Annotated in this window: 49 protein-coding genes (1 of these 49 running past the window's edge); 20 read left to right on the top strand and 29 right to left on the bottom strand. The window is 65.4% G+C overall.

The genetic code is table 11. From position 1 onward, the window contains the following. Positions 1 to 208: 208 nt before the first annotated feature. From FBX97_RS15270 to FBX97_RS15245, 6 genes are all read right to left on the bottom strand, one after another. The gene (locus FBX97_RS15270) at positions 209 to 1360 is read right to left on the bottom strand and encodes a glycine zipper 2TM domain-containing protein (RefSeq protein ID WP_141833011.1); all 1152 of its coding nucleotides are present in this window, start codon (positions 1358 to 1360) and stop codon (positions 209 to 211) included. A 72-nt stretch (positions 1361 to 1432) separates the two neighbouring features. Next, positions 1433 to 2110 carry a ligase-associated DNA damage response endonuclease PdeM gene (pdeM, locus tag FBX97_RS15265; RefSeq protein WP_141833009.1) on the bottom strand — a complete coding sequence of 226 codons (678 nt, stop codon included), beginning with the start codon at positions 2108 to 2110 and terminating at the stop codon, positions 1433 to 1435. After that, positions 2107 to 4602: a ligase-associated DNA damage response DEXH box helicase gene (locus FBX97_RS15260; protein WP_141833007.1), complete on the bottom strand. Its 2496-nt coding sequence runs from the start codon at positions 4600 to 4602 to the stop codon at positions 2107 to 2109. The genes pdeM and FBX97_RS15260 overlap by 4 nt, the downstream gene beginning before the upstream one ends. Further along, positions 4599 to 6260: an ATP-dependent DNA ligase gene (locus FBX97_RS15255; RefSeq protein ID WP_141833005.1), complete on the bottom strand. Its 1662-nt coding sequence runs from the start codon at positions 6258 to 6260 to the stop codon at positions 4599 to 4601. Before FBX97_RS15255 ends, FBX97_RS15260 begins: the two co-directional genes overlap by 4 nt. Then, the gene (locus FBX97_RS15250; protein WP_141833003.1) at positions 6253 to 7383 is read right to left on the bottom strand and encodes a ligase-associated DNA damage response exonuclease; all 1131 of its coding nucleotides are present in this window, start codon (positions 7381 to 7383) and stop codon (positions 6253 to 6255) included. The genes FBX97_RS15255 and FBX97_RS15250 overlap by 8 nt, the downstream gene beginning before the upstream one ends. A gap of 41 nt (positions 7384 to 7424) precedes the next feature. Further along, the gene (locus FBX97_RS15245; RefSeq protein ID WP_141833001.1) at positions 7425 to 9140 is read right to left on the bottom strand and encodes an ATP-dependent DNA helicase RecQ; all 1716 of its coding nucleotides are present in this window, start codon (positions 9138 to 9140) and stop codon (positions 7425 to 7427) included. A 215-nt stretch (positions 9141 to 9355) separates the two neighbouring features. Between FBX97_RS15245 and FBX97_RS30185 the strand changes: the two genes are divergently transcribed. Both FBX97_RS30185 and FBX97_RS15240 read left to right on the top strand, forming a co-directional pair. Then, the gene (locus tag FBX97_RS30185) at positions 9356 to 9481 is read left to right on the top strand and encodes a hypothetical protein (protein WP_255517476.1); all 126 of its coding nucleotides are present in this window, start codon (positions 9356 to 9358) and stop codon (positions 9479 to 9481) included. 182 nt (positions 9482 to 9663) lie between these two features. After that, positions 9664 to 10638, top strand: coding sequence for an SDR family oxidoreductase (locus FBX97_RS15240; protein ID WP_141832999.1), 975 nt, complete (start codon positions 9664 to 9666; stop codon positions 10636 to 10638). Between the two features lie 24 nt (positions 10639 to 10662). Here the strand turns inward: FBX97_RS15240 and FBX97_RS15235 are convergent, their stop codons facing one another. Together FBX97_RS15235 and FBX97_RS15230 are read right to left on the bottom strand one after the other, a co-directional pair. Further along, on the bottom strand, positions 10663 to 11433 hold the full coding sequence (locus FBX97_RS15235) for a LytTR family DNA-binding domain-containing protein (RefSeq protein WP_141832997.1): 771 nt from the start codon (positions 11431 to 11433) through the stop codon (positions 10663 to 10665). Next, positions 11433 to 11840 (bottom strand): hypothetical protein, encoded by a 408-nt coding sequence (locus FBX97_RS15230; RefSeq protein ID WP_141832995.1) that lies wholly within the window; start codon positions 11838 to 11840, stop codon positions 11433 to 11435. Before FBX97_RS15230 ends, FBX97_RS15235 begins: the two co-directional genes overlap by 1 nt. Before the next feature lie 137 nt (positions 11841 to 11977). Between FBX97_RS15230 and FBX97_RS15225 the strand changes: the two genes are divergently transcribed. The 6 genes from FBX97_RS15225 to FBX97_RS15200 all read left to right on the top strand — a co-directional run bounded on the left by FBX97_RS15225 (position 11978) and on the right by FBX97_RS15200 (position 16171). After that, positions 11978 to 12670: a transglycosylase domain-containing protein gene (locus FBX97_RS15225; protein ID WP_141832993.1), complete on the top strand. Its 693-nt coding sequence runs from the start codon at positions 11978 to 11980 to the stop codon at positions 12668 to 12670. Next, a complete protein-coding gene (gene blaOXA / locus FBX97_RS15220; RefSeq protein WP_370457248.1) occupies positions 12643 to 13422 on the top strand; it encodes a class D beta-lactamase in 780 nt (259 codons plus the stop codon). The genes FBX97_RS15225 and blaOXA overlap by 28 nt, the downstream gene beginning before the upstream one ends. Continuing rightward, on the top strand, positions 13419 to 14531 hold the full coding sequence (locus FBX97_RS15215) for an acyltransferase (RefSeq protein ID WP_141832989.1): 1113 nt from the start codon (positions 13419 to 13421) through the stop codon (positions 14529 to 14531). The genes blaOXA and FBX97_RS15215 overlap by 4 nt, the downstream gene beginning before the upstream one ends. 23 nt (positions 14532 to 14554) lie before the next feature. Then, a complete protein-coding gene (locus tag FBX97_RS15210) occupies positions 14555 to 14803 on the top strand; it encodes a hypothetical protein (RefSeq protein WP_141832987.1) in 249 nt (82 codons plus the stop codon). A gap of 137 nt (positions 14804 to 14940) precedes the next feature. Then, positions 14941 to 15780, top strand: coding sequence for a DUF6159 family protein (locus FBX97_RS15205; protein ID WP_141832986.1), 840 nt, complete (start codon positions 14941 to 14943; stop codon positions 15778 to 15780). Positions 15781 to 15811: 31 nt separating this feature from the next. Next, positions 15812 to 16171, top strand: a complete 360-nt coding sequence (locus tag FBX97_RS15200) for a hypothetical protein (protein WP_141832985.1) — start codon at positions 15812 to 15814, stop codon at positions 16169 to 16171. A 98-nt stretch (positions 16172 to 16269) separates the two neighbouring features. On the opposite strand, the gene ahpF is transcribed toward FBX97_RS15200, so the two are convergent. The 9 genes from ahpF to FBX97_RS15155 form a co-directional block, all read right to left on the bottom strand. After that, on the bottom strand, positions 16270 to 17847 hold the full coding sequence (gene ahpF, locus FBX97_RS15195) for an alkyl hydroperoxide reductase subunit F (protein ID WP_141834531.1): 1578 nt from the start codon (positions 17845 to 17847) through the stop codon (positions 16270 to 16272). A gap of 290 nt (positions 17848 to 18137) precedes the next feature. After that, positions 18138 to 18701 carry an alkyl hydroperoxide reductase subunit C gene (gene ahpC, locus FBX97_RS15190; RefSeq protein ID WP_141832983.1) on the bottom strand — a complete coding sequence of 188 codons (564 nt, stop codon included), beginning with the start codon at positions 18699 to 18701 and terminating at the stop codon, positions 18138 to 18140. A gap of 235 nt (positions 18702 to 18936) precedes the next feature. After that, positions 18937 to 20151: a hybrid sensor histidine kinase/response regulator gene (locus FBX97_RS15185; protein WP_141832981.1), complete on the bottom strand. Its 1215-nt coding sequence runs from the start codon at positions 20149 to 20151 to the stop codon at positions 18937 to 18939. After that, a complete protein-coding gene (locus FBX97_RS15180; RefSeq protein WP_141832979.1) occupies positions 20148 to 20771 on the bottom strand; it encodes a chemotaxis protein CheB in 624 nt (207 codons plus the stop codon). Before FBX97_RS15180 ends, FBX97_RS15185 begins: the two co-directional genes overlap by 4 nt. Continuing rightward, the gene (locus tag FBX97_RS15175; RefSeq protein ID WP_141832977.1) at positions 20768 to 21598 is read right to left on the bottom strand and encodes a protein-glutamate O-methyltransferase CheR; all 831 of its coding nucleotides are present in this window, start codon (positions 21596 to 21598) and stop codon (positions 20768 to 20770) included. The genes FBX97_RS15180 and FBX97_RS15175 overlap by 4 nt, the downstream gene beginning before the upstream one ends. A gap of 18 nt (positions 21599 to 21616) precedes the next feature. Beyond that, a complete protein-coding gene (locus FBX97_RS15170; RefSeq protein ID WP_141832975.1) occupies positions 21617 to 25120 on the bottom strand; it encodes a response regulator in 3504 nt (1167 codons plus the stop codon). 120 nt (positions 25121 to 25240) lie between these two features. Continuing rightward, positions 25241 to 27796 carry an excinuclease ABC subunit UvrA gene (locus FBX97_RS15165; protein ID WP_141834528.1) on the bottom strand — a complete coding sequence of 852 codons (2556 nt, stop codon included), beginning with the start codon at positions 27794 to 27796 and terminating at the stop codon, positions 25241 to 25243. A 165-nt stretch (positions 27797 to 27961) separates the two neighbouring features. Then, complete coding sequence (locus FBX97_RS15160) at positions 27962 to 29029, bottom strand: SDR family oxidoreductase (RefSeq protein WP_141832973.1); 1068 nt, start codon at positions 29027 to 29029, stop codon at positions 27962 to 27964. A gap of 29 nt (positions 29030 to 29058) precedes the next feature. Then, on the bottom strand, positions 29059 to 30444 hold the full coding sequence (locus FBX97_RS15155) for a glycosyltransferase (RefSeq protein WP_255517475.1): 1386 nt from the start codon (positions 30442 to 30444) through the stop codon (positions 29059 to 29061). Positions 30445 to 30627: 183 nt separating this feature from the next. Here FBX97_RS15155 and FBX97_RS15150 point away from each other — a divergent pair, with 183 nt between their 5' ends. The 6 genes from FBX97_RS15150 (at position 30628) to leuD (ending at position 36878) form a co-directional block, all read left to right on the top strand. Continuing rightward, positions 30628 to 31536, top strand: a complete 909-nt coding sequence (locus tag FBX97_RS15150) for a PEP-CTERM sorting domain-containing protein (RefSeq protein ID WP_141832971.1) — start codon at positions 30628 to 30630, stop codon at positions 31534 to 31536. Positions 31537 to 31644: 108 nt separating this feature from the next. Further along, positions 31645 to 32529: a LysR substrate-binding domain-containing protein gene (locus tag FBX97_RS15145; protein ID WP_141832969.1), complete on the top strand. Its 885-nt coding sequence runs from the start codon at positions 31645 to 31647 to the stop codon at positions 32527 to 32529. Between the two features lie 107 nt (positions 32530 to 32636). Continuing rightward, positions 32637 to 33554, top strand: coding sequence for a hydroxymethylglutaryl-CoA lyase (locus FBX97_RS15140; RefSeq protein WP_141832967.1), 918 nt, complete (start codon positions 32637 to 32639; stop codon positions 33552 to 33554). Between the two features lie 35 nt (positions 33555 to 33589). Further along, a complete protein-coding gene (locus FBX97_RS15135; protein WP_141832965.1) occupies positions 33590 to 34816 on the top strand; it encodes a CaiB/BaiF CoA-transferase family protein in 1227 nt (408 codons plus the stop codon). Continuing rightward, the gene (leuC, locus tag FBX97_RS15130) at positions 34816 to 36225 is read left to right on the top strand and encodes a 3-isopropylmalate dehydratase large subunit (protein WP_141832963.1); all 1410 of its coding nucleotides are present in this window, start codon (positions 34816 to 34818) and stop codon (positions 36223 to 36225) included. Before FBX97_RS15135 ends, leuC begins: the two co-directional genes overlap by 1 nt. 14 nt (positions 36226 to 36239) lie before the next feature. Continuing rightward, the gene (gene leuD / locus FBX97_RS15125) at positions 36240 to 36878 is read left to right on the top strand and encodes a 3-isopropylmalate dehydratase small subunit (protein ID WP_141832961.1); all 639 of its coding nucleotides are present in this window, start codon (positions 36240 to 36242) and stop codon (positions 36876 to 36878) included. Between the two features lie 89 nt (positions 36879 to 36967). On the opposite strand, the gene FBX97_RS15120 is transcribed toward leuD, so the two are convergent. From FBX97_RS15120 to FBX97_RS30485, 4 genes are all read right to left on the bottom strand, one after another. After that, complete coding sequence (locus FBX97_RS15120; RefSeq protein WP_141832959.1) at positions 36968 to 37825, bottom strand: hypothetical protein; 858 nt, start codon at positions 37823 to 37825, stop codon at positions 36968 to 36970. Continuing rightward, positions 37812 to 38555 carry a hypothetical protein gene (locus tag FBX97_RS15115; protein WP_141832957.1) on the bottom strand — a complete coding sequence of 248 codons (744 nt, stop codon included), beginning with the start codon at positions 38553 to 38555 and terminating at the stop codon, positions 37812 to 37814. The genes FBX97_RS15120 and FBX97_RS15115 overlap by 14 nt, the downstream gene beginning before the upstream one ends. Positions 38556 to 38624: 69 nt before the next feature. Next, on the bottom strand, positions 38625 to 39680 hold the full coding sequence (locus tag FBX97_RS15110) for a hypothetical protein (protein WP_141832955.1): 1056 nt from the start codon (positions 39678 to 39680) through the stop codon (positions 38625 to 38627). 315 nt (positions 39681 to 39995) lie between these two features. After that, positions 39996 to 40184, bottom strand: a complete 189-nt coding sequence (locus FBX97_RS30485; RefSeq protein ID WP_370457273.1) for a hypothetical protein — start codon at positions 40182 to 40184, stop codon at positions 39996 to 39998. Between the two features lie 26 nt (positions 40185 to 40210). Between FBX97_RS30485 and FBX97_RS15100 the strand changes: the two genes are divergently transcribed. Further along, positions 40211 to 40888, top strand: coding sequence for a type 1 glutamine amidotransferase domain-containing protein (locus tag FBX97_RS15100; protein WP_141832950.1), 678 nt, complete (start codon positions 40211 to 40213; stop codon positions 40886 to 40888). An 85-nt stretch (positions 40889 to 40973) separates the two neighbouring features. Here FBX97_RS15100 and FBX97_RS15095 read toward each other — a convergent pair whose 3' ends face one another. The 6 genes from FBX97_RS15095 to FBX97_RS15070 all read right to left on the bottom strand — a co-directional run bounded on the left by FBX97_RS15095 (position 40974) and on the right by FBX97_RS15070 (position 48229). Next, the gene (locus FBX97_RS15095) at positions 40974 to 42287 is read right to left on the bottom strand and encodes an MFS transporter (RefSeq protein WP_141832947.1); all 1314 of its coding nucleotides are present in this window, start codon (positions 42285 to 42287) and stop codon (positions 40974 to 40976) included. Between the two features lie 6 nt (positions 42288 to 42293). Then, positions 42294 to 43046, bottom strand: coding sequence for an Asp/Glu racemase (locus tag FBX97_RS15090; RefSeq protein WP_141832945.1), 753 nt, complete (start codon positions 43044 to 43046; stop codon positions 42294 to 42296). Between the two features lie 23 nt (positions 43047 to 43069). After that, positions 43070 to 44383: an MFS transporter gene (locus FBX97_RS15085; RefSeq protein ID WP_141832943.1), complete on the bottom strand. Its 1314-nt coding sequence runs from the start codon at positions 44381 to 44383 to the stop codon at positions 43070 to 43072. A 271-nt stretch (positions 44384 to 44654) separates the two neighbouring features. Continuing rightward, positions 44655 to 45578 (bottom strand): ABC transporter permease, encoded by a 924-nt coding sequence (locus FBX97_RS15080; protein ID WP_141832941.1) that lies wholly within the window; start codon positions 45576 to 45578, stop codon positions 44655 to 44657. Continuing rightward, positions 45568 to 46680, bottom strand: a complete 1113-nt coding sequence (locus FBX97_RS15075) for an ABC transporter permease (protein ID WP_141832939.1) — start codon at positions 46678 to 46680, stop codon at positions 45568 to 45570. Before FBX97_RS15075 ends, FBX97_RS15080 begins: the two co-directional genes overlap by 11 nt. Then, positions 46667 to 48229 carry an ABC transporter ATP-binding protein gene (locus FBX97_RS15070; protein WP_255517474.1) on the bottom strand — a complete coding sequence of 521 codons (1563 nt, stop codon included), beginning with the start codon at positions 48227 to 48229 and terminating at the stop codon, positions 46667 to 46669. The genes FBX97_RS15075 and FBX97_RS15070 overlap by 14 nt, the downstream gene beginning before the upstream one ends. 265 nt (positions 48230 to 48494) lie before the next feature. Between FBX97_RS15070 and FBX97_RS15065 the strand changes: the two genes are divergently transcribed. The 4 genes from FBX97_RS15065 to FBX97_RS15050 all read left to right on the top strand — a co-directional run bounded on the left by FBX97_RS15065 (position 48495) and on the right by FBX97_RS15050 (position 52204). Continuing rightward, complete coding sequence (locus FBX97_RS15065) at positions 48495 to 49280, top strand: GntR family transcriptional regulator (protein ID WP_141832935.1); 786 nt, start codon at positions 48495 to 48497, stop codon at positions 49278 to 49280. A 320-nt stretch (positions 49281 to 49600) separates the two neighbouring features. Then, a complete protein-coding gene (locus tag FBX97_RS15060) occupies positions 49601 to 50458 on the top strand; it encodes an outer envelope protein (RefSeq protein ID WP_141832933.1) in 858 nt (285 codons plus the stop codon). 57 nt (positions 50459 to 50515) lie between these two features. Continuing rightward, positions 50516 to 51595 (top strand): BMP family ABC transporter substrate-binding protein, encoded by a 1080-nt coding sequence (locus FBX97_RS15055; protein ID WP_141832932.1) that lies wholly within the window; start codon positions 50516 to 50518, stop codon positions 51593 to 51595. A gap of 126 nt (positions 51596 to 51721) precedes the next feature. Then, positions 51722 to 52204 carry a nucleoside deaminase gene (locus FBX97_RS15050; protein ID WP_141832930.1) on the top strand — a complete coding sequence of 161 codons (483 nt, stop codon included), beginning with the start codon at positions 51722 to 51724 and terminating at the stop codon, positions 52202 to 52204. An 11-nt stretch (positions 52205 to 52215) separates the two neighbouring features. Here FBX97_RS15050 and FBX97_RS15045 read toward each other — a convergent pair whose 3' ends face one another. After that, positions 52216 to 52710 (bottom strand): DUF1854 domain-containing protein, encoded by a 495-nt coding sequence (locus FBX97_RS15045; protein WP_141832928.1) that lies wholly within the window; start codon positions 52708 to 52710, stop codon positions 52216 to 52218. A gap of 1 nt (position 52711) precedes the next feature. Next, on the bottom strand, positions 52712 to 55000 hold the full coding sequence (locus FBX97_RS15040) for an ABC transporter ATP-binding protein (RefSeq protein WP_141832926.1): 2289 nt from the start codon (positions 54998 to 55000) through the stop codon (positions 52712 to 52714). A 276-nt stretch (positions 55001 to 55276) separates the two neighbouring features. On the opposite strand from FBX97_RS15040, the gene cphA reads away from it, so the two are divergent. Next, on the top strand, positions 55277 to 57298 hold the 5' portion of the coding sequence (gene cphA / locus FBX97_RS15035; RefSeq protein WP_141832924.1) for a cyanophycin synthetase. It continues 162 nt past the right edge of the window; only the first 2022 of its 2184 coding nucleotides appear in the window; it begins with the start codon at positions 55277 to 55279; its stop codon lies off the right edge, out of view.

The following is a 57298-nucleotide window of genomic DNA, read 5'->3' as shown; positions in this document are numbered from 1 at the left end:
GCCTTTGCGCGGGCAATGGCCGCGCCGGCTTTCTTCAGCGCTGGCTCTACTTAAATTACCCGCACTGCATCTAATTTTCCGACAGCTGGCCCAGCCATTCAACCCTGAGCCGCTACGCCTACACTGAAGCGTTTTCTTCTGTAATTCCTAACCGTGCTCACCAGGATTCCGGCAGCCCCGGCCGCCGGAGTCCGAGTCGCCTTGCCTGTCAGTCACGTACCAGCACGTTGCCGTTGACCTTCACCTGGTCGCCTACGCGGAAACCCGGGTCATTGTCGTAGGAAATGTTCTGAGTTGCGCCATTGTCGTAGCGCACCACGACCTCGAAACGGTCGCCGCTGCGGGCATTGCGTTCGATGCTGCGCCCGGCCAGCGCGCCTGCCACGGCGCCGGCAGCAGTCGCCGCCGTACGGCCGCTACCGCTGCCGACCTGGTTGCCCAGCAGGCCACCGACCGCGGCGCCGCCCAGGGTACCGAGCGCCGAGGCCTGGCCGTTTGCCTGCACCACGTTGATCGCTTCGATCGTCGCGCAATTGGTGCAGTAGCGTGCGACGCGGTCGTCACGCGGCGCCGGTCGCGCATCACGCGGGGCCGGCGGCGGGCCCGGACGCAGGTCGGGACCGGCCGCGCGCGGCGGCGGACCGCCGGCCAGCAGCGGATGGCCGAGCATCGCGGTGGTGTAGCGGCCATTGGCGCGGATGGTGGCGGTGACCGGCGCATCCGGCGCGATGTTGTCGTTGCGGCGGATGCGGTACACGCCGCTGTACTGGCCCGGCCGTACTTCCGGCAGCGCGAACACGCCCGAGGTGCCGGCGATCTGCACGTCGACCTTGGCGCCCGGCGTACCGAACACGGTGAATTGCAGGTCGTTGCCCGGACCGAGATCGTTGCTTCCGCGCACATCGAAGCTCTCGACGTGCGGGACTGCGGCCAGGCGCCCGCCATCGTCGCGGCCAACCGGCCCGCGCACCAGCGGTTCGCCCAGCAGGCGCGTGATGACCTGGCCGCCGGCGCGCAGGTTGGCCGTCACCTGGCTATCCGGACGCAGGCGGTCGTGGGTGCCGATGGTGTAGGTGCCCTGGTAGGTACCGGGACGGGTCTCGGTCAGGTGCAGGTTGCGCGTGGCGCCGTCGATGCGCACCGTGGCATTGCCGCCCGGAGAGCCGTACAGGTCGAAATTCAGTTCGGTGCCCGGTTCCAGGCGGCGCACTTCGTCGACGTTGAAACCTTCGATGCGCGGCGCGATGGCGGCAGCGCGCGGGTGGCGGTCCTGGGCCTGGACCGTCCCCGCAACGGTGATCGACAGCAGCGGCAGTGCCGTGACCACGGCCGCAGCCAGTTTTTTGGATGTATTCGCCATGATGTCCTCCGGGCTCGCGCGTGAAATTTCGATGTACCTAGCGTACGCTGCCCATCCGTAAACCTCGGTGCGCTAACGTACGCTATGCACGGCCTCGCCAGACGTCACGAAAATGCGCTCGCCCGGCGCCGGCTTCACCGTGTAGCCCCCGGTAAATGAACCGAAAGAAGGCAGGATCATGCGCGCCGGTCCCACCACGAAACACGGCAGCCGCAAGGCGTCCGAACGGGTCGCCAGCACATAGGCCGGATGGACGTGGCCGGCCAGCACGTAACCCGGCGCGTCGATGTCCGGATGGTGGCAGAAGGAAAACGGCCCGACCGTATAAGGCTCGTCGACCAGGTCGATGCCGAGCGCCTCGGCCGGATCGCCGGCATGCTTGTCGTGGTTGCCGCGCACCAGCGTCAGCACCAGGTCGCAGCGGCGGCGGCGCCAGGCCAGCATCGCCGCCTGGGTGGCGGCGGCATGCGAAGCGCGCGCGTGCAGGAAGTCGCCCAGAAACAGGACGTGCGTGGCGCCGGTGGCGTCGATCAGGGTGTCGAGCCCATCCAGGTTTTCGTTGGTGGTGCCGTGCGGTACCGGAATGCCGAACGAGCGGAAAGCGGCGGCCTTGCCGAAGTGGATGTCGGCGATGACCAGCATCTCGAGGCGCGGCCAGTACACGGCTTTCTGCGGCAACAGCAGTACCCGTTCGCCGGCCAGTGCCAGCGCCGCTGCATCACGCGGACCGCCATTGTCACCTTGGTTCATGCCGCGGCCGCCTTTTCCAGTTCGCGCACCATGCGCGCCACCCGGTCCGACAGCTTCTCGGTCGACACCTTTTCGCGGAAACGCTCGACCATCAGCGGGAAGCCGAACGGCGTGGCGCGCTTGACCTCGTGGTAGGCGATGCGGCGCCCGTGCAGCGCGTTGAGCGTGTCGCGCAGCCGGGTCAGTTCCAGTTCCTGCTCGAGCACTTCGCGCTCGGCCTGCGTGAGCAGCAGGTTGCCGCTGTCGTGCTTGCGGAAGACTTCGTAGAACAGCGCCGACGAGGCCTGCACCTGGCGCATCGACTTGCGCTGCCCCGGGAAGCCCTGCGACACCAGCCCGGAAATCCGCGCCACCTCGCGGAAGCGCCGCTGCGCCAGCTGGGTCGCGTTCAGGCTGTCGAGCACGTCCTCGAGCAGGCGCCCGGTATCGAACAGGCCGACCTCAAGCCCGGTCGCGCCCTTGAACAGGGTCGCCCAGTCGACCGGCTCCGGCGACAGCAGTTCGAAGCCGTAGTCGTTCACCGCCACCGAAAAGGTCGACGGCATGATGCTGCCCACGCGGAAGGCCAGCAGCGAAGCCAGCCCGGTGTGCACCGAGCGGCCGCCGAACGGATACACGAACAGGTGCCAGCCCTCGCGGCTCTTCATGCTCTCGACCACCAGCACCGCGCCGGTGGGCAGCGACGACCAGTTGGCCTGCACTTCCAGCAGCGGGCGCACCGCCTGCATTTCCGGGCCCTCGAAGACGCCCTGCGCCGCCCGCTCCAGCTCTTCCAGCCCGGCACGCGCCATCTCGGCGCTGAGCGGCACCTTGGTTCCGCCCCAGCGGCTGATCGCGCCGCGGGTACTGGTGCTGCGCTTGACGTAAGCCGTCATTTCATGGACGCGCACCAGTTCGAGGATGCGGCCGCTGAACAGGAAATGGTCGCCCGGCTTGAGACGGCCGACGAAGGATTCCTCGACGCTGCCGATGCGCCCGCCGCTGACGTACTGCACCTGCATCTGGGCATCCGAGACGATGGTGCCGATGCTCATCCGGTGGCGCCGGCCGATGGTGGCGTCGGGCACGCGGTAGACGCCCTCCTCGTCCGGCAGCACGCGCCGGTATTCCGGATACACGGTCAGGCTCTGGCCGCCGCGCGCGACGAAATCCAGTGCCCACTGCCACTCTTCCGGGGTCAGGTTGCGGTAGGACCACGCGGTTTTCACTTCCTCGTACAGCTCTTCCGAGCGGAAGCCGCCGCCCAGCGCGATCGTCACCAGGTGCTGCACCAGCACGTCGAAGGGTTTATTCGGCACCTGGCGCGCCTCGATGCGGCGGCTGGCCACCGCGCGCTTGGCGCCGGCCGCTTCCAGCAATTCCAGGCTGTTGGTCGGCACCAGCGTCACGCGCGAGATCCGTCCCGGCGCGTGGCCGCTGCGGCCGGCGCGCTGCAGCAGGCGCGCGATGTTCTTGGCGCTGCCGACCTGCAGCACGCGCTCGACCGGCAGGAAGTCCACGCCCAGGTCGAGGCTGGCGGTGCAGATCACGGCCTTCAGTTCGCCGTTCTTCAAGCCCTTCTCGACCCATTCGCGCACCTCGCGGTCGAGCGAGCCGTGGTGCAGCGCCACCACGCCGGCCCAGTCGGGGCGCGCCTCGATCAGGTTCTGGTACCAGATCTCGGACTGCGCGCGCGTGTTGGTGAACACCAGCGTCGAGCCGCTCTTGTCGATCTCGTCGATGACCGGCTGCAGCATCTGCAGGCCGAGGTGGCCGCCCCAGGGAAAGCGCGAGACGGTCGGCGGAATCAGGCAGTCGACCACGATCTGCTTTTTCAGGTCGCCCTCGACCAGCACACCCTTGCTCTCGTCGGCATCCGTCCCGAGCAGCACGTTGCGCGCATCCTGCAGGTTGCCCATGGTCGCCGACAGGCCCCACACGACCAGTTCCGGATTCCAGCGCCGCAAGCGTGCCAGCGCCAGCTGCACCTGCACGCCGCGCTTGCTGCCCATCAGTTCGTGCCACTCGTCGATGATGACCATGTCGAGGTGCTTGAACTGGTCGCGCGCGCCTGCATGCGACAGCAGCAGCGACAGGCTCTCCGGCGTCGTGATCAGCGCGCCCGGCAGGCTTTTCGACTGGCGCGCGCGCTCGGCCGAGCCGGTGTCGCCGGTGCGCGCGCCGATCGACCATGCGCCGACCACGTCCGGGCTGGCGGCAGCCAGATCGGCCGCCGATACTTCCAGCGAACGCTGGGTGTCGGCCGCCAGCGCGCGCATCGGCGTCAGCCACAGCACCCGTACGCCGCTGCGGCTGCGGCGCGAGCGATTCGCGCCGCGCAGCAGCGCCGCGAACCACACGGCGTAGGTCTTGCCGGCGCCGGTGTTCGCGTGCAGCAGCCCGGACTGCCCGGCCAAGGCCGCCTTCCATACCGCGCGCTGGAAGGGAAAGACCTTCCAGCCGCGCCCGGCGAACCAGCTGTCGACCGCCTGCTCGGCCTGCGAACGCGTCATGACGCTACCTCGGGCTCGATATCGACCTCGGCCGGCACCGCTTCCAGCAGTCCCTTCAGCGTATCCAGCGTATCGGCCTGCTCCACCGTCTTGTCGTCGCGCCGCCGCAGGATGCGCGGGAAGCGCACCGCGATGCCGGCCTTGTGCCGGGTCGACAGCGCGATGCCCTCGAAGCCGATCTCGAACACCATGGTCGGTTTCACGGAGCGCACCGGCCCGAACTTCTCGACCGTGGTCTTGCGCACCGCATTGTCGACCTGGCGGATCTCGGCGTCGGTCAGGCCGGAATAGGCCTTGGCGAAGGGCACCAGCTTGCGCTCCGCCCCCTCGCCGTCCCAGACCGCGAAGGTGTAGTCGGTGTACAGCGACGCGCGCCGCCCGCTGCCGGCCTGGGCATAGATCAGCACCGCGTCGATCGCGTACGGATCGATCTTCCACTTCCACCAGGTGCCGACGTCCTTGGTGCGGCCGACGCCGTAATGGGCATCGCGCGCCTTCAGCATCATGCCCTCGACACCGCGCGATCTCGACTCCCCACGCAGTTTTCCCAGATCTTCCCAGGTATCGGCCGTGACCAGCGGCGAGATGCGCAGCTGCGGCCTGGCGACGCCGGTGACCAGCGTCTCGAGCAGTGCGCGCCGCTCGTGCTGGGGCAGCGTGCGCAGGTCGACGCCGTCCAGTTCCAATAGGTCGTAGGCCAGCAGCACCGCCGGGTACTCGCTCAAGAACTTGGCCGACAGGGTCTTGCGGCCGATGCGCTTCTGCAGGTCGGCAAACGGCGCCGGCGCATCGGAATCCAGCCACACAAGCACCTCGCCATCGACCACCGTCCCTTCCGGCAGCACCAGCGCGGCCAGCTCCGGGAAGCGCTCGGTGATCAGGTCTTCGCCGCGCGACCACAGGTAATTCTGGCCGCCGCGCCGCACCAGCTGGGCGCGGATGCCGTCGTACTTCCACTCGACCTGCCAGTCGGCCATGTCGCCGAGGCCCGCCGGCTCGCCCTGCAGCTGGTGCGCCAGGAAGAAGGGATAGGGCTGGCCGCCGCGCAGCTTGTGCTCGTCGTCGGACTGGGCCGCGATCAATTGCAGGAAGCCGGCGCCGGTCGGGCGCACGCGGCCGTCGGTCCAGCCCATCAGGCGCTGGGCGATCAGCTTGGAATCCACCGCGGCGATCGCCGCCAGCGCGCGCGTGACGAGCAGTTTCGACACGCCAACCCGGAAGCCGCCGCCGATCAGTTTCACGAACAGGAAGCGCTCGCGCCAGGTCAGCTCGTCCCAGTAGGAAAACAGCGCCTCGCGGATGGTGGCCGGGTCGGCGCCGCGCAGCGGCCCGATGCGCTCTTCCATCCACACCGCCAGGCCGACGTCGCTGTGTTTCGTCGGCGGCGGCAGGATGTGGGCGATGGTCTCGGCCATGTCGCCGACCGCGGCGTAGCACTCGTCGAACAGCCAGTCGTCCAGGCCGGCGTATTCGATCGCGTACTGGCGCATCAGCTTGGACGGCACCGCCTGGCGCGGCTTGCCGCCGGCCAGGAAGTAGACCGCCCAGGCGGCGTTCTCGGGGGCCGCATGCTCGAAGTAGTTGCGCAGCGCGTCGAGCTTGCGGTTGGTGGCGGTGGTCTCGTCGAGTTCGGCGTACAGGCGCGCAAATTCACGCATCGCTCGCCTCCTCGCCGGCAGGCGCCGGCTTGCGCTCTTCGCGCCTATCCTCGTCTTCTTCCTCGTCGCTGGCGGCCGGCACCGTGGCACCGGCCTCGGGTGCCTTGTCAGGCGAAGCGGTGGCGTCGGCCGACTCGTCGTCTTCTTCGCCGTATTCGGTATCGAAGGCCTTGGCATCGAGCCCGATCTGGCACAGCCAGCGCACCATCACCGGGATCGAGCCGTGGGTGACGATCACCTGCTGCGCTTCGGTGGCGCGGATCGCCTCCATCAGGCCCGGCCAGTCGGCGTGGTCGGACAGCACGAAGCCACGGTCGACGCCGCGCCGGCGCCGTGCCCCGCGCAGCAGCATCCAGCCGCTGGCAAAGGCATCGCTGTAGTCGCCGAAGCGGCGGGTCCAGGTCGAGCCCGAGGCCGAGGGCGGCGCCAGCACCAGCGCCCGTTTTAGATCCGCTTTGTCGGTCTCGCTCACCAGCTGGGTGGCCGGCAGGTCGACGCCGCCTTCGCGGTAGACGCGGTTGAGCGGCTCGACCGCACCGTGGCAGACGATCGGGCCGATCGACGGATCGAGGCCGGACAGCAGCCGCTGGGCCTTGCCGAAGGCATAGGCGTACAGGATGCTGGTGCGGCCCTCGTCGGCATTCGCGCGCCACCAGCGGTTGATGTCGTCGAACACGTCCTGCTGCGGATCCCAGCGGTAGATCGGCAGGCCGAAGGTCGATTCAGTGATGAAGCTGTGGCAGCGTACCGGCTCGAAGGGGTCGCAGGTGGCGTCCGGCTCGACCTTGTAGTCGCCCGACGCCACCCAGATTTCGCCTTCGTGCTCCATGCGGATCTGGGCGGAGCCCAGCACGTGGCCGGCCGGGTGCAGCGAGATCTTCACGCCGTTGCGGACCACGCGCTCGCCGTAGTCCAGGCCCTCGATGTTGATGTCGGCGCCGAGGCGCGATTTCAGGATGTTCACGCTCTTGCTGGAAGCCAGGTAGTGGCTGTGGCCCCAGCGCGCATGGTCGCCGTGCGCATGGGTGATGACGGCCCGGTCGACCGGCCGCCATGGATCGATATAGAAATCACCCGGGACGCAGTAGAGTCCCTCCTTGCGTACTACGACCATGTCTCCCATGTTTTCCTTTCTTGTGCAGCCTTACAACCACCTCAGTGCGATTACTCGACGTGTTCCACGTAATCCTTCAAGAACGACCGGTGCTCCCCATCCGGAAACTCGATCGACACCTGGTCGCCTGCCACCGACAGCACCACGCCCTCGCCATACTTCGGCACCTTGACGCGCGTACCGGCCTCGAAGACCGACGCCGGATCGGGCTCGGCCACCGGCTCGTGGTCGAACTCGTCGTCGCGGATTTCGATCTCTTCCGTCAGCACGGCCGCCGGCGGGTTCAGGCAGTTGTCGCAGCGGCAGCATTTTTCGAAGCCCTCGACCTCGTCGCCGAAATAATCGAACAGCAGCTTCCAGCGGCAGAAACCGCTGACCGCATACGACACCATTTGCTCCAGCGCTTCCTTGTCGTGTTCCTGCTTCTGGCGGTAGACCGCGGCCATGGCTTCGAACAGGCTGGCTTTCGGCTCGGTCGCGCCCAAGGTCCAGGCCAGCTTGCGGTTCTGGCGCAGCAGCCTGGTGTCCTTCAGCAGCTTCAGGCAGACCTTGAGGTGCGGCCCGGCCAGGTCGCCGGCCACCTCGTCGACGCGCTGCGGCGTGGCCGTCTCGTCCTCGGCCAGCTTGCGCACGGCTTCGTAGATGGCGCGGATCTCGTCCGCGGTCGGGTAGTGCTTGACCAGGAAGAACTGCTGGACGCGCTTGTCGTCCTGCAGGAACAGCAGCGTGCATTCGGCATCCTTGCCGTCGCGGCCGGCGCGGCCCGACTCCTGGTAGTAGGCTTCCAGGTTGGCCGGAATCTGCAGGTGGATGACGAAGCGCGTGTCCGGCTTGTCGATGCCCATGCCGAAGGCGTTGGTCGCGACCATGATGCGCCGCTCGTCGTCCATGAACAGGTCCTGGTTCGCCTTGCGCTCGGCGGCGTGCAGCTTGCCGTGGTAGATCGTGACCGACTCCCCGGCTTCCTGCAGCAGGTGGTAGAGCTCTTCCGCCATCTTGACCGTGGCGGCGTAGACGATGCCCTTGCCCTCGGTCTCGCGGACCAGGCGCAGCGCCTGCTGCATCTTTTCCTCGGCATTCGTCACCTGCTGCACGCGGTAGTGCAGGTTCGGGCGATAGATGCCGGTATTGATGACGTTCATGCGCGGCCGGCCCAACTGGCGGCCGATGTCGTCCATGACCTCGTCGGTGGCGGTGGCGGTCAGCGCCAGCACCGGCGGCTTGTTCAGGGCGTCGAGCGTACCGGCCATCTCGAGGTAGGCCGGACGGAAATCGTGGCCCCATTGCGAGATGCAGTGGGCTTCGTCGACCACGACCAGCGCCACCTTCACCTCCCGCAACAGGGCGACGAACTCCGACGACACCAGGCGCTCGGGCGTGCAGAACACGATCTCGCACTGCTGCTGCTCGATGGCCGCGAGCGCATTGCGCTCTTCCTCGGCATTCAGGCTGCTGTTGACTTGCACGGCGCGTATGCCCATCTCTTCCAGCTTCTCGAGCTGGTCCTTCATCAGCGAGATCAATGGGGAAACGACGATGGTCATGCCCTCGAGGATGCGGGCGGGAATCTGGTAGCACAGCGATTTACCGCTGCCGGTGGGCATGATCGCCAGCGTGTCCTTGCCATCGAGGACGCTGTCGATCACACGTTGCTGGCCGTCGCGCAACTGGGCGATACCGAAGACGGTATTCAGCAGGCGACGGATGGTGTTGCGGCGTACCGCAAGCAAGCCTTTGTGCAGGAGTTTGGGTTCGTGTCGGGTCATGATGAACCCAACTGTAAATTGGGTACGAACGCGACGCTATAGGACGCAACCTACAGTAACCGTAGGAGCGCCCCGTTAGCGATCTGCGACCGATCAGACAGCGGAACAGCGCGATTTCCTACAATGCGACGGATTGCCCGCCGATAGTTTCCGCATAGAACCTAAACTAAGATGACATCACTGCCACAACATCATCGCCTGCCTGGAGGTTCACCATGATTCGCATGCACCCGACCACCGCCGCCTGGACCGCGCTCCACATCAGCATCACCGGCCTCGCCACCTGGCTGCTGGTCGCGACCGAAGCCTTCAACAGCGCTGCGCCGCTGCTGTTCCATTGATCGATGCCGGTCCCGCATGCGCCAGGCATGCCGGGCGACGCTGCCCTGAGCGGCCGGCGCGCCTTCCCACGTCCTCCCGAGGCGTAACGCTCCTCCTCCCCCCTCGTTCCGAAGCATGCGACCGATTGGCGCGCAAGCGGGCATCATGGTGGCCATTTCCATATCTTGAACGGGTGAGTCATATGAAACGAACGAATCTGCGCGTGGTCATTACCGGCGCATCGAGCGGCATCGGCGCCGCCACCGCCATCGCGTTCGCCAGGGAAGGCGCCAGCCTGGTGCTTGGCGCACGCGGCAAGGAAGGACTCGAAGACATCGCCCAGCGCTGCCGCGCGGCCAGCGGCAAGGCCGAGGTGAAGGTGGTCGACGCCACCGATGCCGATGCCGTCGGACGCTTCGCGCGCGAGGCGCGCAGCACGCTGGGCGACATCGACCTGTGGTTCAGTGACGTCGGCATCGGCGTGGTCGGCCAGTTTGCCGAGGTGCCGATCGAAGACCACCAGCGCGTGATCGAGACCAATCTCGTCAGCCACATGAACGATGCGCATGCCCTGCTGCCGATCTTCCTGGAACAGGGTCACGGCATCTGGGTGAACATGATTTCGGTGGGCGGCTACGTCACGACGCCGTATTCGGCCGCCTACGCCGCCAGCAAGTTCGGCCTGCGCGGCTTCAGCGCCGCCCTGCGCGCCGAACTGCACGACCATAAGCGCATCCACGTCTGCGACGTCTACCCGACCTTCGTCGACACCCCCGGCTTCGCCCACGCCGGCAATTACACGGGCGCCAAGCTGTCCTACCCGCCCGGCGTGCTGGCGCCGGAAAAGGTGGCGGATGCCGTGGTCAAGCTGGCGCGCCAGCCGCGTGCCACGACCGTGATCGGCGCCCCCGCGTTCGCGCTCAAGCTGGCCGAACTGGCCACCCCGCTCACCGCGGTCGCCATGAAGCGCTTCATGGACACCTGGTCGAAGCGCGCCGACCGTACCGGCGACACCCAGGGCAGCCTGTATGAGCCGCCCGCCACGGCCAGCGGCGTGCACAGCGGCCAGCGCGCGCCCGACGGGGCCGGCCAGAAGAAAAACACGGCCCTGCTGGCCGGTGCCGTGGTGGCCGCCGCCGCCATCGGCGTGCAGGTCTGGCGCCGGCGCTCGCGCTGAGCGCGCATCGGCAACGTTTATCGGCTAGATCAGCGCCCTGAGCGCCCCCACGTAGCGCTCGCTGACCGCCACCTGCGCGGCGCAGCGCAGGGTCAGCCGGTAGCTGCCGTCGCCGACCGTCGCCAGCGTCCCGATCTGGTCGCGCCGCACGATGGTGCCGCGGTGCACGCGCACGAACACGCCCGGGTCGAGCAGCGTCTCCAGGCGGCTCAGCGGCATCCGGTGCAGCACCTGGCGCGCCGCCAGGCACAGGTTGACGTAGTTGCCGGCCGCCTCGACCCACAGGATGTCGTCGACCCGCACCTGCTCGACGCGGCCGACCGAGCGCACGCTGATGCGGTCGAGCCAGGCCGCACTGTCGCTACTACGCTCGGTATAGCTGCGCAAGGCATTGCCGTAGGCGGCGCGCTGGCCATGGCGCAGCAAGGCCTCGGCGCGCTCGACCGCCTGCGCCAGGCGGGCATCGCTCACCGGCTTGAGCAGGTAATCGAGCGCATGCACGTCGAAGGCATCGACGGCGTGGGCGCTGAAGGCGGTCACGAAGATCACCAGCGGCGGCTCGGGCCGGCGCGCCAGCTCGCGGGCCAGCGCCAGCCCATCCTCGCCCGGCATGCGGATGTCGAGGAAGATCACCTGCACCTGGGCGTCCGCCGGCCGCGCGGCCAGCGCGGCGCGCGCGGCGGCGGCACTGGCGCATTCGGCCGCCAGGGTCCAGCCGGGATGGGCATCCATCGCCAGCCGCAGGTTGATGCGGCCCGGCGCTTCGTCGTCGACGATCAGGTAAGTCACCGCCATCAGTCGGCCTCCGCCAGCGGCAGGCGCACCCTGGCCACCTCGGCGACACCGGCGATGCCGTGGCCGAAATCGTCGCCGCGCACCCAGGCCACGTACAGCCATTGCAGCGGCTGGAACAGCAGTACCACCGCCACGAACACCGCCAGCACCTGGCGGCGCCGCTCGAACAACCCCGGATGGCGCAGCAGCGCCAGCCCGAGTGCGGCGCTCAGCAGCATCATCGGCAGGTATTCGATGCACCATTTCGGCAGCAGCCGCCATTGTCCCTGGGTGCCGACGGCGCAGACCGCGATCCACGCCAGCAGGTTCAGCGCCAGCATCCGCAGTGCCGGCGGCACGCGCTCCCACGTGTGGGACCAGGTGCGCGGCGGTTGCGGATAGCGGGCGGCGGGATTCAGCGTACTCATCGACGGAAAGTATACCAGCGGGCCATTTGCTCCTCCGGCACCGGCGGTCACACCGGGGCGGCGTTTCGTCACACGCCGGTTACCCGCGGCGTGCGGGCCGGACCAGAATCCATGTTTTCGACTCCTGCCCGGACCCGATGAAACGCTTCGTCCGCATCGCGCTGTTGTTCCTGCTTCTGGTCGCCGCCTACCTCGGCCTCGCCGCCGCCTGGGCCGCCTGCAGCTACGACAGCCTGGCAGCGGCCCTGCCGCCGCCCCGCCCCGGCACGTTGTCGCCACGCCAGAGCGCGATCCTGCTTGCCGTCGAAGACCCGGATTTCCATACGCACCACGGCATCAGCTTCGCCGCCGGCCAGGGCGTCGCCACGCTGACGGCGGCGGTGGCGCGCGACTTCTACCTGCGCGACGGGCAGGCCGGCGCCGGCCTCCTGCAGCGCTTGTATGCGGGCGTCCAGCGCTGCTGCAAGGCGATCGACCTCGGGCGCGATGCGATGGCGCTGGTGCTCGATGCGCGCATGTCCAAGGACAGGCAGCTCGACTATTACATCGGCCACGTCTACATGGGCACACAGGCCGGCGTGCAGGTGCGCGGCCTGGCGCTGGCGGCGCTGCTGTATGCGGGCAAGCCGCTGGCCGCGCTCGACGAGCACGAATTCGTGCGCCTGGTGGCCATGATCAAGGCCCCGAACGCGTACCACCCGCAACGCCGGCCGGCGGCGCTGGCCGAGCGCGTGGTCCGCATCGAAGCGCTGCTGGCCGGCAGGTGCAGGCCGGCGGGCTGGTCTGATACGCCGTATGAAGCATGTCCATCCTCACAAGGAACACCATGAAACGATGCTGTCTCGCCGCGGGTGCGCTGTGCGCCCTCCTGTCTCCTGTTCATGCGGCCGAGGTCTGCACGGCACTCGCCGACGCCGCCGGCGGCAAGCCCCTGCTGGAACGCGGCGATTGCCGCACCCGCGTCACGCCGGCGTCGACCTTCAAGATCGCCATCAGCCTGATGGGCTACGACGCCGGCGTCCTGAAGGATGCGCACACGCCGCTGCTGCCCTACCGCCCCGGCTACGTCGACTGGCAGCCGGCCTGGCGCGCACCGGCCGATCCGGCAAAATGGATGCGCGACTCGGTGGTCTGGTATTCGCAGCAGACGACGCTGGCGCTGGGACCGGCGCGCTTCGGCGCCTACGTCCGGCAATTCGGCTACGGGAACCAGGACGTGACGGGCGACGCCGATCATGACGGGCTGACGCTGTCCTGGATCGGATCCTCGCTGCAGATCTCGCCGCTGGAGCAGCTCGGTTTTCTCGCCAAACTGGTGAACCGCCGGCTCGGCGTCAGCGGCCACGCCTACGACATGACCGCCGCCCTCACCCATTACGGCACGGTGAGCGGCTGGGACCTGCACGGCAAGACCGGCGCCTCGAGCGGCCTGGGCTGGTACGTCGGCTGGGCGACGAAAGACGGGCGCACCGTCACCTTTGCGCGCCTGGTCCGCAGCGACGACACCAAGCCGGAGGCCATGTCGACCGGGGTCTGGGCACGCCAGGCTTTCCTGGCCGAGTTCCCGGGCCTGCTGCCATGACACTCCAGCAGCGCAACTTCGGCATCGACTGCCTGCGCGGCCTGGCGATCCTGCTGGTGATCGTCCACCACCTGGCCCTGCCCTTCCGCCTGCCCCTGAAACCCAGCCTGCTCGGCGACTGGCTGCCCAAGCGGCTGCTGAACGCCATCAGCTTCAACGGTTACGAAGCCGTGTTCGTGTTCTTCGTGATCTCGGGCTTCCTGATCGCCACCCGCATCATCGAGCGCGACGGCGATCTGCACAATATGCAGCTCGGGCGCTTCTACCGGGCGCGGGCGGGGCGCATCCTGCCGCTCCTGCTGGTCACGCTGGCGCTGCTGAGCGTGCTGGCCTCCCTGGGCATCGAGGGCTTTGCACCGGAGACCGACCGGCAAACCCTCGGCGGCCTGCTCGGCGCCGCCCTGAGCTTCACCTTCAACTGGTACGAAGGCCGCACCGGCTGGGCGCCGGCCGGCTGGGACGTGCTGTGGTCACTGTCGATCGAAGAAGTGTTCTATCTCGGCTTCCCGCTGCTGTGCCTGTGGCTGCCGCGCCGGCTGCTAGTGGGATTGCTGCTGGCCTGGGCCCTGCTGATCGGCCCCTTGCGTGCGCTGGTCCCTGCGGGTGACGAGGTCTGGTGGGAAAAAGCCTACCTGCCCGGCATGGCGGCGATCGCCTGGGGCGTGCTGGCGGCGCTGCTTGCCCAGCGTTGGCGTCCAAGCCGGCGCGGCGCCCGGGCGCTGGGGATCTTCGGCGCCTTTTGCATCCTGCTGGTGCTGGGCTGGGGCGACCTGGTACACAAGGTCCTGTACGAGTCGAATCTGTATGCGCTGTGCCTGGGCGCGAGCCTGATGCTGCTCGCCCTCCATGCCTGGCCGCCTCGGCCTGCACGTGGCCTGGGCTGGCTGGCGCGCATGGGGCAGCTCAGCTATGAACTCTACCTGTCGCACATGCTGGTCGTTCTGGCGGCAGTGGCACTGTACCGCGGTTTGTTGGGCGAGGTTCAGGCCTGGACCTTTACGGTGTACCTGCCGGTATTGTTGGTCTGCTTCGGACTGGCGCTGCTGCTCGAAGCCTTGCCGCAGGCCTGGGCTCACCGGAGGCGCTCAGGCCGTAAAATACCGCTTTGAATTTTTACAAAGCGACTCTCAGCATGGAAACCAAGGATCAGCGTTACCTCGTCCAGCAAAACAAACTCACCGACACGGACAACACGGCACCCGTGTTCGCCCGCGTCATGCGCAGCAAGGAAGGCAAGTTCGAAGGGGTCTCTTTTATCAGGAACAGGGAAAAGGCGACCGTGATGACGATTGCCGAGGCCGAGGAAGCCATGGCCTGGGCGGCGAAGAAAAAGGGCAATGCGCACGAGTACAAGAGCAAGATCATTTGCCTGGGCCAGTGATCGAGACGCGCAGCGCGCCCGGCCTCGGCATCGACTGACCTTTCGTGGTGTGACAAAGCACGTATTTCCGGCAGACATTTCTCGCTAACATGTGCGAGAACGCGCCCTTATCGCGGCGCACGTCCAAGGAGCCGCTCATGTTCGACCGTATCAGACGCAGTTTCGATCTTGTCCGCGCCAGCGCCCAGGTGCTCAGGCAGGACAATCACCTGCTGCTGTTCCCCCTGATCTCGGCCGGCGCCTGGCTGCTGCTGGTGGCCGCATTCGCCCTGCCGGTGTTCGGCCTGGGACCGGTCGACGGCATGGGCGAAGGCGGCCTGTATTCGATCGGCTTCCTGTTCTACGTGGTGCAGTACTTCGTCATTTTCTATTTCAACACGGCGCTGGTCGGCGCCGTCATGATCCGGCTGGACGGCGGCAGCCCGACGCTGGCCGACGGCCTGCGCATCGCCAACGCCCGCCTGCCGGCCATCCTCGGCTACGCGGTCATTTCCGCGACCGTCGGCGTGATCCTGCGCGCGATCCAGGAACGGCTCGGCTTCGTCGGCCGCCTGGTCGTCGGCCTGATCGGCGCCGGCTGGGCGCTGGCGACTTTCCTGGTGGTGCCGGTGATCGTGACCCGCGACCGCGGTCCGATGGACTCGATTTCCGAAAGCACCGCCCTGCTCAAGCGCACCTGGGGCGAGAACGTCACCGGCCATATCGGCATGGGCGCCGCCTTCGGCCTGGTCTACTTCGGCCTGGCCGGCGGCAGCGTGCTGCTGGCGATCCTCCTGCTTGCCGCCGGCGCCGTCAGCCCGGTGTTCTTCTTCCTGTTCGGCGCCGTCGTCGTGCTGGCGCTGCTGGCCTGCGTGCTGTTCCAGGCGACGCTGACCGGCATCTATTCCGCCGTCCTTTACCGCTACGCCGTCGACGGCAGCGCGTCGGCCGGGTTCGACAAGGGTTTGCTGGCGTCCAGCTTCCGGCAGAAGTCCTGATCCCACAGATTCAGACGCAAATTCGACCCTGATGAAAAGTCTCGTCCTCGTTCCACTCATCCTGGTCACAGCCGCCTGCACCGGTATCGACGCAAAGACCAACTACGACCTTCAGTGGGACGCGAAAACGGCAAGACTTACCGTTCTGGACGAACTGGGAAAACCCATCCCCATCGCGGCCGGAAAATACCTTGCCTTGCCCGGCCTCGTTCTATCACGCGGCCAGATTCGCCTGCACCCCGGCAAGCAGAGGATTGGCTACATATGCCCGCCGAAACCGGGGGGTATGGAGGTATTGGACGTAGCACCATCGGTCATCTACGAGTTCAAGGCTGGCCAACAGTATGAAATGGCATGTATCGACGGTTTTCCCCACATACGTCCGATGTAACGCGCAAGCAGCCGGCCCTGATAAAACCCGGCAATAAAAAAGGCAGCGCCTCCTTCCGGAAAGCGCTGCCTCTTCAACAGCTGACTGGACTCGACCGCTTATGCGGCTTCAACCGCCACCGGCATGCGGATCAGGTAATCGAAGGCCGACAGCGCTGCCTTGGCACCCTCGCCCGCCGCGATCACGATCTGCTTGAACGGCGTGGTGGTCGCATCGCCCGCGGCGAACACGCCCGGGATGTTGGTGCGGCCGTGGGCGTCGACGATGATCTCGCCGAAGCGCGACAGTTCCAGGGTGCCCTTCAGGAACTCGGTGTTCGGCACCAGGCCGATCTGGACGAACACGCCGGCCAGCGGGACGTTCTTCTCTTCACCCGTGATGCGGTCCTTGAACGAGATGCCGTTGACCTTGTTGCCGTCGCCGGTGATCTCGGTGGTCTGGGCGTTGACGTGGATGGTCACGTTCGACAGGCTCTGCACCTTGTTCACCAGCACGGCGTCGGCTTTCAGCTGGTTGGCGAACTCGATCAGGGTCACGTGCTCGACGATACCGGCCAGGTCGATCGCCGCTTCCACGCCCGAGTTGCCGCCGCCGATGACCGCGACGCGCTTGCCCTTGTACAGCGGGCCGTCGCAGTGCGGGCAGTAGTTGACGCCGGCGTTCTTGTACTGCTCTTCGCCCGGCACGTTGACGTTCCTCCAGCGGGCGCCGGTCGACAGGATCACGGTGCTCGACTTCAGCGAGCCGCCGTTGACGAATTGCACTTCAACCAGTTCGCCAGGGGCCGACGGCGGGATGATCTTGGCGGCTTCCTGCTGGGTCATCACGTCGACGCCGTAGTGGCGCACCTGCTGTTCCAGGGCAGCCGAGAATTTCGGGCCGTCGGTTTCCAGCACCGAGATGTAGTTCTCGATCGACATGGTGTCGTTCACCTGGCCACCCATGCGGCCGGTGGCGACGCCGGTGCGGATGCCTTTGCGGGCGGCGTACACGGCTGCGGCCGAGCCGGCCGGGCCACCGCCGACGATCAGCACGTCGTACGGATCCTTGGCGTTCAGCTTGGCGGCGTCACGGGCGCCTGCGCCCTTGTCCAGCTTGGCGACGATTTCTTCGATCATCATGCGGCCCGAACCGAACAGTTCGCCGTTCAGGAAGACCATCGGCACGGCCATCACCTGGCGCGCTTCGACTTCCTTCTGGTAGGCGCCGCCTTCGATCACGGTGGTCTTCACGTTCGGGTTCAGGATGGCCATCAGCGACAGCGCCTGCACCACGTCCGGGCAGTTATGGCAGCTCAGCGACATGTACATCTCGAAGTTGTACTCGCCTTCGAGTGCCTTGATGGCGTCGATGGTGTCCTGCTCGACCTTCGGCGGGTGGCCGCCGGTCCACAGCAGGGCCAGCACCAGCGAGGTGAATTCGTGGCCGAGCGGCAGGCCGGCAAAGCGCAGCGAGGTGTTGGTGCCGGTGCGCTGGACGCTGAACGACGGCTTGCGCGCATCGTTGCCGTCGGTACGGACGGTGATCTTGTCGCTGCGCAGGCTCTGGATGGTCTGCAGCAGTTCGAGCGTCTGCTTGGAGGTCTCGCTGTCGTCCAGCGAGGCAACCAGTTCGAACGGTTGCTGTACACGCTGCAGGTAGGCGCCGAGTTGGGTCTTCAGGTCATTGTCAAGCACGCTCATGGTCATTTCCTCGTTCGTATCGTCGTTAAATCGTTAAAGTTCTGGGCAAAGCCTGGCCCCGACGCATCGATTCTTCAATCGTGCGTCCATCAAATTAGTAAATCTGGCGCGGCAAAATCGACTAGTTTGATCGCCTTTTTCCAGGGCGGGATCAATGCGGCGCGGGTAAGAGGTGGGGACATCAGCCGCTACCGCAATGGGGTTTTGGCTAATGTCCTTGTACAACTAGGTCCTACAGTAACTGCTGCGAGCCGGGGGCGGCCCGCTTTCCAACAATCTATTAATTAGATCTTGCCGACCAGGTCCAGCGACGGCTTCAGGGTTTCGGCGCCTTCCGACCACTTGGCCGGGCAGACTTCGCCCGGGTGAGCGGCGACGTACTGGGCTGCCTTGACTTTGCGCATCAGTTCCGATGCGTCACGGCCGATGCCGTTGTCGTGCACTTCCATGACCTTGATCTGGCCTTCCGGATTGATCACGAAGGTACCGCGCAGCGCCATGCCTTCTTCTTCGATCATGACTTCGAAGTTACGGGCCAGGGTGCCGGTCGGGTCGCCGATCAGCGGGTAGTTCACTTTCTTGATGGCTTCCGAGGTGTCGTGCCATGCCTTGTGGGCGAAGTGGCTGTCGGTCGACACGCCGTAGACTTTCACACCCATCTTGGCGAATTCCGGCTGGAAGTCAGCCAGGTCTTCCAGTTCGGTCGGGCAGACGAAGGTGAAGTCAGCCGGGTAGAACATCACGACCGACCAGGTGCCTTTGAAATCGGCGTCGGTCAGGTCGACGAACTTGCCGTCGTGGTACGCGGTTGCTTTGAACGGCTTGATCGTGCTGTTGATGAGGGACATGAAAGCTCCTGTTGTGGGGTTAAAAAAATACGTTAGGTGCACACTATACCTCGCACACACGTTTATGTGAAATTAATTGAGCAGATTTTATCGATTAATTTTCCCTATCGCCTTTCGATAGGTGGGACCTATCGGAGCCATTGGCGTGAAAAGCGATCGGGAGCGGTGGAAACTTGGCCCCCCGCCTTCGCGGGGGCGACGTTCGAGGGCTGCGGGTCGAATGCCCGCAGCGGCTTTACGCGGGGGCGACGGCCTGCAAGGCCGGCTCGGTGCAAGGCAGGGTCAGGCTGAAGGTGGCGCCCTGCCCCGGGGCGCTGCTGGCCGTCAGCTTGCCGCCGTGCGAGGTCGCCAGCTGGCGCGAGATGTACAGGCCCAGGCCCAGGCCTTTCGGCTCGCCGCTCTTGGCGCCGCGCTCGTAGGGTTCGAAGATGCGTTCGATGAAGTCGGGCGCGATACCCTTGCCGTGATCGCGGACGTCGATGACCGCATGGCAACCCTCCTGGTGGACACTGACTTCGACCGCGCCGCCGCCGCCGTAGCGCAATGCATTGGTCAGCAGGTTGACCACCACCTGCTCGATGCGGAATTCGTCCCACCAGCCTTCCACCGGCGCATGCGGCTCCAGCACCAGGTTGCAGCCGGCCGCCGCGGCAGCCAGCGACAAATCGTTGACCACGCGTTCGAGCAGCGCCATCAGCTCGACCTTGCCCGGCCGGATCGACAGCGTGCCGCTCTTCATGCGCGAGACGTCCAGCATGTCGTCGATCAGGCGGATCATGGACTTGATCTGGCGCTCGTCGCGCTTGATCATGCTGCCCATCTGCTCGGCATTAAAGGCCGGCATGTTGCCGCGCTTGAGCTGCAGGCTGCGCATCTGGGTTTCCAGGAACAGCGTGTTGAGCGGCGTGCGCAGTTCGTGCGCCACCAGCGACATGAATTCGTCGCGCATGCGCAGCGAGCGCTGCAGTTCGCCCTGGGTCGCGTTCAGTTCGCGCAGCAGCACTTCCTGCTCGCGCCGGCTGCGTTCCAGCGCTTCCATCTGGTGGCGCATCTCGCGCCGCTGCTGGTCGAGGGTGACGAAGACGTTGACCTTGCTGCGCACCGCGTCCGGATCGAGCGGCTTGTACATGAAGTCGACGGCGCCGGTCTCGTAGCCCTTGAACGCGTAGTTCAGTTCGCGCCCGGCAGCGGACACGAACACGATCGGGATGTTGCGGGTGCGCGAGGTGGCACGCATCATCTCGGCCAGCTCGAAGCCGTCCATGCCGGGCATCTGCACGTCCAGGATGGCCAGCGCGAATTCATGTTCGAGCATCAGCGACAGCGCTTCCTCGCCGGAAGACGCCTGGTAGACGATACGGTGCTCGTCGCGGATGACGGCGTCGAGGGCGCGCAGGTTTTCCGGCAGGTCGTCGACGATCAGGAGTTTGCTTGGGTCTTTTGCGCTCATGATTTGTAATTCTCCAACATGGGCAACAGCGCCTGGATCCGCGCCAGCGGCAGGACCAGGTGCGGTTTGCAACGGCGGATCGCCTCCATCGGCATCACGCCCACCTGGGCGTCAGCAGGATCTTGTACCACGGTAAAGCCGCCGCGGGCGCGGATCTGCGCCATGCCGTCGGCGCCGTCGTGGTTGGCGCCGGTCAGCAGGATGCCGACCAGGCCGGGGCCCCAGGCATCCGCGCTCGATTCCATCAGCACGTCGATCGCGGGCCGCGCATAGTGCACCGGCGGTTCGCAGCTCAGCGAGAAGGTCCGGTCCTGCTCGACCGACAGGTGGTAGCCGGGGCCGGCAAAATAGACGGTGCCGGCCTCGATCCCGCTCTTGTCGGTGGCTTCGCGCACCGGCAGCGGCAGGCGCTCGTCGAACAGTTCGGCCAGCCGGCTCTCGCGGTCGGGCGGCAGGTGCAGCATGCAGACGACCGGCAGATCATACCCCGCCGGCAGTGCCGGCAGCAGCTGGATCAGGGCGTCGACGCCGCCGGCCGAGCCGCCGATCACGACCGCCTCGATGCGCCGTCCCTGCAGGCTGGCCTGCAGGTCGCGGTCGGTGATGGTGCTGGCCGTCATGCGCCCACCTTGCGGAACAGGCGTTCCCGGCGCGCCAGCGGCTCGAAGCGCTGGGCATAGCTGGAAAAGTCGATGCTTTCCTTGCTGCCCAGGCCCAGGAAGCCGCGGTGGCACAGGGATTCGTGGAACAGCCCCAGCACCCGGTTCTGCAAACGCCGGTTGAAATAGATCATCACGTTGCGGCAGCTGATGAAATGGGTCTCGGCAAACACGCTGTCGGTGGCCAGGCTGTGGTCGGCGAAGGTGACGTTTTCCACCAGCGCACGGTCGAACAGCGCGCCGCCGTAGGCCGCGGTGTAATAGTCGGAAAAAGCGCGCGTGCCCCCTGCCTTCTGGTAGTTCTCGGTGAACAGGCGCATGCGGTCGAGCGGCATCACGCCGCGCCGCGCCGCATCCAGCGAGGCCGGGTTGATGTCGGTCGCATAGATCAGCGTGCGTTCCAGCAAGCCTTCTTCCTTGAGCAGGATCGCCAGCGAATAGACTTCCTCGCCGGTGCTGCAGCCGGCCACCCAGATCTTCAGCGAAGGATAGGTCTCCAGGAACGGCACCACCTGGCGCCGGATGGCCAGGTAGTAATCCGGGTCGCGGAACATTTCGGTGACCGGAATGGTGAGAAATTGCAGCAGCTGCGCGAAGGCGGCCGGATCGTGCATCACCCGGGCCTGCAGGCTGGACACGGTCTCGCATTCCATGGCGCGCATGGCAACCAGCACGCGGCGCTTCTGGGAAGCGCCGGTGTAGTCGCGGAAGTCGTAGTTGTACTTGAGATAGACAGCTTCGACCAGCATCCGCAGTTCGATATCGATGTCGCTTGGCGGTTTGGTCATCGTTTTTACGTCTCTACTTTAAATGCGCTCCAGCGTCGGCATCCACACCCTGAGCAACGAATACAGGCGGGTCAGGTCGATCGGCTTGGCCAGGTAATCATTGGCACCAGCGGCCAGGCACTGTTCCTGGTCGTCCTTCATCGCCTTGGCGGTGATGGCGATGATCGGCAGGCGCGTGAAGCGTCCATCCTGGCGGATGCGGCGCGTCGCTTCCAGGCCATCCATGCCCGGCATCATCACGTCCATCAGCACCAGGTCGATATTCTCCACCTCATCCAGTTTGGAAAGGGCCTCGAAACCATTGCGGCCGACCACCACGTTGGCGCCGCGCTGCTCCAGCGCGCTGGTCAGGGCGAACACGTTGCGCACGTCGTCGTCGACCAGCAGGATGGTCCTGCCTTCGAACACGCGGTCGCGTCCGCGCACCGTCTTGAGCATGATCTGGCGCTCGGACGACAGCTGCGACTCGACCTTGTGCAGGAACAGCGTGACTTCGTCCAGCAGGCGCTCCGGCGAACGCGCACCCTTGATGATGATCGAGCGCGAGTACTTCGACAATTCGGCTTCCTCGTCGCGGGTCAGGTTGCGGCCGGTGTAGACGATGACCGGCGGGAACGACACCAGCTCTTCGTGCGACATGCGCTGCAGCAACTCGTTGCCCTGCATATCGGGCAGCTTCAAGTCGATGATCATGCAGTCGAAAATCTGCGAGCGCAACAGCGCGAGCGCTTCGCCGCCGGAGCCGACCGCCGAAATCTCGACGTCATTGTCGGCGATCAGCTGGACCACGCTGTCGCGCTGGCGTTCGTCGTCCTCGACCAGCAGCACGCGCTTGAGTTGCTGCGTCGATTTTTCCTTGAGCTTCAGGAAGACTTCTTCCAGCTGCTCGCGCGTGGTCGGCTTCAGCGCATAGCCGATGGCGCCCAGGTGCAGCGCCTCGCCGCCGTTTTCCATGCTCGAGACTACGTGCACCGGGATGTGGCGGGTGGACGGGTTTTCCTTCAGCTGCTGCAGCACCGACAAGCCGGAACGGTCCGGCAGGCGCATGTCGAGCAGGATCGCATCGGGCTGCTCGTTGGTGGCCAGTTCCAGGCCTTCCTCGGCGGTCAGGCCCACCAGGCAGCGGAATTCCATGTCGTGCGCCAGGCCGTACAGGATGCGCGCGAATTCCGGCTCGTCCTCGATGGTGAGCACGGTGCGGCGGCCGTTGGCCGGCTGGTCGCGGTCGTCGGGGAAGCTGGTCGCGGCGCCGGCCTGCCCTGCGGGCTCGCTCGACACCGTCTCCGCCACCTGGGCCGGGGCTTGCGCCGGCGCCTTGGCGCGCGCCGGGGCGCTGCTGCGCGCGGCTTGCGGCGCCGGTGCCGGCGGCGGCGTGGCCGCCACGGTGCCGTTGCGCGGCAGGCTGAGCGTGAAGGTACTGCCCTCGCCCGGCGCGCTGGCCACCGTCAGTGTGCCGCCCAGCAGCGCGGTCAGGTCGCGCGAGATCGACAGGCCGAGGCCGGTGCCGCCGTACTTGCGCGCGGTCGAGCCGTCGGCCTGGTGGAAGGCGTCGAAGATGCGTTCCTGCTGGTCGGGTGCGATGCCGATGCCGGAATCCTGGACCACGAACTGGACCCAGCCATCCTGGGTCGCGCTGACGGTCAGGCTGACGTCGCCGCTGTCGGTGAACTTGACCGCGTTCGACAGCAGGTTTTTCAGGATCTGCTCGATGCGCTGGCGGTCGGTGTGGATCGACGCCGGCACGTTCGGGGCGACGTCGAAGCGGAACTCGAGCGACTTCTGGCGCGCCAGCGGTTCGAAGGTACGCGCCATGTGCTCGACCACGCGGCGCAGCGACAGCTCTTCCGGCACCAGTTCCAGCTTGCCCGCCTCGACCTTGGAAATATCGAGGATGTCGTTGATCAGGTTGAGCAGGTCGTTGCCGGCCGAATAGATGGTCTGGGCAAAGCGCACCTGCTCTTCGTTCAGGTTGCCGGCCGCATTGTCGGACAGCAGCTTGGCCAGGATCAGCGAGCTGTTGAGCGGCGTCCTCAGTTCGTGCGACATGTTGGCCAGGAACTCGGACTTGTAGCGGCTGGCGCGCTCGAGCTCCAGCGCGCGTTCGCGCAACTGGTCCTGGGCTTGCAGCAAGGCACTGTTCTTGAGGTCCAGGCGGGCGGCCTGCTCGCCCAGTTGCTCGTTGGTCTGCTCCAGCTCGGCCTGCTGGTTTTCCAGCGCCGACTGCGATTCTTCCAGCGCGCGCGACTGTTCTTCCAGCTCTTCGTTGGCGGTGCGCAGTTCTTCCTGCTGCACCTGCAATTCCTCGTTCATGGCCTGCTGCTCTTCCAGCGCCACCTGCAGGCGCTGGCGGTACAGCACGGCAGCGACCGACGCGCCGACCGCGGGGCCGATCATTTTCATGAACTCGACGTCGCGCTCGGTAACCGGGCGCAGGAAGCCGATCTCGATCACGCCCTTGATCTTGCCGTGGTTCGAGATCGGGGCGATCACCAGTTCGCGCGGTGCGGTCTCGCCGAGGCCGGAGCCGACCTTGATGTAATCCGGCGGCAGGTCGCGCAGGGTCAGGATGCGGTTCTGGTTGGCCGACTGCGACGCCAGCGATTCGTTCGGCTGGATCTGCAGGCCGCGCTCGGTATCGGCATGGGCAAAGCCGTAGGCGGCGAGGCGGCGCAGCACGCCGTCCTCGCTGCGCACGTACATGGCGCCGACCACGCCTTCCAGGTAGCGCGTGACGTAGCCCAGGGCGACGTTGCCCAGGGGTTCGAGTTCGTGGATATTCGAGGTCTTGCCGGCCAGTTCAGCCTGGCCGGTACGCAGCCAGTCCTGGTGGCGCAGCTCGGCATTGTGTTCGGCTTCGTGTTCCAGCGTCTCGTTATAGGAACGGGACAGGCGCAGCAGTTCGCGGCGGCCGAACATCGCCAGCGAACCGGCCACGACCAGGCTGAACAGGAGGAAGATGGCGACCGACCACGCGATCACGGAGCGCGAGGAAGTATTGCGCTCCTGCAGCAGGCGCTGCTCGACCTCGATGAAGTCGGCGAACTGGCGCCGTACCTCGTCGGTCAGGACCTTGCCGCGCCCGGTCTTGACCAACGCGATGAAATCGTCGCTCTTGCGGCGCTGTGCAATCACCTCGTCGGCGTACAGCTGCCATTCGCGCTGGGCATTGCGGACGCGCTCGATACGGTCGACCTGGGTGCCGTTGTCGGCCACCAGCTTGCGCAGTCCGTCCAGCTCGCCTTCGATCTTCGGCTTGGCCAGCAGGTAGGGCGACAAGAAGTCGTCGTCGCCGGACAGCAGGTAACCGCGCACGCCGGCTTCCATGTCGGCCGACATCCGGCTGACCTCGTTGGCGCGGCCGATCACATGCTCCGAGTGCTCGACCCAGCTCAGGACATTGATGAGGTAGGCGATGATCCCGACGAAGACCAGCGCGCTGAGGACGCCCATGCCGAGGGGCATGGCGACGTTGCGGGACAGGATACGGCGGAATTGATTACTGTCGATACTCGTGCCAGGCATACTTTTACGCGACGCGTTTGGAAAAAAATATCCAAAGTGTAACGCAATTGCCCGACAAGGCGTGTTCTTTTGAGCAGTTTTTCTTTCCCGTGCAGCATATTTACGCGAAAATGCGCACCGTTAGCGGTACATTGCCCTCAAGTAACGAGAAGTTTGGCCATCCTGACAATCCGCCACCGTGCGCGGCGGGCCTTCCGCCACCACCGTGCCGCCGGCCTCGCCGGCGCCCGGACCGATATCGATCACCCAGTCGCAGCCGGCCACCACGCGCATCGTGTGCTCGACCATGATCACGCTGTTGCCGGCATCGACCAGGCGGTTCAGCTGGGCCATCAGGCGGTCGGCGTCGAGCGGATGCAGGCCGGTGGTCGGCTCGTCCAATATATACAGGGTGCCGCCGCGGGTGGCGCGCTGCAGTTCGGTCGCCAGCTTGATGCGCTGGGCTTCGCCGCCGGACAGCTCGGTCGCGCTCTGGCCCAGGCGCAGGTAGCCCAGGCCGACCTCGCGCAGGGTGTTGAGCGGGCGCGCGACCGGTTCCTGGTCTTCGAAGAAGGCGTAGGCTTCGTCCACCGTCATGCCGAGTACGTCGGCGATGTTCTTGTCCTTGTAGTGCACGGCCAGCGTGTCGGCGTTGTAGCGTGCGCCTTCGCAGGTCGGGCACGGCGCGTACACGCTGGGCAGGAACAGCAGCTCGACCATGACGAAGCCTTCGCCGGCGCAATGCTCGCAGCGGCCCTTGGCGACGTTGAAGGAAAAGCGCCCGGCGTCGTAGCGCTTTTTCTTGGCTTGCGGCGTGGCCGCGAACAGCTTGCGCACCTGGTCGAACAGGCCGGTGTAGGTGGCCAGGTTCGAGCGCGGGGTGCGCCCGATCGGCTTCTGGTCGACCCGCACCAGGCGCTTGACCCCTTCCATCCCGCTGGCGATGCGGCCTTCGGTCGGGATGGCTTCCTCGCGCTCCAGCCCCGGCTCCTCTTCCGGCTCCTCCTCGGGCGCGCCCTGGCCGAGCGCCGCGCCGACCAGGTCGACCAGCACCTGGCTCACCAGCGTCGACTTGCCGGAGCCGGACACGCCGGTCACGGCGGCCAGCACGCCGAGCGGGAAGCGGGCGCGCAGGTCGTGCAGGTTGTTGCGGCGCACGCCTTCCAGTTGCAGCCACCCGGTCGGTTCGCGCGGGGTGCGGTCTTCGATGCCTTTTTCGTCGAACAGGTAGCGCCGCGTGTGCGATTCGGCGACTTTCCTGAGGCCGTCCGGCGCGCCGCTGTACAGGATGCGGCCGCCGCCCTCGCCCGCGTGCGGGCCGACGTCGACGATCCAGTCGGCATGGCGGATCACGTCCAGCGCATGCTCGACCACGAACAGCGAGTTGCCGGCCGCCTTCAAGCGCGCCAGCGCATCCAGCAGCGCCTCGGTGTCGGCCGGGTGCAGGCCGGCCGAGGGCTCGTCCAGCACGTAGACCACGCCGAACAGGTTGGAGCGCACCTGGGTCGCCAGGCGCAGGCGCTGCAGTTCGCCCGGCGACAGCGTCGGCGTGCTGCGCTCCAGCGCCAGGTAGCCCAGGCCCAGCGCCAGCATCACGTCCAGGCGCGCGCACAGGTCGGCAGCGATGCGCTGGGTGACGATCAGCTGTTCGGCGTGCTTGTCGGTCTTTCCTTTCGGTGCGCTGCCGTCGGCATACGGCTGCAACAGCTTCGCCAGCCGCTCGAGCGGCATGCGCGACAGTTCCGTGATATCCAGGCCGGCAAACGTGATCGCCAGCGCTTCCGGACGCAGGCGCTTGCCGTGGCAGGTCGGGCATTCCAGGCCGACCATGTAGCGTGCCACCCGCTTCTTCATCGATGCGCTCTCGGTGGTGGCGAAGGTCTGCATCACGTAGCGGCGCACGCCCGTGAAGGTGCCCTGGTAGCTGGGCGTGTCCTTGCGTTTCAGCGCCTTCTTGGTTTCCTCGGGCGTCAAGCCGGCGTAGACCGGGACCGTGGGCGTCTCGTCGGTGTACAGGATCCAGTCGCGGTCCTTCTTCGGCAGGTCGCGCCAGGGCGTGTCGACGTCGTAACCCATCGTCACCAGGATGTCGCGCAGGTTCTGGCCGTGCCAGGCCGGCGGCCAGGCAGCGACCGCGCGCTCGCGGATGGTGAGCGAGTCGTCCGGCACCATCGACTGCTCGGTGACTTCGTAGATGCGGCCCAGGCCGGAGCACTGCGGGCAGGCGCCTTCGGCGGTATTCGGCGAGAACGATTCGGCGTACAGGATGCCCTGCCCCGGCGGATAGTCGCCGGCGCGCGAGTACAGCATGCGCAAGGAATTCGACAGCGTGCTGACGCTGCCCACCGACGAGCGCGTGGTCGGCGTGCCGCGCTGCTGCTGCAGCGCCACCGCCGGCGGCAGGCCGTCGATGTCGTCGACTTCCGGCACCGGCATCTGGTGGAACAGGCGGCGCGCATACGGCGACACCGATTCCAGGTAGCGCCGCTGGGCTTCGGCATACAGGGTGCCGAAGGCGAGCGAGGACTTGCCGGAGCCGGAGACGCCGGTGAACACCACCAGCGCATCGCGCGGGATGTCGAGGTCCACGTTCTTGAGATTGTGCTCGCGCGCGCCGCGCACGCGCACGTGGCCGGGCATGCCGGCGCTGGACGGGGTCGGCGTGGGGTCCTGCGGGTGGTCGGGCTTGCGGCGCATCGGGGTTCCGGGTGGTGGCTTGGAAGGCTTCATTACAACGCACCAGGCCGGGTGGCGGCGGTGCGGTGACGCACGGAGTGCGGTCGAAGACGCGCCATGTGGATACCCCGTGCTGCTGCCAACGTCGCCCCTGCGAAGGCAGGGGCGACGTGCTGGCGGTAACACTTATGGAATCAAGCGCTCGGCCCTGAGTGCCGAAAACAGGTCAAAGAACGAATCCTCGGTCGCCTGCCAGGCCGAAAAACCCAGCCGCCGGCTGTTCGCCATGTCCGTCATTACCTCGATCGGCCGGCCCAGGTCCAGGTCCGTATGCCAGGCCGACGCCAGCCGTCCGAGGTCGGCCTCGACCAGGTTGTGCTTCTGCGCGATCTTGCGCCACACCTCGCCGTCGTTCGCCATGGCCTCTTCCAGCGGCCGCACCTGGCCGTCGAAACCGGCCGCCTGGACGCCGAACCAGGCCGCCAGCCGGCGCCACAGCCAGCTCCAGCGGAAATAGTCGCCGTTGGTAATATTGAAGGCTTCGTTCTTGGCCGCGTCGGTATCGGCGGCCCAGCGCAGCTGTTTCGCCAGCATGCGCGCATCGGTCACGTCCGACAGGCCGTTCCACTGCGCTTCCGAACCCGGGAACTGGAACGGACGCCCGGTCTCCTTGCAGATCGACGCGTACACGGCCAGCGTGGTGCCCAGGTTCATCGCATTGCCGACCGCCAGGCCGACGATCGAGTGCGGACGGTGCACGGTCCAGGTGAAGCGGTCGCGCTCGGCCGCGGCATAGACTTCGTCTTCCTGGGCGTAATAAAAGTTTTCGCTGGGCAGGCGCGGCTGCTCTTCGCGCAGCGGCGTGTCCGGCAGCGTACCCGAGCTGGCGTAGGCTTCGAACGGGCCCAGGTAATGCTTGAGGCCGGTGACCAGCGCCACGTGGCGCAGCGACTTCCTGGGCGCCAGCGCGTCCAACAGGTTGCGTACCATGGCCGCGTTGACACGGATGTTCTCGGCTTCGGTGTCCTGGCGCATCCAGGTCGTGATAAAGACGTGGGTGGGCGCCACGTCCGCCAGCGCCTGTTCCAGCACGGCGGTATCGAGCAGGTCGGCGGCGACCGGGATCAATCCCGGCAGGTCGCGCGGCGGCGTGCGCGCCAGGCCGTAGACGGTCCAGCCGTGGGCCAGCAGTTCGCGGGCGGTGTAGCGGCCGCCGATGCCGCTGGCACCGACCACCAGTGCACTTCGTTGCATGATGCTTTCCTTGTTGTATTGTCAAAAGTTTATTGTGGCCCGTTTCCGCCGGCGGTGGCGCGAGCTTGCTCGACAACATGGCCGCCCTCGCCTGCCAGCGCTTCCAGCCGCTCGACCACGGTCCGCATCGGATCGCTGCCCTCGAACCGCGCCTTGACGGCAGCACATTGCCTTGCCACCGCTATGTCGGTTAGTTGCGTCAGCTTGCCGGCCAGCCGCGCTGCGTTCACCCGGTCGGCGCGCAGGCTGGCGCCCACGCCCAGCGAAGTCACCCGCGCCGCGTTGTCGAACTGGTCGTGCGCCAGCGGCACCACCAGCTGCGGCGTGCCGGCGCGCAGCGCCTCGGCGGTGGTGCCGATGCCGCCGTGGTGGGCCAGCGCCGCCACCTGCGGCAGCAGGCGCCGCAGCGGTACGTAGGCCTGCCACAGGCTGGACGTCGGCAAATCGGCCGGCACCTGGTCGCGCTGCGGGGTCAGCAGGATCGCGCGCAGCCCAAGTTGGCGCACTGCGGCGCAGGCGTCACGAAAATACGCGCTCGCCTGGAAGTTGCCGGTGCCGTGGGTGAACACGACCGGGGCCGGCCCGGCGTCGAGGAAGCGCAGCAGTTCGGGCGCCAGTGGCGCATCCGGCTTTGGATCGAACAGCGGAAAACCGGCGCGCGCCAGCGGCTGCGGCCAGTCGGGCGGCGTCGGCGCGAACCACTCGGGGAACAGGGTCAGCGACAGGTCGGCTAGCCCGAACAGGTCGCTCAGCAGGCTGGCCATCGGCGGCAGGCCGCGCGCCGTCCGCGCTGCGTTCACTTCGGGCAGCGCCACCGGATCGATGAAGGTGCGCGCGCCCCAGCGCCACAGCGCGCGCCGCGCGGAAAACGGCACCCACGACGGCACCCGCCACGGCCCCACCAGCAGCGGGTCGTGCACCGTCGGCAGGTTCTGCGGCGCCAGGTAGGCCGCCGCGACCTTCAGGTCCGGGCGGCGGGCGCGGCACAGGTCGGCCTCGGGCAGCGCCAGCGGATGCACCAGCAGCACCAGCCGTTCGTCGCCGGGCAGCGCATCGACGAACGCATTGAAGCGCGCCATGCCCGGCCGAGTGGCGCGCCAGACCACCCCGAAGCCGCGCGTCGGATGCCACAGGTCGGGGTCGTGCAGCACCGCTTCGTCGGCGGGCAAGCCAATGAAGTCCAAGCCGCTGCCTTCCACGAAGGGGGCGTGCTGCACCGGCGCCAGGAAGCTGACGCGGTGGCCGGCCGCGCGCAGGGCCAGCGCCATCGCCATGAAGGGGAACAGGTCGCCGGCGGAACCGATGGTGACGACGACGAAATGGATGGGGGAAAGGATGCCGGTCTCCAAGGCAAGGACACGGGACGACTCTACGCGAAAGACCGGCGGCGCGGCGCCGTCTTCCGGCCTAGCCATGGTGCATGCCGAGGTGTCGGAAAGCCTTACAGCGGCACGGGCACATTAACCGGTTCCCCTATACGCATAAGCGAGGCAGCGCTGGCACAAAACTGGCTTGTGTAAATACACTGCGTCCGGGCCCGGCCCGCGCAGCATGGGTTCTTCTCTCACGATCACGATCACGAAAGGAACGCACGCGCCATGTCCCATCCATTCCGCATCTTCGCCGCCGCCCTTGCCTTGCTGGTTCTGCCGGCCCTGCCCGCCTCGGCGACACCCAGCCTGAACACCTTCGGCGTCAACGGCAGTACCGCCGTCTTCGACTGTCCATGGAACGCCAGCCATACGGCCTGCGACTGGTCGCAGCTGACCAGCTACAACGGCGTCACCAGCGTCAGCGCCACCGGCATCAGCTCGGTGGCGCAGGACATCCGCGGCACCGCCGCCGTCAGCGCCGAGATCGGCACCGACTCCTGGCTGCCGGTCCTGCATGCGTATGCCAGCAGCAATCCCGACTACGCCGGCGCCGGCACCTACGGCGGCAGCGCCCGCGCCGACGCCAACGTCTGGGGCGTGCAAGGCTACCGCTACGTCGGCGACGCGCCTTTCATGCTGACCGTGACCGCCACCCTCGATTCGGTCTTTTCGCGTCCGGACAGCGACAGCCAGGGCAACCACTCGGCCTTCTTCCTGTCGCTGTTCGACACCGCCGGCTATGCGTTCGGCTATGCCCCGCCAACCGTGTTCCAGACCGAGCTGTGTCCGATCGTGTTCCTGCCCGGCCAGCGCGGCTGCGAGTCGGCGCCGGCGGTGTACGACCACGCCACCCAGATGCTGCACGACAGCGGCACCATCGGCGCCACCATCGCTTATCTGCTGCAGCCGGGCCAGTCCTTCTACGTCGGGGCCTTCCTCGACGCCAGCGTGTGCTGCGGCGCCACCGTCGATTCCAGCCACACGCTGCGGCTGGCCTTCAACGACGCCTCGCTGCTGGTCAACACCCCGGTCGCCGGCGCACTGGCGGTGCCGGAACCGGGCACGCTGCCGCTGACGGCGCTGGCTGCGGCCGTGCTGCTGGGCGTGCGCCTGCGGCGCCGCATGCATTCCTAGGCTGACGGCAGCGACAGGACCGGGCAAGGCAGGCGGGCCGCGCCATGGCCGCGGCGGCGCAAAAACGCTATCATCGGCGTTCTTTCGTCCGATAAATACACAGTAACAATGAGACCCGATCCCCTGTCGCTGCGCCTGTTCGTCGCCGTCATCGAACACGGCACGATCGCGGCGGCGGCCGCACGCCACCACATCGCCGCCGCCGCCGTCAGCAAGCGCATCAGCGAACTCGAGGCCCAGCTGAACACCCAGTTGCTCATGCGCAGCAACAAGGGCATCACCCCGACCGCCGCCGGCGTCGCCCTGATCAACATGGCGCGCCCGGTGCTGGCCGACCTCGACAACATCGTCGCCCAGATGCACGATTTTTCGCGCGGCACCCAGGGGTCGGTGCGGGTGCTGGCGAATATCTCGGTGATGACGCAGTTCATGCCCCAGGCGCTCAAATCCTTCCTGGAGAAATATCCGCTGGTGCAGGTCAGCCTGGAAGAAAAAGTCAGCACCGCCATCATCCGCGGCATCGAGGACAACACCGCCGACATCGGCATCTTCACCCAGGTGCCGCACGGCGACAACATCGAGGTCTACCCCTTCCGCAACGACGATCTGGTGCTGATCGTGCCGCACGGCCATCCGCTGTCGGGGCGCACCGCGGTGACCTTTGCCGACACCATCGACTACGAATACGTCGGCCTGCACGTCGGCAGCAGCCTGAACTTCCAGCTGGTGCGCGCCGCCAGCGACCTGGGACGCTCGCTCAAGCTGCGCATCCAGGTCAGCGGCTACGACGCCCAGTGCCTGATGGTCGAGGCCGGGCTCGGCATCGGCATCCTGCCGCGCGACAGCCTGCATACCTACAGCGCGCTGAAACTGCAGTCGATCGCGCTGGACGAGCCGTGGGCGCACCGCCAGCTCGAGATCGCGGTGCGCTCGTACGAGGCGCTGCCGGTCGCCGCCAAGCTGCTGTTCGACCACTTCCTCGGCGTACACTAAGTCCGCATATGACCCGCCATCGCGCCACGCGATGGCGGGTTCGCCAACCGCTGCTTTACGTCCCCGCGGCGCTCGTCCATCCTAGGACCAGACCGAAGGAGACGACCATGCAGCTACCCACCGATGTCCGCATCACCGAAGTCGGCCCGCGCGACGGCTTGCAGAACGAGCCGCAGAACCTGCCGACCGCGCACAAGATCGACCTGATCCGCCAGCTGGCCGCGGCCGGCTGCAAGGAAGTCGAAGCGACCGCCTTCGTCAGCCCGAAGGCGATCCCGAACCTGGCCGATGCGGCCGAGGTCATGCGCGGCACCGCCGGCCTGGGCATCACCCGCTTCGCCCTCATCCCCAACGCCAAGGGCTACGGGCGCGCGCTGGACGCCGGCGCCGACGGCATCACGCTGGTGATGTCGGCCACCGACAGCCATAACCGCAAGAACCTGAACCAGACCGTGGCCGAGTCGATGGCCGAGCTGGCGCCGCTGGCGGCGCGCGCACGCGACGACGGCCTGGCCGCGCGCCTCTCCATCTCGATGGTGTTCGGCTGCCCCTTCGAGGGCGATCCGGGCCTGGAGCGCATCCGCGCCATCGTCGACCGGATGGCGGGCCACGGCTTCACCCGCATCGGCCTGTGCGACACCATCGGCATCGCCAGCCCGCAGCAGGTGCACGACCGGGTCAGCCGCCTGGTGCAGGAATTCGCCGGCCTGGAATTCGAGCTGCACTTCCATGACACCTACGGGCGCGGCCTGGCCAACGTGCTGGCCGGCTTGGAGGCCGGCGTGACCCGCTTCGACAGCTGCGTCGGCGGCCTCGGCGGCTGCCCGTTCGCACCGGGCGCCACCGGCAACATCGCCACCGAAGACCTGGTCTCGATGCTGGACGCCAGCGGCGTGCGGACCGGCGTCGACCTGGACGGCTTGCTGGCGGCGTCGGACTTCCTGGACGCCCAGCTCGACACCCGCATCCAGAGCAACCGCTGGCAGGTACACAACGCCCAGCGCCAGCTGCGCAAGGCCGCCTGACCGGACACCGGCAATAGTGGATAGAGGAGACAGACATGACAAGTACAAACGACACCACCAATACCGAACGCAAGACCGGCCCGCTGGCCGGCATCAAGGTCATCGAGATGGGCACGCTGATCGCCGGCCCCTTCGGCGCGCGCCTGCTGGCCGAATTCGGCGCCGACGTCATCAAGATCGAGCCGCCCGGCAAGGGCGACCCGATCCGCAACTGGCGGGTCCTGCATAACGGCACCTCGCTGTGGTGGTACGTCCAGTCGCGCAACAAGAAATGCATCACCCTCGACTGCGGCTCGCCCGAAGGCCGAGAAGTCCTTAAATCGCTGCTGGCCGAGGCCGACGTGCTGATCGAGAACTTCCGCCCTGGCACCCTCGACAAATGGGGCTTCTCGCGCGAAGCGCTGGAAGAAATCAACCCGCGCCTGATCATCTCGCGCATCTCCGGCTTCGGCCAGACCGGCCCGTACAGCAAGCGCGCCGGCTTCGGTGCGATCGGCGAATCGATGGGCGGCATCCGCCACCTGACCGGCTACCCGGGCATGGCCCCGACCCGCGTCGGCATCAGCCTGGGCGATTCGCTGGCCGCGATGTACGCCGTGATCGGCATCCTGATGGCGCTGTACCACCGCGATGTGCGCCAGGGCGGCGGCCAGGAAATCGACGTGGCCCTGTACGAAGCCGTGTTCAGCCTGATGGAAAGCATGGTGCCGGAATACGACCAGAAAGGCGTGGTGCGCGAGCGCACCGGTTCGATCCTGCCGGGCATCGCCCCATCGAACGTGTACCCGACCCGCGACGGCAAATATGCCGTCATCGCCGCCAACGGCGACGCCATCGTGCAGCGCCTGCTCAAGGCGATGGGCCGCGAAGACCTGGCCGACGACGAGCGCTTCGCCAGCAACGAAGTGCGCGTCAGGCACATGGACTTCATCGACGGCCTGATCGGCGCCTGGAGCGCCACCATGGACCTCGACACCTGCCTCAACGTACTGAATGAATACGCGATTCCGGCCGGGCCGATCTACAGCATCGAAGACATCTTCCGCGACGCCCAGTACCAGGCGCGCGAGATGATCCTCGACGTCGAGCATCCGGAATTCGGCACGCTGAAGGTGCCGGGCATCGTGCCCAAGCTGAGCAAGACCCCGGGCAGCGTGCAGTGGCTGGGCCCCAAGCTGGGCGAACACAACCTCGAGGTGCTGAAGCAGATCGGCCTGACCGACGACCAGATCGCGCAGATGGCCGCGCAGGGGGTGATCTGATGGCACGCACGCTGTACGACAAGCTGTGGGAGCAGCACCTGGTGCACGAGGATGAACACGGCACCGCCTTCATCTACATCAACCGCCACCTGATCAACGAAGTCACCAGCCCGCAAGCCTTCGACGGCCTGCGCATGGGCGGCCGCCCGGTGTGGCGCCTGAGCGCCAACCTGGCGGTGGCCGACCACAACATCCCGACCGAAGGGCGGCGCAGCGGCAGCGATGCCATCGTCGACGCGGTATCGCGCAAGCAGGTCGAGACGCTGGAACAGAACTGCGCCGCCACCGGCATGGACTACGTGGCGCTGGACGACGTACGCCAGGGCATCGTCCACGTGATCGGACCGGAACAGGGCGCCACCCTGCCCGGCATGAGCGTGGTCTGCGGCGATTCGCACACCAGCACCCACGGCGCCTTTGCCGCGCTGGCCTTCGGCATCGGCACCTCGGAAGTCGAGCACGTGCTGGCGACCCAGATGCTGCGCACGCGGCGCTCGAAGACGATGCTGGTGCGGGTCGAAGGCGAACTGGCCCCCGGCGTCGGCGCCAAGGACGTCGCGCTGGCCATCATCGGGCGCATCGGCACCGCCGGCGGCACCGGCTACGCGATCGAATACGCCGGCGCCACCATCCGCGCGCTGTCGATGGAAGGCCGCATGACCCTCTGCAACATGACGATCGAGGCCGGCGCGCGCATGGGCATGATCGCGGTCGACGACACCACGGTCGACTACCTGCGCGGCCGCCCGCAGGCGCCCCAGGGCGCGCAGTGGGAACAGGCGGTGGCGCAGTGGCGCGGCCTGGTCTCGGACCCCGGCGCGCGCTTCGACAGCGTGGTCGAGATCGACGCCACCACCCTGCGCCCGCACGTGACCTGGGGCACCTCGCCCGAGATGGTCGCCACCGTCGACGGCCGCGTGCCCGATCCGGCCGCCTTCGACGATCCGGTCAAGCGCGACGCCGCCGAGCGCGCGCTGGCCTACATGGGCCTGCAGCCGGGCACGCCGGTCGGCGAGATCGCGCTGGACAAGGTTTTCATCGGATCCTGCACCAATTCGCGCATCGAAGACCTGCGCGCCGCAGCCAGCGTGGTGCGCGGCAAAAAGGTGGCGGACAACATCCGGCTGGCGCTGGTGGTGCCCGGCTCCGGCCTGGTCAAGCGCCAGGCCGAGGCCGAGGGCCTGGACCGCATCTTCGTCGATGCCGGCTTTTCGTGGCGCGAGCCGGGCTGCTCAATGTGCCTGGGCATGAACGACGACCGCCTGGCCCCGGGCGAACGCTGCGCCTCGACCTCGAACCGCAACTTCGAGGGACGCCAGGGCGCCGGCGGCCGCACCCACCTGGTCAGCCCGGCGATGGCGGCGGCGGCGGCGATTGCCGGCCGTTTCGTCGATGTGAACGCACTCTGAACGCGGGAGAAAACATGCAAGCCTTTACCACCCTGCACGCTCTCGTGGCGCCGCTCGACCGCTCCAACGTCGACACCGACGCCATCATCCCGAAGCAGTTCCTGAAGCGGGTCACGCGCACCGGTTTCGGGCCCAACCTGTTCGACGAATGGCGCTACCTCGACCACGGCGAAGCCGATACCGATTGCTCGACCCGGCCGCTCAATCCCGACTTCGTGCTGAACCAGCCGCGCTACCGGGGCGCCGGCATCCTGCTGACGCGCGAGAATTTCGGCTGCGGCTCCTCGCGCGAGCACGCGCCGTGGGCGCTGGCCGAATACGGCTTCCGCGCCATCGTCGCGCCGAGCTTTGCCGACATCTTCTACAACAACTGTTTCAAGAACGGGATCCTGCCGGTGGTGCTGGATGCGGCGACCGTCGCGCGCCTGTTCGGCGAGGTCGAGGCGACACCGGCTTATGCGCTCGAGATTTCGCTGGCCGAACAGGTGCTGCGCACGCCTTCCGGGGAAGCCATCCCCTTCGAGGTGGATGCCTTCCGCAAGCATTGCCTGCTGAACGGGCTGGATGAGATCGGGCTGTCGCTGCAGCATGCGGACAAGGTGCGCGCCTACGAAGAGCGCGTGCGGGGGGAATCTCCTTGGCTAGTAGCTTAATTTTTCTCCATGACAAAACCAACCCAACAAATAAAAGATCGATTACAACCGAGCAGGTTGTAATCGGACAATCGTTTTACCCTGTAATTCTAACCAGCCAATTCAATTACTCGTCGAGCTCCCTCAGACGCGGTGTGAACTGCAAACCACTTTAGTTTAACTGCGTCAGCCTCACGTTCAATTTCTATGCTATTTGCTCGCAATACACTTCGTTGCTTCGAACCAAGTGTAGCATCGTCGTCACGAGGCACAGCGGCAATTAGCGCAGCCGAATTTATTCCGGAAATTTCACGTGCACGTTGCAGTTCGAATATTCGTGCACGAGCATCCCTCATGCTTGCACCTTGCCGCACCGGGTGAATTACAGTGAAGTGCAGGATCGTTTTCGGTGAGCAGAAACCGAACTTTACGTTAATTCCTCCTTGAATAAGCTCGGCACCTCGGCCAAAACCTGATAATAGATCTGGACGCAATTTCGTAACTTCGTGCTTCACCTCCGATCCAAATCGACGATTCACCTCCTCTTGAAGGGGAGAGTCAGTCTCTTCTAGCTCATCAAGCTTATCAAGGTTGCCTAAACTACTATAAAGTAAGCATGCCGTTTGAAGAAGGTCACTAGAAGTCTGCGCTTCTGTATTACGAACGGGGCCAGGATGAATTCCCAACATTGGTTCAGATAAGACTTCTATTGATTGAGCTGCTGTCGCCGCGATCTCGAATATATTTAAGGAGTGCTCGATAAGTCGACGAAGACCAGGGGCGGATTTCCCAAACAGGCACTCCAACACATCATTTCTAATCGTCCGAACAGCCTTAAAGCGGTGTTCAAATCCATGTACCACACCAACCATTATCCGTTCGCCTGTCCCGGCAACTGGCTCCCAGTATAATGGGCGCCATGGCCAAATATTAACATGCGAAATTAGCTTTACGTTATGGTTGATCATGGCCGGTCAATAGGTCGACGGGACGAGGAAAACGTGCAACCAAGCGATTTCCCAACGATGTAAGACGGCTTGCAACAAATTGCGCTATTCCATCCGTAGGAACTGGAGTTGATGCTAACACTGAAGTAGTTAAAGTAGGTGCGTCCCTGCTTAGCAGGAGAGCTTGTGCCATTGCACTATATTGCATGCTTTCCGCTTGGCCAGAAAAAACCGACATGTCACACATTTTATTCCTATCCGGAAGATGTGCACCTTGACCAAGCGATAAAGCATGGTCAATCCAGATTTCGTTAGTTCCGTCCCAAAGGATGTTTCCAAGATTCCGGTCTCGATTGTCGATTGCTTCATCGCATGCCACTGCAAGCGGAGCAGTGCTTAATCCACATGCTACTCTTACTGCTTCTTTTAACACAGCTTCTCTTATTGCTCCTACAGGCAAAGAGTCGACAGCTAGGGACTGCTTAAGATTAGGGTAGCCTATGTCTGCACTAGCAAAAGCTAACATCGCACCTTCGTCAATTAAGAAAGGACATGGAACAGGCAACCCCCACTCCTGCAAGATGATTGCTGAAAAAACTTCTGCCGCTATGTGCTCTATTGGTATTCGCTTCAGGATTGCCGAGCGCTTTGTTCCATCTGGAAGGCGAATTATGCAACGTAGAGCCCCAGAAACACCATCACCTGCAGGGGTTTCGCTACCTTTCACAACGGAGGCAACTTCTAGTTTCATGCAGTTTATTTAGCGGAAGATTATTCGGCATGACAATTAGTAAAATTGTCGCCCAAAATATTACTTCGTTCACCAAGCAACAACTTCTACGCCTTGCAATTTCTTACGAAAATAATTTAGCACCCCAACGGTAACATCTTGGAGTACGATCGTTACATTTGGATGATGCTTGATTATCTGCACGAGCTTCTTTTCGTATTTATCACTATCGCTGAAACAAGTGTAATCAGGTGCAATCACGTAGACCCGATCACACATTGCTAACAACTGAAGTTCCTCTTTGGTATGCTGCGGATCATTATCGGAAGAAAGAAATACAGCACATGGATTCACTTTTGGCAATTCTTTTGCCGATGAGATCAGAGGGATATAAACTTTATTTATCCCATCTTCTCGACTTGCCGAAATACCGCTTAACCTCAGGGTGACAAGCAACTCTCTATAGGCCATACCCCCGCCGCGACTGCGATCAGGATCGTTGAGGACCGCAAAATCTAACGGGCCAGCCCCATTATCATTGATCTCTACACAATGGTTTGAAAATTTTATTTCCACTGCTGAAGCCTGCCCATGGCTCAGGACATTTCGCGAATGCTCAATCAAAAAGTCACGAAGAGCTCCCGCCAAAGGTTTCCCCCAAATCTCTCTAATACACGAATATTCAACCGCCCTCCCTATCTTTTCATTACCGTCGTCTTTAGATACCGATACAGTATCAGGAGCTATCCCTAAGCTGGTTAATTCAGGATGACGGACGAGCTCAATATTTCCGTGGGATTGTCGAATTTTTGCTTTAAGCTCTGCAAGGCGTCGCCAAGACTTCAATAATCCAACCGTATACGTAACTTCATCGGTATCAATTAACTCTGCGTGAACATTACAACACCAAACACCGTTGTCTATAGAACTCCTTTGTTCTGGGGAAAGAGACGGATCATGGCGACGCGCTCCTTTTCCACCACTAGCAGAATTAATATGAGCAGCCTCGCCCGTGTTTGAGGTGGCAGTCGATGACTCGTCACTTGGACCCACTGTTGTAGCGGGGCATCCAGGGAACGAACAGCGGTAGCCTGCCCGCTTGGCCAAGGCGGCCTTTACGGTCGGGGAGAAATTGTCGCGCGCCATTATCACTCTTACAGCTTGATGTCTTTGATGTCCTATCCTCACACATCTATATCGATTATGCAACATTTGGAACGTGACATCATCCCTCGTTAGTTTTGACAAATCTAGTGGTTACGGTATTGCGCGCGAAAACTTCGGCTGCGGCTAGTCGCGCGTACACGCCATTTGGATGTCGGCTGAATACGGCTTCTCCGATCATCGCGCTGAGCTTCGCCAGCATCTTCTATTACAACTGTTTCAAAAAGGCATCGTGCTGGTGGTGATAGATGTGGCCATTTTCAGCCGACTGGTTGGAAAGGTCGAGGCGACGCCCGGTTATACGCTCAATATCTCGCTGGAGACGCAGGTGCTACGCACGCTTGGCGAAGCAGCGATTCGTTTGAAATTGATGGGTTCGCAAGCATTGCCTGGTGAATTGGCTGGCTGGGATCGGGATGACGCTGCAGTTTGCCGAAAGGTGCACGCGGCGCGACAAAAATGCGAGGCTGGTAATATGCGGAACACATGAAACAACGCATCGGGAGGATTCCATGAAAGTATTGATGGTACTGACGTCGCACGACCAGCTCGGCGACACCGGCAAGAAAACCGGCTTCTGGCTGGAAGAGTACGCGGCGCCCTATTACGTGCTGAAGGACGCCGGCGCCGACATCACGGTGGTGTCGCCGCAGGGCGGCCAGCCGCCGCTCGATCCGAAGAGCGATGCGCCGGACGCGCAGACCGACGCCACCCGGCGCTTCAAGGGCGATGCCGAAGCGCAGGCCGTGCTGGCCTCGACCGGCAAGCTGGCGGACGTCAATGCCGAAGACTTCGACGCCGTGTTCTATCCGGGCGGACACGGCCCGCTGTGGGACCTGGCGGAAGACCGGGCGTCGATCGCCCTGATCGAAGCGATGGCGGCCGCCGGCAAGCCGGTCGCCCTCGTCTGCCACGCGCCGGGCGTGCTGCGCAACGTCAAGGCTGCCGACGGCACGCCGCTGGTCCGCGGCAAGCAGGTGACCGGCTTCACCAACACCGAAGAGGAAGCGGTCGGCCTCACCCAGGTAGTGCCTTTCCTGGTCGAGGACATGCTCAAGCAGAACGGCGGCAATTATTCCAAGGGACCGGACTGGCAGCCGTATGTGCTGACCGACGGCAAGCTGGTCACCGGGCAGAACCCGGCGTCGTCGGAACAAGGCGCCGAGGCGCTGCTCAAGCTGCTGGCCTGACCGAAAACCCAGGGTTAAAACGACAACGCCGCCCGGCTTGCACCTGGCGGCGTTGTTTTATCTGCGGCAGGGAGCGAAGCTCGGCTTATCGATTGACCAGGCTGCGCGGCTGCAACAAGGCCAGCAAGGCGCCGAGGAACAAGGCACCCGACACCACATACATGCCAGCATTGGTGCTGTGGGTCACGTCCTTCATCCAGCCGATGATCGACGGGCTGACGAAACCGGCCAGGTTGCCGAAGGAATTGATCATGGCGATGCCGGCAGCGGCCGCCGTGCCGCCCAGGATCGAGCTCGGATAGGTCCAGAACACGGGCATGGTGGCCAGCATGCCGGCGGTGCCGAGGCAAAGCGCCACCATCGCCAGCGCGACGTTGTCGCCGTAGATCGTGGCCAGCAGCAGACCCAATCCGCCCAGCGCGCTGGCAACAGTGAAATGCCAGCGCCGTTCGCGGGTGCGGTCTGCGCTTTTTGCGATGGCCAGCATCGCGACCACGGCGCAGCCGTAGGGAATGGCGGTCAGCAGGCCGACGTCCATCGCATCCTTGACGCCGGCCGCCTTGATCAGCGTCGGCAGGTAGAAGCTGATGCCGTACAGGCCCATCATGCAGCAGAAGTAGATTGCAGCCATCAGCCAGACACGCGGATTGCCGAACACACCCGACAGCGCGTGATCGACCTTGCCGGTGTTTTCTTTCGCAATATTCTCTTCCAGCAGCTGTTTCTCTTCATTGCTCAGCCACGACGCGGCACGGATGCTGTCGGGCAGATAGAAGATCGTGACGACGCCCAGCACCAGCGACGGCAGAGCTTCGATCAGGAACAGCCATTGCCAGCCTGCCATCCCCTGCGCGCCGTGCATGGCGTTCAGGATCCAGCCCGACAGCGGACCGCCCACCACGCCGGCAAACGGGATGCCGATCATGAACAGCGCATTCATGCGGCTGCGCCGCTGCGCCGGGAACCAGTAGGTCAGGTACAGCACGATGCCGGGGAAGAAGCCGGCTTCGGCCACGCCCAGGAAGAAGCGCAGCACGTAGAACAGCGTCGGGCTGCTGACGAATATCATCGCCGCCGACAGGATCGCCCAGGTGATCATGATGCGGCCGATCCAGACACGGGCACCGACCTTGTGCATGATGATATTGCTCGGGACCTCGAACAGGAAGTAGCCGATGAAGAACACGCCGGCACCGAGTCCATACACGGTTTCGCTGAACTGCAGGTCGTTCAGCATCTGCAGCTTGGCAAAACCGACGTTCACGCGGTCGAGGTAAGCCGCGACGTAGGAGATGAACAGGAAGGGCAGCAGCCGGGCCGTCACCTTGGCGTAGGTAGCGGTTTCCTTCTGCTCGCGCTGCGCCATGCCGGCGCCCTTGGAGAGAGTATGGGTAGTCATGTTCGATCAGAACTTGCCGGACAACAGATAACCGGCGTCCGGCACGACCGGTGCCAGTTCCAGTTTCCTGAGGATGCGGTAGACCGTCGCGGTGGCCGCCGACAGCACCGGCTTGCCCAGCATGTCCTCGACCTTCTGGATCGCCGGCAGCGACGGCATCTGCACGCAGGCCGACAGCACGACCGCGTCGGCGTCGCTGATGTCGAGGCGCTTGGCGTGCTCGATCAGGTTCATCGGATCGAGGCGGCCGACGGCCAGGTTGTCCGAGACTTCCAGGCTGATTGCATCGGTTACCTCGATGCCGGTGTCTTCGATGTAGTCGACCACCTGCTGGGTCAGGGGCTTCATGTAGGGCGTGATCAGCGCCACCTTCTTGAAGCCGAGTTCGTGGATGGCGTCGACCAGGGCGCCGGCCGAGCTGACCACCGCGGCTTGCGCCTTGTTCTCGCGCACCATGTCGGACAGGCGTTTCTCCGATTGCAGGTGGTAGCCGGGCCCCTGGCACATGATCGCCACCAGGCAGGCATAGGCCAGCACGTCGCAGCGCGCATCCGACAGTTCCAGCGCGCAGCGGTCGCTGTCGACGTCCATCTTCTTCAGCTCTTCCGGCGTGACGTGCATCATGCGCATGCGCGCCGAGTGGAAGGTGAAACGCTCTTCCGGAAATTGATTGAGTCGCGACTGCAGCATCGCCGGTACTTCGGTCTCCATCGTCGTGTTCGAACTTGGCACGATCTGGCCGATGCGATAGGTTTTCATGCTTGATTCCTCTGTTGTTTCAATTAGTTGCCGCTGGTAAGGACAGTGCCCTTGGTTTCCTGCAGGGTGAACACCATCAGCGCGGCGGCGAAATATGCCACCGCCGCGAGTGAAATCGTGGTCGTGAAGCCGATGATCGGGATCAGCACCGGCACCAGCTTGATGCCGGCGATGGCGCCGACGCGGCCGAAGTTGAAGCAGAAGCCGGATGCGGTCGAGCGGATGCTGGTCGGGAACAGTTCCGAATACCAGGCACCGAAGCCGCTGAAGTAACCGGTGAAGAAGCCGAGCAAGGCGGCCAGCGCGCCCAGCGTGACCACGTTCTGGGTGGTGAAGGCCAGCTTGCCGTCGGTCAGCGGCATGGCGCCGGCGCCGAAGGTGAATACCGGGACCATGATGGTCATGCCGATGAAGAAGATCGCGAACGAGATGCGGCGGCCGACCTTTTCGGCCAGGTAGCCGTAGACCACGTAGCCGAGCATGGCGCCGATGCCGGTCCAGACCAGGAACACCGGGGCCTGGTCGATGCGCACCTTGAGCGTGCTTTGCAGGAAAGCCGGGGTGAAGGTGAACACGATCCAGTAGCCCAGCATGCCGAGCACGGAAATCGTCAGCGCCAGCAGCACCGGGCGGCGGTATTCGGGCTTGAAGATCTCGAACAGGCTGCCCTTGCCGCTGTTCTTCTTCATGAATTCGCGGTTGGCCAGCCAGACCGGCGATTCCTTCACGTAGAACAGCACGAACAGGAAGGTGGCGTAGGCCGGCAGGCTAGCATAGATGAACAGGTCGCGCCAGGCTTCCGGATTGGCCGGGTCGAGCATGTTCCAGGCGAACACCGCGGCCAGCAGGTTGCCGCCCGACCAGCCGGTCTGCATGAAGGCGATCGCCTTGGCGCGGCCTTCCGGCTTCCAGACTTCGCAGATCAGCGATGCCGCCGCCGACCACAAGCCGCCGACGGCGATGCCGACGATGAAGCGGTAGACGTTCAATTCGAACAGGTTGGAGGCGAAACCGCACAGCAGCGTGCCGGTGCCGTAGGCGAGCACCGAAGCGAGGATGGTCTTCTTGCGGCCGATGCGGTCCGAGATATTGCCGAGGAAGTAACCGCCGATGCCGGTGGCCAGCAGGAACCAGGCCACGGTCGAGACCACGTCGCCCATCTGGACGCCGAAACTGTGGGCGATGGCCAGCATGACGAAACCGAAGATGCCGGCGTCGAGCGCGTCGAACAGCCAGCCCAGCCAGGAGCCGAACAGGGCCGTGTACTGCTGGCGCACGGTGAAGGTGGTTGCGGCAGGGGCCAAGGCCACCTGGGGCTTGAGGTAAGCGCTTTTCATGAAGTCTCCAATGTTGTTTGCCGCCAGGGGCAAGGCCGGTTCACGCCTTCGATGTGCGTGTAATTACCTGGATGGCATGTTCACTCCGCCTGACGCGCACGTAAAGAAACCAATCGCGACCCTGCCATCGCGGTTCGCGATGGCGGAATTGACGGATGAATATTGGACGGCAAGGCCAGCTGCGTGGCCTGCCAGGGGATGAAGGAAGACGGCGGCGTCGAGCTGGACGGGCCTGGAGAAGACGAAAATGAAGGACTGGCCGGGACGCCGGCTAGTCCGCCTTGAAGTTCTGCCCCAGCGACATCGGCTTGTTCAGCAGGATGGTCTGCGGATTGCGGCAGATGATCACCAGCACCACGATGGTGGCCAGGTACGGCAGCATCGACAGGAACTCGGATGGAATCGCGATGCCCAGCCCCTGCCCGTGGAACTGCAGCACCGTCACGCCGCCGAACAGGTAGGCACCCAGCAGCAGGCCGCGCGGCTTCCAGGTGGCGAACACCACCTGGGCCAGCGCGATCCAGCCGCGGCCCGCCGTCATGCCCTCGACCCACATCGGGGTCAGCGCCAGCGACAGGTAGGCGCCGCCCAGGCCGGCCAGCGCACCGCCGAACAGCACGGTGGCATAGCGCAGCTTGATGACCGACATGCCGATCGCGTGGGCCGAATGCGGCGCTTCGCCGACCGCGCGGATCAGCAGCCCGATGCGGGTGCGCGCCAGCACCCAGCCGACCACGGCCACCAGCACCAGCGACAGATAGACCAGGATGTCGAAGCGGAACAGCAAGGGACCGACGAACGGCAGGTTGGACAGCACAGGGATGGACAGGTGCGGCAGCGGCGCCACGGTCTGGCCGACCAGGTCGCGGCCGAGGAAGGCCGACAGGCCGAGGCCGAACAGGGTCAGCGCCAGGCCGGTGGCGACCTGGTTGGTCTGCAGGGTCAGCACCAGGAAGGCGAACACCAGCGCCATCGCGGCGCCGGCCGCCAGCGCGGCCAGCAGCCCCAGGCCCATCGAACCGGTGTGCAGCGTGGCCGAGAAGCCGGCCACCGCACCCACCAGCATGATGCCCTCGAGGCCGAGGTTGATCACGCCGGAGCGTTCGGCCACCAGTTCGCCGGTCGAGGCCAGCACCAGCGGGGTGGCGGGACCGGCGGTGCTGGCCAGGAAGGCGATCACATAATCAGGATTCATGGGCGGTCTCCAGGGGAACGGCCGCGTCGGTGGTGGCACCGGTCTCGCGTGTGCGCGGCTTGAAGCGGTAATGGATGAACAGGTCGGCGGCCAGCAGGTAGAACAGCAGCAGGCCCTGGAACAGGCCGGTGATGGCCGAGGGCAGCTGCAATTCGATCTGGGCCGATTCGCCGCCGATGTAGAGCAGCGACATCAGCAGCGACGCCAGCAGCACGCCGAGCGGATGCAGGCGGCCGACGTAGGCCACGATGATGGCGGCGAAGCCGTAGCCCGGCGACACCGAAGGCTGCAGCTGGCCCAGCGGCCCGGCCACCTCCCCCACCCCGGCCACGCCGGCCAGCGCGCCGCTGACCATGAAGGCGAACCAGACGTTCTTCGGCTCGGAAAAGCCGGCGTACAGGGCGGCCGCCGGCGCCATCCCGCTGACCTGCATGCGGTAGCCGGCAAAGGTGTGGCGGCAGAAGAACCAGGCCCCGGCCACTGCCAGCAGCGACAGCGGGAAGGCGGCATTCACGCGCAAGCCTTCCTTGAGCAGCGGCAGCAGCGCGGCGTCGCCGAACATCTTCGATTGCGGGAAATTGAAGCCGGCCGGGTCGCGCAACGGGCCGTGCACCAGGTAGCCGAGGAACAGGTAAGCCACGTACACCAGCATCAGGCTGACCAGGATTTCGCTGGTGTTGAAGCGCGTACGCAGCAGCGCCGGCACCGCGGCCCAGGCCAGGCCGCCGAGGGCGCCGGCCAGGATCATCAGCGGCAGCACCCACCCGGCGTCGACGCCGTCGAAATGCAGCGCCACCCAGCCGGCGGCCACCGCGCCCATGGTCAGCTGGCCGTCGGCGCCGATGTTGTGGACGTTGGCGCGAAAGCCGATCGCCAGGCCGACGCCGCACAGGATCAAGGGTGTCGCCTTGAGCAGCAGCTCACCGATGCCGTATTCGGTCGTGAGCGGCTTGATGAAGTAGACGTAAAAGGCATGCAGCGGCGCCTGGCCGAGGAACAGGAACAGCAGCGAGCCGGTGGCCAGCATGGCCAGGGCCGCGATCAGCGGCGAGGCCAGCATCATGGCGCGCGAGGGGGTGGGACGGGCTTCAAGCCGGGACATGGTCGACTCCTAGGTTGACGGGGGCGTCGAACTCGCCGCTCATCCACACCCCGATCTGGTTGACGCTGGTGGACGCCACCGGCACCGCGTGCGACAGCCGGCCCTTGGCCAGCACCGCGATGCGGTCGCACATCATGAACAGTTCATCGAGTTCCTCGGACACCACCAGCACCGCCACGCCCGCGTCGCGCAGGTCGATGATGGCCTGGCGGATCAGCATGGCCGCGCCGATGTCGACGCCCCAGGTCGGCTGGGCCAGCACCATGAGCTTTGGCGCCAGCTCGACCTCGCGGCCGACGATGAATTTCTGCAGGTTGCCGCCCGAGAGACTGGATGCGGCCGCGCCGGCACCGCCGCACTTGACCTTGAACCGCTTGATCACGCCAGCGGCAAACGCGCCCACCGCGCCGCGCCGCAGCAGGCCGCCCTTGACCATGCCGGCGCCGGGCGACAGGTAGCCGGTCAGCAGCGCATTGTCGGCCAGCGACAGTGCCGGCACCGCGCCACGCCCGAGCCGCTCTTCCGGCACGAAGCCCAGGCCCAGGCGGCGCCGCGCGGCCGGATCGAGCCGGCCGGCGTCCTTGCCGAGGATGCGGATGCTGGCCGCCTTGGGCGCCGCCAGTTCGCCCGAAATCGCCTTCAGGAGTTCCTGCTGGCCGTTGCCCGAGATGCCGGCCAGGCCGACGATCTCGCCCGCTCGGACTTCCAGACTAATGTCTTGCAGGCGCGTGCCGAACGGGTCGCTGCTGGCCAGGTCGAGGCGATCGATGGCCAGGCGCACCTCGCCCGGCGCGCGCGGCAGCAGGCTGCAGGTCGGCAGGTCGCCGCCGATCATCAGTTCGGCCAGCGAATGCGCGGTCTCCTGTTTCGGCACCGCGGTGCCGGAGACGCGGCCGGCGCGCAGCACGGTCGCCTTGTCGCACAGCGACTGGATCTCGTCGAGCTTGTGGCTGATATACAGGATGCTGACGCCCTCCGCCGCCAGCTGGCGCAGCGAGACGAACAGCTTCTGCACGGCGTCCGGCGTCAGCACCGAAGTCGGCTCGTCCATGATCAACAGGCGCGGCGACTGCAGCAGGCAGCGCACGATCTCGACACGCTGGCGCTCGCCCACCGACATGCTGTGCACGCGCTTGTCCGGATCGAGCGGCAAGCCATATTGTGCGGAGACGGCGCGGATGCGCGGTGCCAGCTGGGCCGGCGCGATTTTCTCGTCGAGTGCCAGCGCGATGTTCTCGGCAACCGTCAGGGTCTCGAACAGCGCAAAGTGCTGGAACACCATGCCGATGCCGAGGCGGCGCGCGCTGGACGGCGACGGGATCTGGACCTGCCGTCCTTCCCACATGATTTCGCCGGCGTCCGGCTTGGTCACACCGTAGATCATCTTCATCAGGGTGCTCTTGCCGGCGCCGTTCTCGCCCAGCACCGCGTGGATCTCGCCGGGCATCACGGTCAGGTCGACGCCGGCGTTGGCCACCACCGAGGGATAGCTTTTCGAAATGCCGAGCAGCTGCAGCCGCGGCTCGACACGTTGCGCTTCTGTGTTCAAGGGATGCTCCATCGTGGTGGACTCGACATGCAAGCATTGCAAGGTCCGTGCCATGGACGCCCATTCACAGTGATTTGCATCCACTCGGCGCCGAATCTTGTATACAAAACGCACCAGCCCGAGTCGACAATCTCACCAGGAACGGGCATCCACGCGCCAATATTGCGCACAGACACTCTTTTCCGATTGTCAAACCTGAGCACGATTCCTGCTACATCCCCGGGACGAGCGGCGGAACCCCTGCCGCGACACCCGGAGATCGACCATGACACGACACACCGCTGCGCCACGCCCACAAGGCGGACGCCAGCCGGCCGCGCCCGCATCCACGCCCGCATCCACGCCCGCATCGGCGCCGGTAGCCGCCCCGGCCAAGCGCGGCATCACCGCCATCGACCTGCGCATCTACCGCGCCGTGGTCAGCGCCGTGATGAGCCACCGCCTGCCGCCCGGCACCCGCCTGGGCGAAGCCGATTTCTGCGAGCTGTACCAGGTCAGCCGCACCACGGTGCGCAAGGCCCTGCAGCGCCTCGCGCACGACCACATCATCGAACTGCGGCCCAACCGCGGCGCCGTGGTGGCCTCGCCCTCTCCCAGGGAAGCGCGCGACGTGTTCGCCGCGCGGCGTGCGCTGGAACGCGAGATCGTGCCGCTGGTGGTTGCGAACGCCACCCCGGCCTCGCTGCGCGCGATTCGCGCCGCGCTGGAAGCGGAAGAACAGGCGCGCCACAGCGGCGACCGCGCCGGCTGGATCCGCCTGGGCGGCGAATTCCACCTGCTGCTGGCGGAACTGTCGGGCAACGCGGTGCTGCAGCGTTTCATGGGCGAGCTGGTGTCGCGCTGCTCGCTGATCATCGCCCTGTATGAAACACCGGGCGCGCCGATGTGCGGCAACGACGAGCACGGCGACCTGCTGGCGCTGATCGAACAGGGCAAGGCCGAGCAGGCGGTGGCGCTGATCGAGCATCACCTGCTCGAGATCGAAGCGCGCCTGCAGCTGGATGCGCCGGAACGCAAGGTCAACCTGGCCGAAGCCCTGGCCGGCTGCTGAGGCGGGACGTCCTTGCGCCGATTGGATACAACCTGGCGTCCGATTGGATGCACTTGCACCACGACAGCGCGCCTGGCGGCGAATGCAGGGCATGCGGCGGGCGTTGGTGGTGCGCCGCAGCAATGCAGGAGACGATGCAGCGCAAGCCGCCAGAGTGCAGGCGCGCCGCGTATGTCGAGCTCTGCGGTCTGGCCCGCTATTTGCTAACCAGACAAGCTGAAGATTGCATGCAAGCTGCACCCGGATTGCATGCGATCGAATACCGCCGTGTTTCGTGTCTCGACAACTATATCTATTACACCAATCTGAAAGGGACTTGCATGAAGCCTCACCTGTTTGCCCACACCGCCCTGGCCGCCCTGCTCGCCACCGGCGCCGTCGCCGCCCACGCCGCCGACTGGAGCGACACCTCGCTCAGCTACCGCTACGGCACCAAGTTTGCCGAGCCCTACAACAACGACGACATCAGCAAGCACGTCGTCAACTTCAGCCACGTCAGCGGCTACAAGTACGGCAAGAACTTCTTCAGCGTCGACTTCCTGCTGTCGGACGAGAACGACCCGTCGGCGGTGGGCGCGGACAGCGGCGCGCACGAGGCGTATGCGGTGTACCGCAACACCGTCGACCTGGGCAAGGTGACCGGCGCCAACCTGGCTTTCGGTCCGGTGCGCGGCGTCGGCGCGACCTTCGGCTTCGACGTCAACAGCAAGACCGACGCCGGCTACAACTCCAAGAAGCGCATGCTGGTGGTCGGTCCGACCCTGATGTTCGACGTGCCGGGCTTCCTCGACGTCGGCCTGTACGCCCTGCGCGAGAGCAATGCGCCCTTCAACGGCTTCACCCAGACCTCGACCTCGCGCTACACCTACGACACCCACGCGATGCTGAGCGCGGCCTGGGGCATCCCCTTCGACTTCGGCATCCCGCTCTCCTTCGAAGGCTATGCCAATTACATCGGCACCAAGGGCCGGAACGAATTCGGCGGCCCGACCGCGGTCGAGATCAACGTCGACATGCAGCTGATGTACGACCTGAGCCCGGCCGTCGGCGCGGCCAAGAACACCTTCAAGCTGGGCATCGAATACCAGTACTGGAAGAACAAGTTCGGCAACCCGTCGAAGACCGTGCCCGGCGCCACCGCCAGGACGCCGATGGTGCGTGCCGAATACCACTTCTGAGCCACTTTCGAGCGCCCATAGTCGTCTCCCCACCTTCACACCTGAAAGAGGAACACCATGAATCGTCGCACGCTGTTCGCCCTGGCCGCCGCCGCCGCCCTGTCCGTCACCGCCGGCCTGCCCGCGCACGCCGCCGACCCGCTGAAGGTCGCCTTCGTCTACGTCGGCCCGGTCGGCGACGCCGGCTGGACCTATGCCCACGAGCAGGGCCGCCTGGCGCTGGAAAAGTCGATGGCCGGCAAAGTCAAGACGACCTACGTCGAGAACGTGCCGGAAGGCGCGGACGCCGAGCGCGTGATCCGCAAGCTGGCCGCCGACGGCAACAAGCTGATCTTCACCACCTCGTTCGGCTTCATGAACCCGACCGAGAAGGTCGCCAAGGCCTTCCCCAGCGTCGTCTTCGAGCACGCTACCGGCTTCAAGACCTCGAAGAACATGGGCGTGTACGAATCGCGCCAGTACGAAGGCACCTACCTGCAGGGCGTGATCGCCGCCAAGATGAGCAAGAGCGGCACGATCGGCTTCGTCGGCTCGTTCGCGGTGCCGGAAGTCCTGCGCAACATCAACGCCTACACGCTGGGCGCGCAGAGCGTGAACCCGAAGATCAAGACCAAGGTCGTGTGGATCAACAGCTGGTACGACCCGGCCAAGGAGCGCCAGGCCGCCGAGACCCTGATCGCCCAGGGCGCCGACGTGCTGACCCAGAACACCGACTCGCCGGCCACGCTGCAGGTGGCCCAGGAAAAGGGCAAGTTCGCCTTCGGCTGGGATTCCGACATGGCCCGCTTCGCGCCCAAGGCCCACCTGACCGCCAGCACCAACTACTGGGGCGACTTTTATACCAAGACCGCGCAGGCCGTCATGGCCGGCACCTGGAAGACCGGCGAAGTGCGCGGCGGCCTGAATGAAGGCATGGTCAGGATGTCGCCGCTGAACGCCGCGATTCCGGCCGACGTCGCCAAGCTGTTCGAGCAGAAGAAGGCCGACATCATGTCCGGCAAGCTCAAGCCCTTCCAGGGTCCGGTCAAGGACCAGTCGGGCGCGGTGCGGGTCGCGGCCGGTGCGCAGATGGCGGACAAGGATGTGCACGGGATGAATTTCTACGTGCAGGGGGTGGAGGGGTCGATTCCGAAGTAATAGATATATATGCGCTTGCGCTTGATCCGTCGTCCCTGCGCAGGCAGGGACCCAAGTTTTCGGCGTACCTGCGAACTTGGGCCCCTGCCTGCGCAGGGGCGACGATTCATCTCATAAGGATCATCGATGTCTACTCCCACGACTCAGGACCAGCACTTCCTCACGCAGGTATTCGCCCTCGCCCAACGCTCGCGCGACGAAGGCCACCACCCCTTCGCCGCCATCGTGGCCGGCGCCGACGGCACCATCATCGCCGAAGCCATGAACGCCTCCAGCGCGGACCGCACCGCCCACGCCGAAATGAACGCCCTGCGGCAAGCCTCGCAGCGCTTCAGCCCGCAGCAACTGGCCGGTGCCACGCTGTACAGCAACGCCGAACCCTGCGCCATGTGCGCCGGCGGCACCTACTGGAGCGGCGTCGGCCGCGTGGTGTACGGGATGTCGGAAAAGAGTTTATTGGAACTGACCGGCAGCGATCCGGAAAACCCGACGCTGTCGCTGCCCTGCCGCCAGGTGTTCGCGGCGGGCCAGCGGCCGACGGAGGTCATCGGGCCGCTGCGCGAGGAAGAAGCCCGGGTTGCGCACGCGGGCTTCTGGCAGAACAACTGAGGGATTGACGCTTACAGGAAGCGGTCGAGGATCTTGCGGCTGCCCTTGTCGATCCCGAACATGTCGCGGATCAGGAAGTGGATGCCGTGGCTGTCCGCGATCAGCAGCGAGTAGGTGCCCAGGCGGCGGATGTCTTCCTCGCCCTTCAGCACGAACTCGGTGTCGCCGCGGTCGGTGCTGACGGTCCAGGTGCACGGCGTGGCGAAGCTCGACACGCTCTTGATGGAGAGGATCTCGGGCATGAACTCGCGCCCGTCCAGTTCCTCGGTCACCAGCGCGGCGATCTCGGCCGGCACGTCGGCCAGGTCCTCGATCCAGCCGACTTCCTTGCCGCCGTCGCGCACCAGCGAGATGCCGCGCGTGGGCGCCTGGACCGGAAAGGCGCGCACCGGCGTCACGCCGACGAATTCCTCGCCATCGGGATTGGTCAGCACCAGCTTGCCGAAGGCGTCGCGGCGGAGTTGAAAGTGCAGCTTGAGTTGCTGGGTTTGCAGTTGCGTCGTCATATCAGTCTTCCTTGCTGCCGTCGTCGTCCGGATCCTGGTCGACGTTGCGCGCCTGCGCTTCGTACAGGCGGTAATAAGCGCCTTCGGTTGCCATCAGCTGGTCGTGGCTGCCCTCTTCCACCACCACGCCGCGGTCCAGCACCACCAGGCGGTCGGCGCGGTGCAGCGTCGACAGGCGGTGCGCGATCGCGATGGTGGTGCGGCCCTGCACCAGGTTGTCCAGCGCCTTCTGGATTTCCTTCTCGGTTTCCGAGTCGACCGAGGAAGTCGCTTCGTCGAGGATCAGGATCGGCGGATCGATCAGCAGGGCGCGCGCGATCGAGATGCGCTGGCGCTCGCCGCCGGACAGGCCCTGGCCGCGCTCGCCGACCATCGAATCGTAGCCCTGCGGCAGGCGCAGGATGAATTCGTGGGCGTGCGCGGCCCTGGCCGAGGCGATGATCTCTTCGCGCGTCGCGTCCGGCTTGCCGTAGGCGATGTTCTCGGCGATCGTGCCGAAGAACAGGAAAGGCTCCTGCAGCACCAGGCCGATGTGGCGGCGGTAGTCGGCCACCGCAAACGAGCGGATGTCCTTGCCGTCGAGCAGGATCGCGCCTTCGGCCACGTCGTAGAAGCGGCAGATCAGGTTGACCAGCGTCGACTTGCCGGAACCCGAATGGCCGACCAGGCCGACCATCTCGCCGGCCTTGATGTTCAGCGAAATGCCGCGGTTGACCGCGCGGTTGCCGTAGCGGAAGCCGACTTCGCGCAGTTCGATGTTGCCGGCCACCTTGTCCAGCTTCACCGGGTTGACCGGGTCCGGCACGCTCGACACGTGGTCGAGGATGTCGAAAATGCGCTTGGCGGCCGAGGCCGACTTCTGCGTCACCGACACGATGCGGCTCATGGAATCCAGGCGCACGTAGAAGCGGCCGCTGTAGGCGATGAAGGCCGACAGCACGCCGACCGTGATCTCGCCCTTGCTGACCTGCCAGATGCCGAAGCACCAGATGATCAGGAGGCCCAGTTCGGTCAGCAGCGACACCGTCGGCGAGAACAGCGACCACACCCTGTTCAATTTGTCGTTGACGGCCAGGTTGTGCTTGTTCGCGTCGCGGAAGCGGACCGCCTCGCGCTTTTCCTGGGCAAAGGCCTTCACCACGCGGATACCGGGGATGGTGTCGGCCAGCACGTTGGTGACTTCGCCCCAGACGCGGTCGATCTTCTCGAAACCGGTGCGCAGCTTGTCGCGCACGACGTGGATCATCCACGCGATGAAGGGCAGCGGCACCAGCGTGATCAGGGCCAGCTTGGCGTTGATGCTGAACAGGATGGCGCCGGTCATGATGATCATCAGGACGTCGGACAGGAAATCCAGGAGGTGCAGCGACAGGAACACGCAGATGCGGTCGGAGCCGCTGCCGATGCGGCTCATCAGGTCGCCGGTGCGCTTGCCGCCGAAGAACTCCAGCGACAGGCGCAGCAGGTGTTCGTAGGTTTCCGAACGCATGTCGGCGCCCATCCGCTCCGAGACCAGGGCCAGGATGTAGGTGCGGCCCCAACCGAGCGCCCAGGCCAGGATCGCCGAGCCGAACAAGCCGCCCATGTACAGGTAAACCAGCCGCGTATCGATGCTCTTGCCGTTCTGATACGGGATCAGCACGTTGTCCATCAGCGGCATGGTCAGGTAGGGTGGAATCAAATGCGCGCCGGTACTTGCCAACATAAGCAAGAATCCGAGGGCCAGTTGACCTTTGTAAGGACGTGCAAAGCGCCACAGGCGGAACAGGGTCCAGGTGGACGGCGGCGTGTGCAGCACCTTGGTGCAGATCGGGCAATCTTCCTGGTCCGCTTCGAGCGGCGCCTTGCAGCTGGGGCAGGTATGCTGCTCGGGCGGCTGGATGGCAAGGCCGGTGACATGGCTTTCCACCTGGTCGGTGAAGGCATCGACCACGCGGATGGCTTGCAGGTTCTGGCCGAGCGTGAAGCGCCAGGCGGCCAGCAGGCCATGCTCGTCGACCAGTTCCAGGTGGCCGACGCCGGCGTGGTCGTGGTGGCGCAGGTGCATGCCGGCGCGGTAAGGCCAGTCGCGCCAGTCGCTGTCGCCGGGCGCGCGGGTCAGCAGGCGCCGGTCGGTTACAACCAGTAATCCTTTTGTAAAACGTAATTTCGCATCGAGGTCAACCTCAACGCTGCTTAAAACGTTTTCCCCTTGCGCAAGCTTTTTCTCGACGTCCGCCTGCCAGTGCTCGGGCAGGAAACTGGCGGCGATCGCCAGCGGAACGGAAGGAACAAGTTGTTGATTCGTCATGTAGTACCGCCGGTGAAGGCGAGGTTTCCTTGGCTATGCCGGTTGTTGGGAATCGAGCCGCTGCCGGCACCGTCATACGGTGAACGCCGGGACCGGCGCTACGGTTGACAAGCGTGTGTGTAGCGGAGCGCTGGTGTAGTTACGGTATTCTAGCGAAGGGGCGAGACTGGCAGAAATCGGTACGGCACGGTAAGCTTCGTTTCGGCAAGTATACAACATGTGCGCTGCGTAAAATTGGGTCGGACCAGCGTACGAATGCAAGGCAAGATATTCTTCATGACTAAAAAGAAAGACATCGACATTCTTCGAGTAACGCATCTGCGTGGACCCAACATCTGGACTTACCGCCCCGTCATCGAAGCCTGGCTCGACATCGGCGAACTCGAAGATTATCCCTCGAACACCCTGCCCGGCCTGTATGAACGCCTGACCACCTGGCTGCCCGGCCTGATCGAGCACCGCTGCGGCGTCGGCGAGCGCGGCGGCTTCCTGGAGCGCCTGCGCGACGGCACCTGGCCCGGCCACATCCTCGAACACATCGTCCTCGAGCTGCAGAACCTGGCCGGCATGAAGACCGGTTTCGGCAAGACCCGCTCCACCGCCGACCGCGGCATCTACAAGATGGCCTTCCGCACCCGCGACGAGGTGGTCGGACGCGCCGCCCTGCAGGCCGGCCACGCGCTGATCATGGCCGCCATCAACGACACCCCGTTCGACCTGAAAGCCACGGTCGACGAACTGACCGACCTGGTCGACCGCTGGTGCCTGGGGCCGTCCACCGCCCACATCGTCGATGCCGCTACCGAGCGCCGCATCCCGTCGATCCGCCTGACCGAAGGCAACCTGGTGCAGCTCGGCCACGGCGCCGCCCAGCGCCGCATCTGGACCGCGGAAACCGACCGCACCAGCGCCATCGGCGAAAGCATCGCCAGCGACAAGGACCTCACCAAGACCCTGCTCGCCTCGTGCGGCGTGCCGGTCCCGGAAGGCACGCTGGTGCGCAGCGCCGCCGCCGCCTGGGAAGAAGCCCAGGACATCGGCCTGCCGGTTGCGGTCAAGCCGGTCGACGGCAACCATGGCCGCGGCGTTTCGCTGAACCTGATGACGGAGGCCGACGTGCACGCCGCCTACGCCATCGCGTCGGAAGAAGGCGATTCCAGCGCGGTGCTGGTCGAGCGTTTCATTCCCGGCAACGAACACCGCCTGCTGGTGGTCGGCCAGAAGGTCGTCGCCGCCGCCCGCGGCGAATCGCTGTGGGTGGTGGGTGACGGCAAGTCGACGGTCACCCAGCTGTGCGACAGCCAGATCAACATCGACCCGCGCCGCGGCAATTCCGAGGAATTCCCGCTCAGCCTGGTGGTGCCGGCCGAGAGCGACGAAGTCAAACTCGACCTGCAGCGCCAGGGCCTCACGCCGGACTCGGTGCCGCAGGACGGCCAGCGCGTGCTGATCCAGCTGAACGGCAACGTCGCCGACGACGTCACCGACCTGGTGCACCCGGACGTGGCCTACATGGCGGCGCTGGCCGCGCGCGTGGTCGGCCTCGACATCGCCGGCATCGACCTGGTGTGCGAAGACATCGGGCGTCCGCTCGACGAACAGCGCGGCGCCATCATCGAAGTCAATGCCAGCCCGGGCCTGCTGGCCCACATCAAGCCGGCCCAGGGCCAGCCGCGCGCGGTCGGCAAGGCGATCGTCGAGCACCTGTTCGCCGATGCCGAATCGGAGACGCATACCGGCCGCATTCCGCTGATCGGCGTCACCGGCACCCGCGATGCCGCCCTGGTCGCTCATTTGGTTGGGACTGTGCTGCAGCAGTCCGGCAAGCACGCCGGCGTCGCCAACCGCGACGGCCTGTTCCTCGACCGCCGCCAGGTCGATGCCCGCGACAGCACCCGCTTCGACGCCGGCCAGCGCCTGCTGATCAACCGCACCGTGCAGGCCGCCGTGTTCGAATCGAATGCGCGCACCATCCTGACCGAGGGCCTGCCCTACGACCGCTGCCTGGTCGGCATCGTGACCGACATGGGAGACGTCGCCGACGTCGAGGATCTGTATATCCGCGACCAGGATGCGCTGTTCAACGTGGTGCGCAGCCAGGTCGACGTGGTGCTGTCCCAGGGCGCGGCGGTGCTGAACGCGGCCGACGCCGAAGTGGTCAAGCTGGCCGAACTGAGCGACGGCGCCGTGGTGTTCTACGCGCTGGATGAAACGAATGCCGTGCTGCAGCAGCACCGCGAAGAAGGCGGCCGCGCCGTGTTCGTGCGCGACGGCCACATCGTGCTGGCCGACGGTGCC

The organism is Herbaspirillum sp. SJZ107 (genome assembly GCF_006715485.1).
GTDB lineage: Bacteria > Pseudomonadota > Gammaproteobacteria > Burkholderiales > Burkholderiaceae_D > Telluria.
Note: the sequence above shows the minus strand (reverse complement) of the source record. Positions and strands in the feature narration are given on the sequence as shown.

Bases quoted from the DNA above. Each gene is read 5' to 3' on its own strand.
- FBX97_RS15270 (WP_141833011.1), bottom strand. From the start codon at position 1,360: ATGGCGAATACATCCAAAAAACTGGCTGCGGCCGTGGTCACGGCACTG.
- pdeM (WP_141833009.1), bottom strand. From the start codon at position 2,110: ATGAACCAAGGTGACAATGGCGGTCCGCGTGATGCAGCGGCGCTGGCA.
- FBX97_RS15260 (WP_141833007.1), bottom strand. From the start codon at position 4,602: ATGACGCGTTCGCAGGCCGAGCAGGCGGTCGACAGCTGGTTCGCCGGG.
- FBX97_RS15255 (WP_141833005.1), bottom strand. From the start codon at position 6,260: ATGCGTGAATTTGCGCGCCTGTACGCCGAACTCGACGAGACCACCGCC.
- FBX97_RS15250 (WP_141833003.1), bottom strand. From the start codon at position 7,383: ATGGGAGACATGGTCGTAGTACGCAAGGAGGGACTCTACTGCGTCCCG.
- FBX97_RS15245 (WP_141833001.1), bottom strand. From the start codon at position 9,140: ATGACCCGACACGAACCCAAACTCCTGCACAAAGGCTTGCTTGCGGTA.
- FBX97_RS30185 (WP_255517476.1), top strand. From the start codon at position 9,356: ATGATTCGCATGCACCCGACCACCGCCGCCTGGACCGCGCTCCACATC.
- FBX97_RS15240 (WP_141832999.1), top strand. From the start codon at position 9,664: ATGAAACGAACGAATCTGCGCGTGGTCATTACCGGCGCATCGAGCGGC.
- FBX97_RS15235 (WP_141832997.1), bottom strand. From the start codon at position 11,433: ATGGCGGTGACTTACCTGATCGTCGACGACGAAGCGCCGGGCCGCATC.
- FBX97_RS15230 (WP_141832995.1), bottom strand. From the start codon at position 11,840: ATGAGTACGCTGAATCCCGCCGCCCGCTATCCGCAACCGCCGCGCACC.
- FBX97_RS15225 (WP_141832993.1), top strand. From the start codon at position 11,978: ATGAAACGCTTCGTCCGCATCGCGCTGTTGTTCCTGCTTCTGGTCGCC.
- blaOXA (WP_370457248.1), top strand. From the start codon at position 12,643: ATGTCCATCCTCACAAGGAACACCATGAAACGATGCTGTCTCGCCGCG.
- FBX97_RS15215 (WP_141832989.1), top strand. From the start codon at position 13,419: ATGACACTCCAGCAGCGCAACTTCGGCATCGACTGCCTGCGCGGCCTG.
- FBX97_RS15210 (WP_141832987.1), top strand. From the start codon at position 14,555: ATGGAAACCAAGGATCAGCGTTACCTCGTCCAGCAAAACAAACTCACC.
- FBX97_RS15205 (WP_141832986.1), top strand. From the start codon at position 14,941: ATGTTCGACCGTATCAGACGCAGTTTCGATCTTGTCCGCGCCAGCGCC.
- FBX97_RS15200 (WP_141832985.1), top strand. From the start codon at position 15,812: ATGAAAAGTCTCGTCCTCGTTCCACTCATCCTGGTCACAGCCGCCTGC.
- ahpC (WP_141832983.1), bottom strand. From the start codon at position 18,701: ATGTCCCTCATCAACAGCACGATCAAGCCGTTCAAAGCAACCGCGTAC.
- FBX97_RS15185 (WP_141832981.1), bottom strand. From the start codon at position 20,151: ATGAGCGCAAAAGACCCAAGCAAACTCCTGATCGTCGACGACCTGCCG.
- FBX97_RS15180 (WP_141832979.1), bottom strand. From the start codon at position 20,771: ATGACGGCCAGCACCATCACCGACCGCGACCTGCAGGCCAGCCTGCAG.
- FBX97_RS15175 (WP_141832977.1), bottom strand. From the start codon at position 21,598: ATGACCAAACCGCCAAGCGACATCGATATCGAACTGCGGATGCTGGTC.
- FBX97_RS15170 (WP_141832975.1), bottom strand. From the start codon at position 25,120: ATGCCTGGCACGAGTATCGACAGTAATCAATTCCGCCGTATCCTGTCC.
- FBX97_RS15165 (WP_141834528.1), bottom strand. From the start codon at position 27,796: ATGCGCCGCAAGCCCGACCACCCGCAGGACCCCACGCCGACCCCGTCC.
- FBX97_RS15160 (WP_141832973.1), bottom strand. From the start codon at position 29,029: ATGCAACGAAGTGCACTGGTGGTCGGTGCCAGCGGCATCGGCGGCCGC.
- FBX97_RS15155 (WP_255517475.1), bottom strand. From the start codon at position 30,444: ATGGCTAGGCCGGAAGACGGCGCCGCGCCGCCGGTCTTTCGCGTAGAG.
- FBX97_RS15150 (WP_141832971.1), top strand. From the start codon at position 30,628: ATGTCCCATCCATTCCGCATCTTCGCCGCCGCCCTTGCCTTGCTGGTT.
- FBX97_RS15145 (WP_141832969.1), top strand. From the start codon at position 31,645: ATGAGACCCGATCCCCTGTCGCTGCGCCTGTTCGTCGCCGTCATCGAA.
- FBX97_RS15140 (WP_141832967.1), top strand. From the start codon at position 32,637: ATGCAGCTACCCACCGATGTCCGCATCACCGAAGTCGGCCCGCGCGAC.
- FBX97_RS15135 (WP_141832965.1), top strand. From the start codon at position 33,590: ATGACAAGTACAAACGACACCACCAATACCGAACGCAAGACCGGCCCG.
- leuC (WP_141832963.1), top strand. From the start codon at position 34,816: ATGGCACGCACGCTGTACGACAAGCTGTGGGAGCAGCACCTGGTGCAC.
- leuD (WP_141832961.1), top strand. From the start codon at position 36,240: ATGCAAGCCTTTACCACCCTGCACGCTCTCGTGGCGCCGCTCGACCGC.
- FBX97_RS15120 (WP_141832959.1), bottom strand. From the start codon at position 37,825: ATGATCAACCATAACGTAAAGCTAATTTCGCATGTTAATATTTGGCCA.
- FBX97_RS15115 (WP_141832957.1), bottom strand. From the start codon at position 38,555: ATGAAACTAGAAGTTGCCTCCGTTGTGAAAGGTAGCGAAACCCCTGCA.
- FBX97_RS15110 (WP_141832955.1), bottom strand. From the start codon at position 39,680: ATGGCGCGCGACAATTTCTCCCCGACCGTAAAGGCCGCCTTGGCCAAG.
- FBX97_RS15100 (WP_141832950.1), top strand. From the start codon at position 40,211: ATGAAAGTATTGATGGTACTGACGTCGCACGACCAGCTCGGCGACACC.
- FBX97_RS15095 (WP_141832947.1), bottom strand. From the start codon at position 42,287: ATGACTACCCATACTCTCTCCAAGGGCGCCGGCATGGCGCAGCGCGAG.
- FBX97_RS15090 (WP_141832945.1), bottom strand. From the start codon at position 43,046: ATGAAAACCTATCGCATCGGCCAGATCGTGCCAAGTTCGAACACGACG.
- FBX97_RS15085 (WP_141832943.1), bottom strand. From the start codon at position 44,383: ATGAAAAGCGCTTACCTCAAGCCCCAGGTGGCCTTGGCCCCTGCCGCA.
- FBX97_RS15080 (WP_141832941.1), bottom strand. From the start codon at position 45,578: ATGAATCCTGATTATGTGATCGCCTTCCTGGCCAGCACCGCCGGTCCC.
- FBX97_RS15075 (WP_141832939.1), bottom strand. From the start codon at position 46,680: ATGTCCCGGCTTGAAGCCCGTCCCACCCCCTCGCGCGCCATGATGCTG.
- FBX97_RS15065 (WP_141832935.1), top strand. From the start codon at position 48,495: ATGACACGACACACCGCTGCGCCACGCCCACAAGGCGGACGCCAGCCG.
- FBX97_RS15060 (WP_141832933.1), top strand. From the start codon at position 49,601: ATGAAGCCTCACCTGTTTGCCCACACCGCCCTGGCCGCCCTGCTCGCC.
- FBX97_RS15055 (WP_141832932.1), top strand. From the start codon at position 50,516: ATGAATCGTCGCACGCTGTTCGCCCTGGCCGCCGCCGCCGCCCTGTCC.
- FBX97_RS15050 (WP_141832930.1), top strand. From the start codon at position 51,722: ATGTCTACTCCCACGACTCAGGACCAGCACTTCCTCACGCAGGTATTC.
- FBX97_RS15045 (WP_141832928.1), bottom strand. From the start codon at position 52,710: ATGACGACGCAACTGCAAACCCAGCAACTCAAGCTGCACTTTCAACTC.
- FBX97_RS15040 (WP_141832926.1), bottom strand. From the start codon at position 55,000: ATGACGAATCAACAACTTGTTCCTTCCGTTCCGCTGGCGATCGCCGCC.